The organism is Flavobacterium tibetense (assembly GCF_003293845.1).
GTDB classification, from domain to species: Bacteria; Bacteroidota; Bacteroidia; order Flavobacteriales; family Flavobacteriaceae; genus Flavobacterium; species Flavobacterium tibetense.
On the sequence record NZ_QLST01000009.1, the window covers coordinates 57,672 to 115,342 of the forward strand.

58 protein-coding genes (1 of these 58 only partly in view) are annotated in these 57,671 nt (G+C 32.7%); 19 read left to right on the forward strand and 39 right to left on the reverse strand.

The features are described from left to right. Positions 1–238: 238 nt before the first annotated feature. The gene (locus DPN68_RS08390; protein WP_113989207.1) at positions 239–1,357 is read right to left on the reverse strand and encodes a hypothetical protein; all 1,119 of its coding nucleotides are present in this window, start codon (positions 1,355–1,357) and stop codon (positions 239–241) included. Positions 1,358–1,529: 172 nt separating this feature from the next. On the opposite strand from DPN68_RS08390, the gene DPN68_RS08395 reads away from it, so the two are divergent. Together DPN68_RS08395 and guaB are read left to right on the forward strand one after the other, a co-directional pair. Beyond that, positions 1,530–2,393: a hydroxymethylglutaryl-CoA lyase gene (locus DPN68_RS08395; RefSeq protein WP_113989270.1), complete on the forward strand. Its 864-nt coding sequence runs from the start codon at positions 1,530–1,532 to the stop codon at positions 2,391–2,393. Positions 2,394–2,669: 276 nt separating this feature from the next. After that, entirely contained in the window at positions 2,670–4,142 is a 1,473-nt protein-coding gene (gene guaB / locus DPN68_RS08400; protein ID WP_113989208.1) for an IMP dehydrogenase, read from the forward strand. Positions 4,143–4,198: 56 nt separating this feature from the next. On the opposite strand, the gene DPN68_RS08405 is transcribed toward guaB, so the two are convergent. From DPN68_RS08405 to DPN68_RS08445, 9 genes are all read right to left on the reverse strand, one after another. Next, positions 4,199–4,708, reverse strand: a complete 510-nt coding sequence (locus DPN68_RS08405; RefSeq protein ID WP_113989209.1) for a CAP domain-containing protein — start codon at positions 4,706–4,708, stop codon at positions 4,199–4,201. An 8-nt stretch (positions 4,709–4,716) separates the two neighbouring features. Next, complete coding sequence (locus DPN68_RS08410) at positions 4,717–7,029, reverse strand: CAP domain-containing protein (RefSeq protein ID WP_113989210.1); 2,313 nt, start codon at positions 7,027–7,029, stop codon at positions 4,717–4,719. Between the two features lie 108 nt (positions 7,030–7,137). Beyond that, complete coding sequence (locus DPN68_RS08415) at positions 7,138–7,443, reverse strand: GIY-YIG nuclease family protein (RefSeq protein ID WP_113989211.1); 306 nt, start codon at positions 7,441–7,443, stop codon at positions 7,138–7,140. A gap of 58 nt (positions 7,444–7,501) precedes the next feature. Next, on the reverse strand, positions 7,502–9,739 hold the full coding sequence (locus DPN68_RS08420) for a cation:proton antiporter domain-containing protein (protein ID WP_113989212.1): 2,238 nt from the start codon (positions 9,737–9,739) through the stop codon (positions 7,502–7,504). A gap of 53 nt (positions 9,740–9,792) precedes the next feature. Continuing rightward, positions 9,793–10,401, reverse strand: coding sequence for a putative polyvalent protein kinase domain-containing protein (locus DPN68_RS08425; RefSeq protein ID WP_113989213.1), 609 nt, complete (start codon positions 10,399–10,401; stop codon positions 9,793–9,795). 45 nt (positions 10,402–10,446) lie between these two features. After that, positions 10,447–11,790, reverse strand: a complete 1,344-nt coding sequence (purB, locus tag DPN68_RS08430) for an adenylosuccinate lyase (RefSeq protein WP_113989214.1) — start codon at positions 11,788–11,790, stop codon at positions 10,447–10,449. A gap of 379 nt (positions 11,791–12,169) precedes the next feature. Beyond that, the gene (locus DPN68_RS08435) at positions 12,170–12,859 is read right to left on the reverse strand and encodes an SIR2 family NAD-dependent protein deacylase (protein WP_113989215.1); all 690 of its coding nucleotides are present in this window, start codon (positions 12,857–12,859) and stop codon (positions 12,170–12,172) included. A gap of 62 nt (positions 12,860–12,921) precedes the next feature. Next, complete coding sequence (locus DPN68_RS08440) at positions 12,922–13,707, reverse strand: anti-sigma factor (protein ID WP_113989216.1); 786 nt, start codon at positions 13,705–13,707, stop codon at positions 12,922–12,924. Next, positions 13,700–14,230, reverse strand: coding sequence for an RNA polymerase sigma factor (locus tag DPN68_RS08445; protein WP_113989217.1), 531 nt, complete (start codon positions 14,228–14,230; stop codon positions 13,700–13,702). Before DPN68_RS08445 ends, DPN68_RS08440 begins: the two co-directional genes overlap by 8 nt. 56 nt (positions 14,231–14,286) lie before the next feature. Here DPN68_RS08445 and DPN68_RS08450 point away from each other — a divergent pair, with 56 nt between their 5' ends. Beyond that, entirely contained in the window at positions 14,287–14,946 is a 660-nt protein-coding gene (locus DPN68_RS08450; RefSeq protein WP_113989218.1) for a TrmH family RNA methyltransferase, read from the forward strand. A gap of 403 nt (positions 14,947–15,349) precedes the next feature. On the opposite strand, the gene DPN68_RS08455 is transcribed toward DPN68_RS08450, so the two are convergent. Then, positions 15,350–16,123 (reverse strand): carboxypeptidase-like regulatory domain-containing protein, encoded by a 774-nt coding sequence (locus DPN68_RS08455; RefSeq protein ID WP_113989219.1) that lies wholly within the window; start codon positions 16,121–16,123, stop codon positions 15,350–15,352. 85 nt (positions 16,124–16,208) lie between these two features. Further along, complete coding sequence (locus DPN68_RS08460; RefSeq protein WP_113989220.1) at positions 16,209–18,095, reverse strand: DEAD/DEAH box helicase; 1,887 nt, start codon at positions 18,093–18,095, stop codon at positions 16,209–16,211. A gap of 175 nt (positions 18,096–18,270) precedes the next feature. Here DPN68_RS08460 and DPN68_RS08465 point away from each other — a divergent pair, with 175 nt between their 5' ends. Next, positions 18,271–18,882 carry a trimeric intracellular cation channel family protein gene (locus DPN68_RS08465; protein ID WP_113989221.1) on the forward strand — a complete coding sequence of 204 codons (612 nt, stop codon included), beginning with the start codon at positions 18,271–18,273 and terminating at the stop codon, positions 18,880–18,882. On the opposite strand, the gene DPN68_RS08470 is transcribed toward DPN68_RS08465, so the two are convergent. Next, a complete protein-coding gene (locus tag DPN68_RS08470; protein ID WP_113989222.1) occupies positions 18,854–19,435 on the reverse strand; it encodes a non-canonical purine NTP diphosphatase in 582 nt (193 codons plus the stop codon). The two genes, DPN68_RS08465 and DPN68_RS08470, sit on opposite strands and share 29 nt — an antisense overlap. 241 nt (positions 19,436–19,676) lie before the next feature. On the opposite strand from DPN68_RS08470, the gene DPN68_RS08475 reads away from it, so the two are divergent. Then, the gene (locus DPN68_RS08475) at positions 19,677–20,936 is read left to right on the forward strand and encodes an aminotransferase class I/II-fold pyridoxal phosphate-dependent enzyme (RefSeq protein WP_113989223.1); all 1,260 of its coding nucleotides are present in this window, start codon (positions 19,677–19,679) and stop codon (positions 20,934–20,936) included. Positions 20,937–21,124: 188 nt separating this feature from the next. Here DPN68_RS08475 and DPN68_RS08480 read toward each other — a convergent pair whose 3' ends face one another. Both DPN68_RS08480 and DPN68_RS08485 read right to left on the reverse strand, forming a co-directional pair. After that, entirely contained in the window at positions 21,125–22,246 is a 1,122-nt protein-coding gene (locus tag DPN68_RS08480) for a GTP cyclohydrolase (protein WP_113989224.1), read from the reverse strand. After that, positions 22,246–23,250: a transporter gene (locus DPN68_RS08485; protein WP_239987057.1), complete on the reverse strand. Its 1,005-nt coding sequence runs from the start codon at positions 23,248–23,250 to the stop codon at positions 22,246–22,248. Before DPN68_RS08485 ends, DPN68_RS08480 begins: the two co-directional genes overlap by 1 nt. 74 nt (positions 23,251–23,324) lie before the next feature. On the opposite strand from DPN68_RS08485, the gene DPN68_RS08490 reads away from it, so the two are divergent. The 3 genes from DPN68_RS08490 to DPN68_RS08500 all read left to right on the forward strand — a co-directional run bounded on the left by DPN68_RS08490 (position 23,325) and on the right by DPN68_RS08500 (position 27,407). Beyond that, positions 23,325–23,582: a DUF4834 family protein gene (locus DPN68_RS08490; protein WP_239987060.1), complete on the forward strand. Its 258-nt coding sequence runs from the start codon at positions 23,325–23,327 to the stop codon at positions 23,580–23,582. Positions 23,583–23,671: 89 nt separating this feature from the next. Further along, positions 23,672–26,083 (forward strand): YfhO family protein, encoded by a 2,412-nt coding sequence (locus DPN68_RS08495; RefSeq protein WP_113989227.1) that lies wholly within the window; start codon positions 23,672–23,674, stop codon positions 26,081–26,083. Positions 26,084–26,120: 37 nt separating this feature from the next. Continuing rightward, positions 26,121–27,407: a glycosyltransferase family 4 protein gene (locus DPN68_RS08500; protein WP_113989228.1), complete on the forward strand. Its 1,287-nt coding sequence runs from the start codon at positions 26,121–26,123 to the stop codon at positions 27,405–27,407. A 67-nt stretch (positions 27,408–27,474) separates the two neighbouring features. Here the strand turns inward: DPN68_RS08500 and DPN68_RS08505 are convergent, their stop codons facing one another. From DPN68_RS08505 to DPN68_RS08515, 3 genes are all read right to left on the reverse strand, one after another. After that, positions 27,475–28,167 carry a hypothetical protein gene (locus DPN68_RS08505; protein ID WP_113989229.1) on the reverse strand — a complete coding sequence of 231 codons (693 nt, stop codon included), beginning with the start codon at positions 28,165–28,167 and terminating at the stop codon, positions 27,475–27,477. 178 nt (positions 28,168–28,345) lie between these two features. Beyond that, positions 28,346–28,675, reverse strand: coding sequence for a CCC motif membrane protein (locus tag DPN68_RS08510; RefSeq protein WP_113989230.1), 330 nt, complete (start codon positions 28,673–28,675; stop codon positions 28,346–28,348). 17 nt (positions 28,676–28,692) lie between these two features. Further along, entirely contained in the window at positions 28,693–28,980 is a 288-nt protein-coding gene (locus DPN68_RS08515) for a DUF2752 domain-containing protein (RefSeq protein WP_113989231.1), read from the reverse strand. A gap of 178 nt (positions 28,981–29,158) precedes the next feature. Here DPN68_RS08515 and DPN68_RS13165 point away from each other — a divergent pair, with 178 nt between their 5' ends. Both DPN68_RS13165 and DPN68_RS08520 read left to right on the forward strand, forming a co-directional pair. Continuing rightward, positions 29,159–29,335 (forward strand): hypothetical protein, encoded by a 177-nt coding sequence (locus DPN68_RS13165; protein WP_157958501.1) that lies wholly within the window; start codon positions 29,159–29,161, stop codon positions 29,333–29,335. Next, complete coding sequence (locus DPN68_RS08520) at positions 29,328–29,891, forward strand: Smr/MutS family protein (RefSeq protein WP_113989232.1); 564 nt, start codon at positions 29,328–29,330, stop codon at positions 29,889–29,891. The genes DPN68_RS13165 and DPN68_RS08520 overlap by 8 nt, the downstream gene beginning before the upstream one ends. Before the next feature lie 58 nt (positions 29,892–29,949). Here the strand turns inward: DPN68_RS08520 and DPN68_RS08525 are convergent, their stop codons facing one another. Further along, on the reverse strand, positions 29,950–30,453 hold the full coding sequence (locus DPN68_RS08525) for a hypothetical protein (protein ID WP_113989233.1): 504 nt from the start codon (positions 30,451–30,453) through the stop codon (positions 29,950–29,952). Between the two features lie 101 nt (positions 30,454–30,554). Here DPN68_RS08525 and DPN68_RS08530 point away from each other — a divergent pair, with 101 nt between their 5' ends. Continuing rightward, positions 30,555–32,300 carry an MFS transporter gene (locus tag DPN68_RS08530; RefSeq protein WP_113989234.1) on the forward strand — a complete coding sequence of 582 codons (1,746 nt, stop codon included), beginning with the start codon at positions 30,555–30,557 and terminating at the stop codon, positions 32,298–32,300. A 223-nt stretch (positions 32,301–32,523) separates the two neighbouring features. Then, positions 32,524–33,645 (forward strand): cysteine desulfurase family protein, encoded by a 1,122-nt coding sequence (locus DPN68_RS08535; RefSeq protein ID WP_113989271.1) that lies wholly within the window; start codon positions 32,524–32,526, stop codon positions 33,643–33,645. Positions 33,646–33,672: 27 nt separating this feature from the next. Here DPN68_RS08535 and DPN68_RS08540 read toward each other — a convergent pair whose 3' ends face one another. Beyond that, positions 33,673–34,545, reverse strand: a complete 873-nt coding sequence (locus tag DPN68_RS08540) for a winged helix-turn-helix domain-containing protein (RefSeq protein ID WP_157958502.1) — start codon at positions 34,543–34,545, stop codon at positions 33,673–33,675. Between the two features lie 162 nt (positions 34,546–34,707). Between DPN68_RS08540 and DPN68_RS08545 the strand changes: the two genes are divergently transcribed. Together DPN68_RS08545 and DPN68_RS08550 are read left to right on the forward strand one after the other, a co-directional pair. Beyond that, positions 34,708–35,826 carry a ligand-binding sensor domain-containing protein gene (locus tag DPN68_RS08545; RefSeq protein ID WP_113989236.1) on the forward strand — a complete coding sequence of 373 codons (1,119 nt, stop codon included), beginning with the start codon at positions 34,708–34,710 and terminating at the stop codon, positions 35,824–35,826. 41 nt (positions 35,827–35,867) lie between these two features. Continuing rightward, positions 35,868–36,437 carry a hypothetical protein gene (locus DPN68_RS08550; protein ID WP_133256584.1) on the forward strand — a complete coding sequence of 190 codons (570 nt, stop codon included), beginning with the start codon at positions 35,868–35,870 and terminating at the stop codon, positions 36,435–36,437. A 177-nt stretch (positions 36,438–36,614) separates the two neighbouring features. Here the strand turns inward: DPN68_RS08550 and DPN68_RS08555 are convergent, their stop codons facing one another. From DPN68_RS08555 to DPN68_RS08575, 5 genes are all read right to left on the reverse strand, one after another. Beyond that, complete coding sequence (locus DPN68_RS08555) at positions 36,615–36,977, reverse strand: hypothetical protein (RefSeq protein WP_113989238.1); 363 nt, start codon at positions 36,975–36,977, stop codon at positions 36,615–36,617. Positions 36,978–37,225: 248 nt separating this feature from the next. Then, on the reverse strand, positions 37,226–38,089 hold the full coding sequence (locus tag DPN68_RS08560; RefSeq protein WP_113989239.1) for a DUF2971 domain-containing protein: 864 nt from the start codon (positions 38,087–38,089) through the stop codon (positions 37,226–37,228). Positions 38,090–38,242: 153 nt separating this feature from the next. After that, positions 38,243–39,124, reverse strand: coding sequence for a YwqG family protein (locus DPN68_RS08565; protein ID WP_113989240.1), 882 nt, complete (start codon positions 39,122–39,124; stop codon positions 38,243–38,245). Positions 39,125–39,304: 180 nt separating this feature from the next. Then, on the reverse strand, positions 39,305–40,828 hold the full coding sequence (locus DPN68_RS08570) for a flotillin family protein (RefSeq protein WP_113989241.1): 1,524 nt from the start codon (positions 40,826–40,828) through the stop codon (positions 39,305–39,307). Positions 40,829–40,847: 19 nt separating this feature from the next. Continuing rightward, complete coding sequence (locus DPN68_RS08575; protein WP_113989242.1) at positions 40,848–41,414, reverse strand: NfeD family protein; 567 nt, start codon at positions 41,412–41,414, stop codon at positions 40,848–40,850. Positions 41,415–41,723: 309 nt separating this feature from the next. Between DPN68_RS08575 and DPN68_RS08580 the strand changes: the two genes are divergently transcribed. Beyond that, positions 41,724–42,194, forward strand: a complete 471-nt coding sequence (locus DPN68_RS08580) for an NUDIX domain-containing protein (RefSeq protein WP_113989243.1) — start codon at positions 41,724–41,726, stop codon at positions 42,192–42,194. A 101-nt stretch (positions 42,195–42,295) separates the two neighbouring features. On the opposite strand, the gene DPN68_RS08585 is transcribed toward DPN68_RS08580, so the two are convergent. From DPN68_RS08585 to DPN68_RS08595, 3 genes are all read right to left on the reverse strand, one after another. Then, positions 42,296–43,873: a SulP family inorganic anion transporter gene (locus DPN68_RS08585; RefSeq protein WP_113989244.1), complete on the reverse strand. Its 1,578-nt coding sequence runs from the start codon at positions 43,871–43,873 to the stop codon at positions 42,296–42,298. A 193-nt stretch (positions 43,874–44,066) separates the two neighbouring features. Continuing rightward, complete coding sequence (gene coaD / locus DPN68_RS08590; RefSeq protein ID WP_113989245.1) at positions 44,067–44,528, reverse strand: pantetheine-phosphate adenylyltransferase; 462 nt, start codon at positions 44,526–44,528, stop codon at positions 44,067–44,069. Positions 44,529–44,532: 4 nt separating this feature from the next. Continuing rightward, positions 44,533–45,507: a D-alanine--D-alanine ligase gene (locus tag DPN68_RS08595; protein WP_113989246.1), complete on the reverse strand. Its 975-nt coding sequence runs from the start codon at positions 45,505–45,507 to the stop codon at positions 44,533–44,535. A gap of 90 nt (positions 45,508–45,597) precedes the next feature. On the opposite strand from DPN68_RS08595, the gene DPN68_RS08600 reads away from it, so the two are divergent. From DPN68_RS08600 to DPN68_RS08610, 3 genes are read left to right on the forward strand one after another with little or no spacing between them, the layout of a single operon-like run. Continuing rightward, a complete protein-coding gene (locus DPN68_RS08600) occupies positions 45,598–46,209 on the forward strand; it encodes a PASTA domain-containing protein (RefSeq protein ID WP_113989247.1) in 612 nt (203 codons plus the stop codon). Continuing rightward, positions 46,199–47,242: an RluA family pseudouridine synthase gene (locus tag DPN68_RS08605; RefSeq protein WP_113989272.1), complete on the forward strand. Its 1,044-nt coding sequence runs from the start codon at positions 46,199–46,201 to the stop codon at positions 47,240–47,242. The genes DPN68_RS08600 and DPN68_RS08605 overlap by 11 nt, the downstream gene beginning before the upstream one ends. Positions 47,243–47,299: 57 nt before the next feature. Next, entirely contained in the window at positions 47,300–47,827 is a 528-nt protein-coding gene (locus DPN68_RS08610; RefSeq protein ID WP_113989248.1) for a hypothetical protein, read from the forward strand. 157 nt (positions 47,828–47,984) lie between these two features. Here DPN68_RS08610 and DPN68_RS08615 read toward each other — a convergent pair whose 3' ends face one another. The 11 genes from DPN68_RS08615 to DPN68_RS08660 all read right to left on the reverse strand — a co-directional run bounded on the left by DPN68_RS08615 (position 47,985) and on the right by DPN68_RS08660 (position 56,388). Continuing rightward, the gene (locus DPN68_RS08615) at positions 47,985–48,719 is read right to left on the reverse strand and encodes a heavy-metal-associated domain-containing protein (protein ID WP_113989249.1); all 735 of its coding nucleotides are present in this window, start codon (positions 48,717–48,719) and stop codon (positions 47,985–47,987) included. A 10-nt stretch (positions 48,720–48,729) separates the two neighbouring features. Beyond that, positions 48,730–49,698, reverse strand: coding sequence for an MlaD family protein (locus DPN68_RS08620; RefSeq protein WP_113989250.1), 969 nt, complete (start codon positions 49,696–49,698; stop codon positions 48,730–48,732). A 6-nt stretch (positions 49,699–49,704) separates the two neighbouring features. Further along, positions 49,705–50,445 (reverse strand): ABC transporter ATP-binding protein, encoded by a 741-nt coding sequence (locus DPN68_RS08625; RefSeq protein WP_113989273.1) that lies wholly within the window; start codon positions 50,443–50,445, stop codon positions 49,705–49,707. Between the two features lies 1 nt (position 50,446). Beyond that, positions 50,447–51,232: an MlaE family ABC transporter permease gene (locus DPN68_RS08630; protein ID WP_113989251.1), complete on the reverse strand. Its 786-nt coding sequence runs from the start codon at positions 51,230–51,232 to the stop codon at positions 50,447–50,449. 169 nt (positions 51,233–51,401) lie between these two features. Further along, entirely contained in the window at positions 51,402–51,812 is a 411-nt protein-coding gene (locus DPN68_RS08635; RefSeq protein ID WP_113989252.1) for a hypothetical protein, read from the reverse strand. 223 nt (positions 51,813–52,035) lie between these two features. After that, positions 52,036–52,137 carry a cytochrome-c peroxidase gene (locus DPN68_RS13305; protein ID WP_239987063.1) on the reverse strand — a complete coding sequence of 34 codons (102 nt, stop codon included), beginning with the start codon at positions 52,135–52,137 and terminating at the stop codon, positions 52,036–52,038. Next, positions 52,134–52,319, reverse strand: a complete 186-nt coding sequence (locus DPN68_RS13380) for a cytochrome-c peroxidase (RefSeq protein WP_113989253.1) — start codon at positions 52,317–52,319, stop codon at positions 52,134–52,136. Before DPN68_RS13380 ends, DPN68_RS13305 begins: the two co-directional genes overlap by 4 nt. Positions 52,320–52,898: 579 nt before the next feature. Beyond that, on the reverse strand, positions 52,899–53,324 hold the full coding sequence (locus DPN68_RS08645) for a hypothetical protein (RefSeq protein WP_113989254.1): 426 nt from the start codon (positions 53,322–53,324) through the stop codon (positions 52,899–52,901). A gap of 232 nt (positions 53,325–53,556) precedes the next feature. Then, positions 53,557–54,357: an SDR family NAD(P)-dependent oxidoreductase gene (locus DPN68_RS08650; RefSeq protein WP_113989255.1), complete on the reverse strand. Its 801-nt coding sequence runs from the start codon at positions 54,355–54,357 to the stop codon at positions 53,557–53,559. Between the two features lie 181 nt (positions 54,358–54,538). Beyond that, positions 54,539–55,372 carry a hypothetical protein gene (locus DPN68_RS08655; protein WP_113989256.1) on the reverse strand — a complete coding sequence of 278 codons (834 nt, stop codon included), beginning with the start codon at positions 55,370–55,372 and terminating at the stop codon, positions 54,539–54,541. A gap of 308 nt (positions 55,373–55,680) precedes the next feature. Continuing rightward, the gene (locus tag DPN68_RS08660; RefSeq protein WP_113989257.1) at positions 55,681–56,388 is read right to left on the reverse strand and encodes a DUF4197 domain-containing protein; all 708 of its coding nucleotides are present in this window, start codon (positions 56,386–56,388) and stop codon (positions 55,681–55,683) included. A gap of 128 nt (positions 56,389–56,516) precedes the next feature. Here DPN68_RS08660 and DPN68_RS08665 point away from each other — a divergent pair, with 128 nt between their 5' ends. Next, positions 56,517–57,671, forward strand: partial view of a methylmalonyl-CoA mutase family protein gene (locus DPN68_RS08665; protein WP_113989258.1) — the start only. The gene runs 2,265 nt beyond the window's last position; the window shows 1,155 of its 3,420 coding nt (coding positions 1–1,155); it begins with the start codon at positions 56,517–56,519; its stop codon lies beyond the right edge, outside the window.

Below are 57,671 nucleotides of genomic sequence, written 5' to 3' on the forward strand. Positions count from 1 at the left end.
CAAAAATTGGTAATTTTCCCGAATTTTTAACGGATTATTTTGAAAAATTGTTTAATGGTTAGGATTTAAGGATTATAAAAGGAGATTTTTATAGGTTGTAAAAAATAAAACCTCTTGAGAAAGAGGTTTTATTGATTTTAAAATTTATTTTTTGGATTTTTGATAGTATTATTTTTTTAATATTATTGCAAAAATCGTAATAGTTGTACTTTTAAGTATTCAATAATAGTTATGGAAATTATTGATGTGTTTTTTTAATTTCAAATTCAAGTTCAATTGGTTCTCTTTCTTCTACAATTACAAATTCACCAACATCTAAATTAATAAATTCAGGTTCATTGTTTCTTGGGACAATTGATAACATGTATATTTTTAATTTTTTATTATTACTTAATAACTTAAACCAAGAGTTTTCTAAATCTTTAGAAAAAGTTCCTATCATAGAGGATTGAAAACCAATATTTGTTTCAAGTTGATTATTATTAATAGTGAAAAATATTTTGTCAGCCCAATCAAATTTACCGAAATCATAAAAGCAACTTAATTGACATACTAACAATACAGGCAAGTCTTCATCATAGTCGAATGCAACTCCTAAAATCCCTGAATTATTTAAATTTTTGTTACATATACTTTTACTAGAAAAGTAATTAAGTAAAAAATTATTAAGAGTTTGTAAAGAATAGATAGATTTAAAAACTTCTTGATTACTTGCAGAAATTTTCCCATCTAGTGATACTATTTTGTCGTTAATAATTTTATAATTATTATGACCAATTGTATTTCTTATCTTAGAATTGAATGCAGTTTCGAAAAGATTATAAATTAGTTGATAGTTCTCTAATTTAGATTTAATATTATTAATTAAAACACCTTTTTTTAAATTTCCATTTCTATCTTTAAAATTAGCTAATTCGATTTCTATTTTCTCATTTATATTTAATTCAAGAAAAGAAAAAAATACACATAACAAAATTTCTATTTCATAATATTGTTGATATAAAAAACAAGTATTATGATTTAAATTTGAATTTGTCATTTCTAACGCTATTTCAAAAGTATTTAGTCTTTTTTGAGAAAATATTTCTGAATGCTCATTTCCTGAGTAATGTTTTATTAGATTGTTGTGCTTTGAAGTTCCAATTCTTAAGTCTAAAATCTTTTTAAATTCCTCAAGTGATTTTTGTTCTTCTTTGTTGAGTAATAAGGTGTATAGCCAATTTCTGTAATAGAAAAATGCGTTTTTGTCTTCAGAAAAAAGTTTAAGTAATTCTCTTTGAAATATTTTAGGTTTTTCAAGCTTAAAATCAGAAGAAATCCAATGCTCAAAATTTAATATTCGGTCTCTTAATCTCATATTTATTTAATGATAATTCATTAGTTTGTTTCAAAATTCAAGAGGAATTTTCTTTACTAATACTAATATACCAAATATAAACAAAATTTCCTACAACCCTAAAATTTCCCATTTTCAAAAACCCCAAAAAAACCATTTCATAAAAAAGAATTCTTTACTATCTTTGGCAACTATGAATCGAGTAAAAATTATAGAATGTCCGCGCGATGCCATGCAAGGTATCAAAGATTTTATTCCAACGGAGAAAAAAGTACAATACATTCAAGCGCTCTTGCGTGTTGGGTTTGATACTATTGATTTTGGTAGTTTCGTTTCGCCAAAAGCCATTCCGCAAATGCAAGATACCGCTGAGGTTTTAGCCCAACTCGATTTATCCCAAACCGAAAGCAAATTACTGGCTATTATTGCCAATACAAAAGGCGCCGAATTAGCTTCGGTTCATAAGGAAATTCAGTATTTGGGTTTTCCGTTCTCCATTTCGGAGAATTTCCAAATGCGAAACACACACAAAACCATTGCCGAAAGTTTGATTACGCTGCAAGAAATTTTAGAAATCGCTAATCAATCCAATAAAGAAGTGGTAACTTATATTTCCATGGGCTTCGGAAATCCGTATGGCGATCCATGGAACGTAGAAATAGTAGGCGAGTGGACCGAAAAATTAGCCGCTATGGGCGTAAAAATCCTATCGCTTTCTGATACTATTGGAAGTTCAACTCCAGAAGTGATTAACTATTTGTTTTCTAATTTAATATCTAAATATCCAAATGTGGAGTTCGGCGCTCATTTGCATACAACGCCAGATACTTGGCATGAAAAAATTGATGCTGCCTACAAAGCGGGTTGTTTGCGTTTCGATGGTGCTATAAAAGGTTACGGCGGCTGTCCTATGGCAAAAGACGATTTGACCGGCAACATGCCAACAGAAAAATTGTTATCCTATTTCACCACTCAAAAAGCCGATACCAATTGCCACGCCATCAGTTTTGAAAGTGCTTATAATGAAGCTCTAAAAATATTCAACGTCTATCATTAAACCCATTACCAATCACCTATTACCCAATACCAGAAGCCATTCCAGCCATCCATTACAAGATTTTTTCAACAAGTCTTTTTTTGTAAGTTATAAAAAGAGCTTCTTAGGTCGCTTTTTTACAGCAACAAAAAAGAGCCTTCTTCAAAAAAATGCTTTTCATTCCTGTCTGGGCTAAAAACAATCTCGTTTTTTATTGAAACTGAATACTAAAAACTGAGCACTGAATACTTTTTTTAACTATCTTTGCATGCAATTTAACAACTACAACAAATTGCAATGAAAGCACACAATTCAAAAATCGTAGGAGAAGGCCTTACTTACGATGATGTCCTTTTAATACCGAATTATTCTGAAATCTTACCGCGTGAAGTTAGTATTCAAACTAAATTTTCTAGAAACATTACGTTAAACGTTCCTATTGTTTCCGCAGCAATGGATACCGTTACCGAAAGCTCTATGGCAATTGCTATGGCGCAAGAAGGCGGAATTGGAGTTTTACACAAAAACATGACCATTGCCCAACAAGCAGCAAAAGTAAAAAAGGTAAAACGTGCCGAAAGTGGTATGATTATCGATCCAGTTACTTTACCATTAACGGCAACTGTTGGTGATGCTAAAAGAGCCATGAAAGAATATAGCATTGGCGGCATTCCAGTAGTTGATGAAAACCAAATTTTAAAAGGAATTATCACCAATCGTGATTTGCGTTTCGAAAAAGTGAATGATAGAATTATTACAGAAGTAATGACATCAGAAAACTTGGTAACTGCAAAACAAGGCACCACTTTAGCACAAGCCGAAGAAATTCTACAAGAACATAAAATTGAAAAATTACCAGTAGTAAACGACGATTTCAAACTAATCGGATTAATTACTTTTAGAGATATTACCAAATTAACATTAAAGCCTAATGCTAATAAAGACCAATTTGGTCGTTTGCGTGTAGCAGCCGCTTTAGGTGTTACTGCTGATGCTGTTGAACGCGCAACCGCTCTTGTAAACGCAGGAGTTGACGCTGTAATCATCGATACCGCTCACGGACACACCAAAGGTGTTGTAGATGTTTTAAAAGCAGTAAAAACAGCATTTCCACAATTAGATGTTGTAGTTGGAAATATTGCTACACCAGAAGCTGCACAATATTTAGTAGATAACGGTGCTGATGGCGTAAAAGTAGGAATTGGACCAGGTTCTATTTGTACTACTCGTGTAGTGGCTGGAGTTGGTTTTCCACAATTTTCTGCGGTTTTAGAAGTCGCTGCGGCTATAAAAGGTAGCGGCGTTCCCGTTATTGCAGATGGTGGTATTCGTTACACAGGCGATATTCCAAAAGCGATTGCAGCTGGAGCCGATTGTGTCATGTTAGGTTCGTTATTAGCAGGAACTAAAGAATCACCAGGAGAAACGATTATTTTCGAAGGAAGAAAATTCAAATCGTACCGTGGAATGGGTTCGGTTGAAGCTATGAAAGAAGGTTCAAAAGACCGTTATTTCCAAGATGTAGAAGATGATGTGAAAAAATTAGTTCCAGAAGGAATTGTTGGTCGCGTACCATACAAAGGAGAATTAAACGAAAGCATGCAACAATTCATTGGCGGTTTAAGAGCTGGAATGGGTTATTGTGGTGCAAAAGATATCGCAACGTTACAAGAAACAGGAAGATTTGTAAGAATTACAGCAAGCGGCATTGGTGAAAGTCATCCACACAATGTAACGATTACCAAAGAAGCTCCGAATTATTCGAGATAGATTCTAGTGTTCGTTGAAATACAAACCTGACAGGTTTCAAAAACCTGTCAGGTTTTTTATTTTGCACCAAACAACTGCACAACATAAATTTTCTTATTCTCCCAATCGATACTAAAACCAATTTCCGTGAAAGTATATTTCGGATTTATCATGTTTTTCAGATGGTTCGGAGATTTTTTCCAGAGTTGAACTATTTTCAAAGCTAAAGCGTCCAAATCTTCATTGGAATAGATTTGATTTTTAATTCCAGTAAACAAAAGATTTTCTCCTACTAAATTAAAATCATTTCCACCATAAAAATACACCCGATCTTTTGGGTTTACTTTCTTTGAATTCGCTTGTTCGTGCGTTAGCGTTTGCACTTTCGCGATGTATTTTGCGTGGTCTTCAGCGGCTTTTAACAAAAAAGTATCCAAAGTCAAAGCTGTAACAGCAAACGCTTTTCGTTCTTCATTAACCAACTGTAGTATTTTTGTTTTAAGTTGATTGGTATTGATTTTGGTTTCTTTTTGACCGAAACTTAAAGTTGTTAGGAGAAGTAGGAATATGTTGAAATGGGTTTTCATATCTAAATTTAATAATTTTTGGTTTTTATGTTATTACATTTTTTGCAAAAATCATCTTTAATTTGTTTATTTCTCATGAGGTTAAAGTTCTCCTTTTGCCATGCACACCACTCATTTTTGTTGAGTTGGTATACTTTATTTAGAATTTGTTGATTCTGTTTTGTGTTACTTTCATTAAATAAAAGGGTTGCAGTTTGAGCAAGTAACAAAGCTTCTTCTTTTGAAAATGATGGTTTGTTAATTTCGGGTAATAACAAAGCTACACTATATTGATATGCAGTCCAATGATTCAAAAATAAAGCCAGTTTTAAACGGTCTTCTTTTGTTTTACAATTTGATTTAAAGCTAGAATAGACTCTGTTAAAGTAAGTATTTATGCTTGAATAATCATTTATATGATTGCTGTAATAAAGTAAAATATAATCAAAATTAGATTGTAGCTTTTGATTGCTTTTAAATTTTGAAAAGTGATTTTCTAATGTATTAGGCTTCGTTACATTTGTTAGTTTATTGGTGCTAATATCCCAATTTTCTAATAAATCTTTGTTTATTTTACAATATAATACTAGTAAATTATGTTGTGAATCAATAGAAAGTGTATCGAATTTTTCTAACCAAATTTTAAGAAATTGAATGGTTTTGAAATCATTATTTTGATTTTTAGAGAGAACAGCTGCAGCATTTTGAACAAGCGTCGCATTCGTTTTAATTTCGTTAAATATTAATTCTTCAAAAAGACAATCGGTATATTCGCTTTTATAAAGTTTTGATAGTGCAGCAATTGCTTTATTGTTGTTTTTTTCAAAAATTGCTGTTCTTAAATTTAATTCTGCAAATATAGTTTCATAATCAATTTCTTCGATATCATTGGTTAATTCACCATAATAATTCACTACTAATTTTGAAGTTCTTTGCGTGTTTAAATAGTTATTCCAATATTCCTGATTTGTATTGATATAATTTCTAATTTCTTTTTTGGGCTTACTAATCCATTCATCTAGATTTTCCATTGCAAGTTGGAGATAACACATTTCCCAGTTTTCTTTAGCAATTTTTAGGGATGGTTTTACTTTAATGTTTAAAGAATCGATAGCAAATTTTTCAATGGCAACAGCTCTTTCATTATGAAGTTTAGTGTTGATTGCTTCATTTCCTTCGACTGAACTGAAACTATAAATTTGAATAGAATGAACTTTGTTGTTAGTATTGTAGTAATAATTATTTATTGGTTTAATTTTGTTTTTATCAAATTCAAACGTGATTTCATTAGTGTAAATAATTCCTTTATTGCTTAAAATCACATTTTTTGGATTTTCAATAATTGGTTCAATTGGGAATAAATCAATAGTATCCGAGTTTACTTTTAAGGGAACAACATATTCGCATGCACAACTATCAAAAATTAGAACAACATTTGCTAAAATGTCTTTACCAATTAAATGTGAAGGAACTTTTCCAACGGTTGTAATAAGCTTGAATTCATTTTTAGCAATATTATTTTCCAACAGTTCATTTCTAAAAACTGGTTTTGCCAAAACGCCATCATATATAGGTGAAATATCAAATTTGTTTGAACTTGTACAACTCATTTGTTCTTTTTCAATAAAATCTATTGCAATTCCATCATTTTCATTTGAAAAAAGTTGTTCAAATTCTTGTTTGTCATGAAAATATAACACAACTTTATCATTTTCAATTGTTATATTATTTCCAATACTTAATTGAGTTGAAAGGCTTATTTTTTTACAACCGCCTTTTTTTTCTTTTAATCCAAAAGCGTTTTCAGAAAGTTGGTTTTCAATACTAATTCCTGTTGTGCCAAAAACTTGAGTAGCATAAATTCTGTTTCGTTTCAAGTCAATTGCAAATCCTAAATCTGCGGTATCAAAATTGGAATTAATAATATTTTTGTAATGAGGTGGTGAGTTTTTCCACTGATTGAAAATTTTAATTGCGAGTTTGTCTAAATCAGTATCATTATATTTTTTAGATTCTATCGAAGTAAAAAGTACATTTTCACCTATTTCACTGAACTTTTTGCCATTATAATAACGTACTCTATCAACAGGATTTTTCTTTTCTGTTTCTTTTTGAAAGTGTGATAAATTTCCAATTTTCAATAAGTATAAACTATGGTCTTCGGCGGCTTTTTGGAGAGAATTTTCTTTATGAAGTTCTTTTAATTTTAGTGTTTTTCTGTGATTGTTTATTAAAGTTGAAACTTTTACATTTAATTTTTCAATATCAATCGTAGTTTCCTTTTGCTGTGAAAACATCACAACTGAAAAAACCAGCGAACAAAAAAGAAAAAATTTATTCATAACTATATATTTATTGAACTTGAAACCCAATTTTCATGCCAAATTTTTAGAAATAAAATTTATTAATGAACGCTTTAAACTCAAAGTCATTGCGAGGAACGAAGCAATCTAAATCGTCATAATGTCAATGATATCATCATATAAATCGTTCCAATTTGGATTGATACTATTAATTAATTTTTCTTTTATAGCTCTATTGCCGGCCTTTAATTGTTTTTCCCGTCCAATTGCATCTCCAATCATTTGGAATTGCTCAAAATAAACTAATTTATCTAAGTTGTAGCGAGCAGAAAATGAATTTTCATATCGCTTTTGTTTATGCTCTTCAATTCTTTGTGGTAAATTTGAAGTGACACCAATGTAAAGAACTGTGTTGTTTTTGTTGGTTATGATATAAATAAATCCTGGTTTCATGGCTTATATTTTTCGAGATTGCTTCGTTCCTCGCAAAGACTTTGCGTTAAGGTTTTTTTTATTGTTTCAAAAACTCATTAATTTTCTTCTTATTTCCAGCAATCCATAAAATATCATCTGATTCTAAAACCCAATGTGATTCGGGATTTAGAATACGTTTTCCGTTGCGTTCAATTCCTACGATAATACCGTGCGTTTTCTCTCTAATTTGCGATTCACGAATGGTTTTTCCAATGCAAACACGATTTTTAAGTTCTAATTGTTGCAGAATGATGTCTTCTTCTTCAAAGGTCTCAGCGGCGTCAAATTCGTTTTTATCTAAGTATTTTTTGAATTCTTTTACTTGTGCATCGGTGCCAATGATATTGATTTCATCGCCGGGAAATAAGCGCTCTGTTCTTATTGGAATATTAATGGTAATATCTCCTCTTTTTATAGAAGCAATGTTAATTCCAAACTGTTCTCTAATTTTGATTTCTTCTAATGTCTTTCCAACTAAATTAGATTCGTAGGCAATCTCAAAACCAGCCATGTGACCATCCCAAGGTGATAATGTGTTTTGTCTTTTGTTTTGTTTATTTGTTTCTCTATCATTGAAGTTGCTCAAGAAATGCTTTTCAATTTTATTATATAAGGAATGTAATTTTTTTGGGAATAAAATATAAACAACAACAGAAATTACTAAAGCAATAAAAGCAATAACTGGAGAAAAGAACGTATTTAGTATAAATCCTATGTAAAATAAACTCAGAATTATTCTAAAGAAAACTAAAACAACAATCGGTCCGCGATATTTACGAACTTCTAATAACGATTGCACTTCTTTTACAGCTACTCTTCGTAAAGATAAAGCCCATAAGAAGGGCGATAAGATAATAATAGTGATAATAGCAGCAATAGCATTCCCAAAACGCGAAGTTTCTACCAATGGTAAAATATAACGCGAAGAAAGAATAATAACCGCCACAATAATAATGGAATGTATTATTATTTGTGCTAAATAAGCTTTTAAAACAATTTTCCAAGTGCTTACCGATTTAATAGCATCTGTATTAGCACTATAACGTTCTATGTTTTTTACCCATTTTCTTGGTAAACGTTTTTCTAAAAATTCGGCAAATGGCGTTGAAAGCTTCACCATAAAAGGAGTTGTAAAGGCAGTAACCGCTGAAACCGCTACAATTATTGGGTATAAAAAGTCGCTAGTTACTTTCAGTGTCATTCCCAATGTGGCTATGATAAATGAAAACTCACCAATTTGCGACAAACTCATTCCTGTTTGCACTGATTGTTTTAATGGTTGACCAGAAATTAGTGTTCCAATAGTTGAACTAACCGATTGACCAATAATCACTACGAAAGTCAATAAAGCAACAGGAAAAGCATATTCAATTAAAGTATCTGGATTAATCATCATACCAACCGATACGAAGAAAACAGCGCCAAATAAATCTTTTACGGGTTTAACCAAATGTTCAATATGTTCGGCTTGCGTGGTTTCTGCAATAATGGAACCCATAATGAATGCACCAAGAGCAGGCGAGAAGCCCACATTTGCCGCAAAGATCACCATTAATAAACATAGTGCTAACGAAACAATTAACATCATTTCATCGGTTAATAAATGTTTAGCACGTTTTAATAACGTTGGAATAAAGAAAATGCCAGCTACAAACCAAATGGTTAAGAAAAATACCAATTTCAAAACGGATTGAATCAATTCACCACCTGAAAATTGTTGAGTAACCGCAACAGTTGATAATAAAACCATCATTAAAATGGCCATAATATCTTGAACTATCAATGCTCCAATAACATTTCCAGTGAATTTTTGTGCTTTAACGCCTAAATCTTCAAAAGTCTTTAAAATGATTGTAGTTGAGGAAATCGATAAAATTACGCCTAAGAAAATACTATTCATTTTGCCCCAATCCATCCATTGACCAACAAGATAACCTAAGGAAATCATGGTAACTATTTGCGTCAATGCTGTAATGGAAGCGGTGCCGCCCACTTTCATTAGTTTTTTAAAACTAAATTCGAGACCTAAACTAAATAAAAGGAAGATGACGCCAATTTCTGCCCAAACGGCAACGCTATTGGTATCTTTAACCGTTGGTAAAAAATCAAAATGATTTCCCGCTAAAAAACCCGCAACCAAATAACCCAAAACGAGCGGTTGCTTCATTAGTCGGAATAGAAATACGGCAATGGCAGCAGTAACTAAAATTAATCCTAAATCACTAATTAAATCAGGAAGGTGAACCGATGTGGACGTGGCGGACAAGAATAGCATGTTTTTTTGTTTTGGTTAAAATTAGTGAAAAACAACTTTCACTCAAAACATTTTTAGATAATATAAAATACGGTATCAATGAAAAACAAAATTCCGTTCTGTGTTAATACATTTTCATCGTGTAAATCTTCTAAAATTACACCTATTTTTTTGTTGATATAATCATTGTTTCTGGTGTTTTCAAAACCATTACTTTCCATGAATTGTTTTACTAATTCCAAATTTGTTTTTTCTGTTGCCTTAACAAAAGGTTGTTCCACAACAGCATACAAAACATTTTCGTTTCTATAAAAACCGAGTAGTTCGTATGCTGTATCAGAAAAGAAATAATTATTTAACAATAAATTGTTTAGATAGTCTTTCCATGAAGTATAATAAATGGAGTCATTAAGCTTTATTACACTTTTTTCATCTTGTAAATAGACTTTTTGCTCAGCTCCTTGAGAAATGTAATTAGTAAGATTGATATTTTCAATCCAAAATTTTTCCTCTGAAATATAATTGACTAAATGCGCTGTCTCTTTTTCTTTGAAGTGCTTATCTTCTTTAACCAAATCACTTGTTGCTTCGCTTCTTCTAAGGAAACTGAGGATTGTTTGGATAAAATCTCCATGCTTAACTTGGCTCTTTCCTGAAAGGATATGTTGTATTTCATCGTTCACAAGTTTAGTAGAATTAAGCCTCAAAGATAAAGAAATTTTCTCAAATTAAATCCCCAAATAGTTACTCGGTGTAATCACCATTAATTCGGCTCTCACTTCTTCAGAAACTTTTAATGTTCCAATGAAAGTATGAATAGCTTCTTTATTGATTACCGTATTTGTTCTAGTTAAGTCTTTCAAAGCTTCATACGGATTTGGATAGGCTTCTCTACGTAAAATCGTTTGAATGGCTTCTGCTACAACCGCCCAGTTTTTCTCTAAATCTTCTGCAAATTTTTCTTCGTTTAATAATAATTTGTTCAACCCTTTCAAAGTAGCTTCAAATGCAATTAATGTATGACCCATTGGAACACCAATATTTCTCAAAACTGTACTATCAGTCAAGTCGCGTTGCAATCTTGAAAGCGGTAATTTAGCAGAAAGATGTTCGAAAATAGCATTGGCAATTCCTAAATTTCCTTCTGAGTTTTCAAAATCAATTGGGTTTACTTTGTGTGGCATAGCCGAAGAACCAATTTCACCTGCTTTGATTTTTTGCTTGAAATAATCCATAGAAACATACGTCCAAATGTCTCTATCTAAGTCGATTAAAATCGTATTAATTCGTTTCAAAGCATCAAAAAAAGCAGCAAAATGGTCGTAATGCTCAATTTGCGTTGTTGGGAAGGAATGATGTAAACCCAAACTATCTTCTACGAATTTTGTTCCAAATGCTTTCCAATCGGTGTTTGGATAGGCTACTTTGTGTGCGTTGTAATTTCCTGTCGCGCCACCAAATTTAGCTGCAAACGGCACATTGAACAACAATCGCATTTGCTCTTCTAAACGCTCTACAAATACTAAAATTTCTTTTCCTAATCGAGTAGGAGAAGCGGGTTGACCGTGCGTTCTGGCTAACATGGGAACATTTGCCCATTCTACGCTTAATTCTTTCAGTTTTTGAATTACCGAAATTAATCCTGGTAAATACGCATTCTCAAAAGCTTCTTTGGTAGACAGCGGAATTGCAGTATTGTTAATATCTTGAGAAGTTAATCCAAAGTGAATGAATTCTTTGTATTGTTGTAATCCTAAAGCGTCAAATTTGGTTTTGATGAAATATTCCACGGCTTTAACATCGTGATTGGTCGTTTTTTCGGTTTCTTTAATCCAAAGTGCATCTGCTGTTGTGAATTCGGTATAGATTTTTCTTAATTCAGGATACAGATTTTTTTCTATAGCTGCCAATTGTGGTAAATTTGCTTCGCAAAGTGCGATGAAATATTCCACTTCAACTAAAACTCGGTATTTGATTAAAGCTTCTTCAGAAAAATAAGCCGATAAGGAAACAGTTTTACTTCTATAACGTCCGTCAATTGGAGATATAGCATTTAATTCAGTTAATTGCATTTTGTTGTGTGTTGTTTAAAGAAGTGCAAATATAAGAAGAAGTTAGAAGTTAGAAGTTAGAATTTGGAAGTTTTTGAGGTTGAAATTTGTTTCAAGTTTCAGGTTTCAGGTTGGTAGCACAGAGTTTCACAAAGTTTTGCGCAGAGTTTCGCAAAGTTTTTTTGTTTCAAGTTTCAGGTTTCAAGTTTTCTTATTGAAATTAATTTAAATTTTAAAAGTCTAAAAATATTGATTGACACTATTGTCACCCTGAGCGAAGTCGAAGGCTAATGAAATGCTTGTTTCACTATGTTTTCAAATTTTTTGTTTCAAGTTTCAAGTTTCAGGTTTGAAGTTTGGTATTGATTTTTGTCCTTGAATTTGATTTCTGTTTCAATTTTTACTTTAAATTTAAAAGTTTCTCTTTTACAATTTTCATTCCTTCAACGGCTGATAATGGCAAAACTTTCAACTCATTAGGTAAATCGTAAATCATAGCTGGTTTTGGGTCGATGTAATAAACGGGAACATTTTGGTTTACATAATTCAGCAATCCAGCTGCTGGATAGACTTGTAAAGAAGTGCCAATAATTAGCAATAAATCAGCAGTTTCTATAACATCAATAGCATATTCAATCATGGGAACATCTTCACCAAACCAGACTATATGCGGACGCAATTGGACACCATTTTTATCCAAATCGCCCAAATGTAAGTCAGTAGTCCAATAATGAATTTCTTCTGAATCTGTAATACTTCTCACTTTTAGCAATTCGCCGTGTAAGTGCATCACGTTTTTACTTCCGGCTCGTTCGTGTAAGTCGTCTACGTTTTGCGTGATGATTTGTATATCAAAATCCGATTGCAATTCGGCTAAAATTTGGTGTGCTTCATTGGGTTTAACTTTCAATAATTGAGCTCTCCTTTTATTATAAAAGTCCAATACTAATTTTGGATTGTTTTCCCATCCAATAGGTGAAGCCACTTCCATAATGTCATGACCTTCCCACAATCCGTCAGCATCTCTGAACGTTTTGATACCACTTTCTGCGCTAATTCCAGCTCCGGTTAAAACTACAATTCGTTTCATTTTGGTAGGTATTAAAAACAAAATGCGCCATGAAGACGCATTTTATGTTGAATTTTATAGGATTAAACTTTTCCTAAAGTGTACAGTTGCTCTAACGTTGGTGACGGACTTCCGCCAGCTGGTTCCAATGTAATTCCAAAAGCTTGAGCTTCATTGGCGTTATCCACTTTAATGACTTTGGTAGTACTTTCAGTATAAGTATCCAATAAACCAATGCTTGTTGGTGTTAATACAGGTTCTAATTGTAACGCCCAGACTTGGTATACCATTCCTTCTGGTGGCGCTGGTAAACCTGATACATCAATGTAAACTTCTTTGGTTAATTGATTGTAATATGCTGTTGCCAATGCATTTGGCGCTACTTCTTGACCAGCAAGTGCAACTTCAATCGTGTTAACATCACGAATTACAGCCAAAACTTTTTCGGTTTCTTGTTTTTCCAAAGTTAAAGCAGCTAATTCTTGTTGCATTCCAATTTTCTCAGCAGTTAAATTATCTAAAGCTTGATTGGATTGATTTAACTTGAACAACTGAATGCCAAAACCTAAAATCAAAACAGCTGCGGCAACCCAACCCATGTATTGTGAAATGTTTTTCTTGGGTTGTAATGGAATAACTTTATGTTTGTCTTGTAGTTTAGCTCTGATTTTTTCAAAGTTAGCTACCGAAAGATAAGGCGCCACATTCTCAGATAGACTGACAACCGCTTTTTCAATAGCAATTATTTCTTCCTGAACTTCAGGATGTTTAGCTGCCATTTCAAGAACTTCTTTGTTTTCACCTTCACTAAGTTTTCCGTAAACAAAAAGTTCTAAAATTCCTGATTCTATGTATTCTCTACTATTCATTAATCATCATTCTTAAATCGTTCATACAATTTCTGTTTTGTGTTTTCACAGTTCCTAATGGAATTTGCAATTCTTCAGAGGCTTCTTGTTGGGTAAACCCTTGAAAAAATAATAATTCTATAATTTGAATGCACTTTGGCTTTAATTTCTTAACAAATTCTTTAATTCCAATGGCATCAATTTTATTGATTGTTCTAGAACTGTCTTCCATCATATATACGAAATTATCTGCTTGCAGGTTTTTCTGACTGTTGTTATAGCCTTTAGATCGAAGCTTGTCAATAGTTGAATTTCTTGCAATGTTTAGCATCCAAGTGTATAACCTGCCTTTAGATTCATTGTAGGTTTCGATGTTGTTCCAAATTTTTACAAAAACCTCTTGCAAAACATCTTCTGCTTCTTCACGGTTTTTGATTAAGTTAAAGATGACGCCATAGAGGCTTTTGGAATAATTGTCGTATAATAAGGTAAACGACTTATCATCTTTTTTTAAAAGTTCTTTGATTAGTTTTTCTTGTTCCATAGTTTTTTTGATAGCATTTGCTAAATTAATAAAAAAAGTAGTATTATTTTTGTCATATGAAGAATAATACAGAAAAATTATTAGCCTATTTAGAAGGTTTTATTACCGAAAACAGAAAAGAAGGATTTCTACGTGTGTTGAAAGACAGAACCAAACACTTTACTGTGGCGATGGAAGATGTATACCAATTACACAATACAAGTGCAGTAATGCGAAGTTGTGAAGTCTTTGGTGTACAGGAATTACATGTGGTAGAACAAAAATTTGGCAAAAGAATTGATTCTGAAATTGCCATGGGTGCTCAAAAATGGGTAGATATTACACGTTATGCCAACAACCAAAGTTGTATTGACGAATTAAAAGCAAGAGGATATCAAATCATAGCTACAACACCTCATAATGATTCTTGTTTATTGGAAGATTTTGATATTAGCAAACCTTCAGCGTTATTTTTTGGCACAGAAAAATTAGGTTTATCAGATGAAGTAATGCAACAAGCCGACGGATTTTTAAAGATTCCAATGGTGGGTTTCACCGAAAGTTTGAATATTTCAGTTTCAGCAGCTATAATTATCCAAAGTTTAACGAATCGATTGCGTCATTCAGAAGTAAATTGGCAATTAACCGATGAAGAAATACTAGAAAAAAGACTCGATTGGACAAGAAAATCGATTAAAGATATTGATTTTATTGAGAGAAAGTTTTTTGAAGGATGAAATAAGAAAGAAGTTAGAAGATAGATTTTCGCATATTTAGATTTTGCCACGAAGACACAAAGTCACAAAGATTTTTTAGATTTATTTTATTTCTTTAATCTGTGTTCCAAATTTTGTTTCAAGTTTAAGGTTTCAAGTTTTGGAATTTGGGATTTAAACTATTGGATTTTCATATAATTGGAATTTGATTTTCTGATATTCAGATGTTCGGATTGAAGCCGATTTCACTGCGACTGAAAACTGTGACTGAATACTTTTTTTTTGCCACGAAGAAACAAAGTCACAAAGATTTTTTAGATTTATTTATTTCTTTAATCTGTGTTTCAAGTTTTGTTTCAATTTTCAAGTTTGAAATTTATTTTTGAACTTGCTCTTGATTTTTGAACTTGATTTTTGCCCTTGTTTATTTGTTTTTCTTCAAAATCTTGTATTCTTCATAACAAGAGCTAATAGCATCTAAAATTTGAAGGTCGTTGGCGGTTTTGATGAAATATTCGGAGTAGTTACAGTTTTGTAAAATTAATGGAATATCATCTCTATCAATTTCTAGTAAAGCAGCTAAGGTTTGACGATCGAATTTAGTAGCTAATAAATCGCGAATGGTGTCGTCTTTTTTCATTTCACGCAATTTCTTCATTTGCTGTGGGCGTTTTCCAAAAGCACTATACAGAAAATCAGCGGGATTAAAAATAGCTCCTAAAACTCTTGAAATTGCCTTAGGTGATTTGTCTCCAGCTTCATAGCCAGCGGTTAATCCAGAAATACTATAACGGTATTGGTTTTCGTCTACTTTGATTAGTCGTGTGTCTACTTCAACGTAACCCGTAAGGTTGTATTGTGCTACAACAACTTCTTCCAAAGCCAAAGCTTTTTCAGTTAAAACTACTTTTGAGGTTTTGTTTTTAATCCAGTCATTCGTCACACGCACTTTTATGGTTTCAAAACCTAAGTAGGAGAAAAGTAACGTATCATTGGAAGCAGCATAGATTTCAAAATAACCATTGTTATCCGAAACAGTCCCCTTAACACGTGTAGCGTTAATTACGTGCACGTTGTTCATAGGAAATCTAGTTTCACTATTGATGACGGTTCCGCTAATTTGGGAAACAATAGTGTCATTTTGTGAAAATGCAGTTGTGGTGAACAAGGCAAAAAGAAAAACTACAAAATATCTCATGTTTAAATAATTGATTCAAAAATACGAATCAAATGAAGATATTTTGTAGTTTATTTTAATTTTATAAGAAAATTAACGAAAAAATTTAGCTTCTTCTTGGTTTTCTTGGTCTTGGAGTATCTCCAGAGCTTTCAGAACGTCTTGGTCTATCAGAGAAACTTCCTTCTCTTCTTGGAGCAGAACTGCTTCTTTCACCTCTAAAACCACCTTCTCTTTTTGGAGCCGAACTGTTTCTGTCGCTTCTGAAACCGCCTTCTCTTCTTGGAGCAGAACCACTTCTTTCGCCTCTAAAGCCGCCAGAACTTCTTCCACCACCAAAACCTCCAGAACTTCTTCCGTTATGGTCACGTCTTCCGCCACCATCGTTTTTAGAAATTTCAACGTTGATTCTTCTTCCGTTCATGTCATAACCGTTTAAAACGCTCATTACTTTTTCGGTATGCTCGCCATCGGTATTAAAGAAAGAGAAACCTTCTTTTACATCTACTTTGAATACATCATCACGACCTAATTCTAAAGTATCTTTTAAGAAGTCTTTTAATTGCATCCAATCAAAATCATCTCTTGTTCCAATGTTGATAAAGTATCTTACTGGATCTCCAGCTCTAATTTCTCTTGGTTCAGAACTTCTTTCGCTTCTTTCTCCTTTTTCACCAGATAAGTCGCGTTTCTTTTTGTAGTAGTTAATAAATCTATTAAACTCTACAGAAACCATTTTCTTGATTAATTCTTCTTTAGATAAACCATCTAAAACTTCGTTAATTGCAGGTAAGTAGTTGTCAATTTCGTGATCAACTTCTGTGTCTTTAATCTTTGTAGCTAAATGTAACAACTGAATTTCGCAGATTTCAATTCCTGATGGAATCGTTTTTTCTTGGAATTTTTGTTGGATGATTCTTTCAATAGCAGAAATTTTACGTAATTCACTTTTTGTGATAATTACGATAGAAGTTCCTAATTTTCCAGCTCTACCAGTTCTTCCTGAACGGTGATTGTACGTTTCAATTTCGTCAGGTAATTGGTAATTTACTACGTGAGTAATGTTGTCAACATCAATTCCACGAGCAGCAACGTCTGTTGCAACAAGCATTTGAATTTGACGACCTCTAAACGATTTCATTACGCCATCACGTTGTGCTTGCGATAAATCTCCGTGTAAAGCAGCAGCATTATAACCATCTTCGATAAGTTTTTCAGCAACCGCTTGTGTGTCTCTTTTAGTTCTACAAAATACAACCGAGAAAATATCTGGGTTTGCATCTGCTAGACGTTTTAAAGCTTCGTAACGGTCACGTGCATTTACACAGTAAAATTCGTGTGATACGGTAGCTGAACCTGAATTTTTGCTTCCAACAGTAATTTCTACTGGAGAAGACATAAATTGTTTTGCAATACGCGCAACTTCAGCTGGCATAGTTGCAGAGAATAACCAAGTGTTTTTCTCGTCTGGTGTGTCCGATAAAATGGAACAAATATCTTCGTAGAATCCCATGTTCAACATCTCATCTGCCTCATCTAAGATACAAAAATCGATGTTTTTAATGTTTACAAGACCTCTGTTAATCATGTCTTGCATTCTACCTGGTGTAGCCACAATAATTTGTGCACCACGTTTAACTTCTCTAGCTTGTTCTGTAATGCTTGCACCACCATAAACAGCCACTGTATGTAACCCCTTTATGTACTTTGAGTATAATTTAATCTCGTTGGTGATTTGTAAGCATAACTCACGTGTTGGTGATAAAATTAATGCTTGCGTATTTCTATTTTCAGCATCAATTTTTTGGATTAGTGGAAAACCAAAAGCGGCGGTTTTTCCTGTTCCTGTTTGCGCTAGGGCAACTAAATCTGTGTTTTGTTCCAATAGTACTGGAATCGCTTTTTCTTGCACTTCTGACGGATTCTCAAATCCTAGATCTTTAATCGCCAGCAGTAGCGACTCATTCAATCCTAATTGTTCAAATTTATTCATATATTATTTTAAATTGGGTGCAAAGGTACGCTATAAAAATTAGATAAACTAATTTGTTAGTTATTGATTTTCAATTTGTTGTAAAAACATAGACGGTTGTTCTATTTTCAAAAACGAAAATTTTACTTCATTAAGCTGTTAATTTTGCTATATTTGTGAATCAAATTAGTAAGAAATGTTTGAAATTTTAGATACAATAGGAACTTTGGTATTTGCTATTTCTGGCGCGTTAACAGCCATGTATAAAAAACTTGATTTGTTTGGAGTTTATTGTATTGCTTTTGTTACAGCTTTAGGCGGAGGAACTATTCGAGATGTAATGATTGGTAGAACTCCAGTAGGTTGGATGTTAGATATAGATTATGTCTTTATTATAACCCTTGGTTTTCTGTTGTCTTTAATTTTTAATCGGTATTTGGAACGTTTGCGTATTTCGTTGCTTTTATTTGATACAATAGGACTTGGTGTTTTTACTTTAATTGGTTTGGAAAAAGGTTTGGAATTTGGATTAAGTCCAGTTATTTGTGTGATTTTAGGAACTTTGACTGCTACTTTTGGTGGTGTAGTTCGTGATATTTTGTGTAATGAAATTCCAGTTCTGTTCCGAAAAGAGATTTATGCTACATTGTGTATAGCAGGAGGAATTCTGTTTTTTCTTTTGCAAGAATTTGCTATTCCAAAGGAAATTATTTCGGCTAGTGTAGCGGTTTTTATTATTACTTTGCGTTTAGTTGCTTACAAGTACAATTGGAGTTTGCCTATTGGGACAGTTTTTGTAAAAAAGTAAGCAGTTGTTTCACAGCAATTCCTCTGTGGCTAATGGTAGATTTTTCTTCCATAGTTAGTTCAGCAAACGTTTTGTTAAAACCGTCAGCAACAAAGATAGGATCGTAGCCAAAACCATTAGTTCCAATTTTTTCTTCGATGATTTTTCCGTTTATAATTCCTGTAAATAGGTTTTGTTTTCCATTCAAATTTAAAGCAATCACCGTTTTAAAATTGGCTTTTCGGTTGGTTTTATCTTTTAATTCTGATAAAAGCTTATCCATATTATCGTTTGCATCTTTTTGTTCGCCAGCATATCTTGCAGAATAAACTCCGGGCGCTCCATTTAAAGTCTCAACTTCTAAACCAGTATCGTCAGCAAAACAATTGTATCCATACTTTTCAGTAACGTAATTGGCTTTTAAAATAGCATTTCCCTCAATGGTATCAGCCGTTTCTGGAATATCTTCTGTGCATCCAATTTCTTCTAAACTTAGAATCTGAATGGAATTTGGAACCAACTGTTGAATTTCTTGAATTTTATTTTTGTTGTTAGAAGCGAATACGAGTTTCATGATGTCTTAAATTTGATATACAATAAAACGAAACAGTTATAAAGTACAAAAGCCGACCTGGAGCGATCGACTTTTATGATGAATGTGTAACCACATTGCTGTGTCATTCAGGTGCAAATGTAAGCACATTTTTTAAAAAATAAAGTTTTTTTTATAGATATTTCAAAAAGTTTAAAATATTCGTCCAATAAAACTTTTTTCTTGTTATTTTTGTCCTGTTTTTAACACCTATTATATTATCATGGTAAAAGATTTATTCGAGAGAATTCAGAACAATAAAGGTCCGTTAGGAAAATGGGCTTCACAAGCAGAAGGGTATTTTGTATTTCCTAAATTAGAAGGAGAGTTAGGTCCAAGAATGATGTTCCATGGAAAAGAGATTTTAAATTGGAGTATCAATGATTATTTAGGTTTAGCTAATCATCCTGAAGTTAGAAAAGCGGATGCTGATGCAGCTTTACAATATGGAGCAGCATATCCAATGGGTGCTCGTATGATGAGTGGTCATACCAATTATCACGAACAATTAGAAAATGAGTTAGCTGCTTTTGTAAATAAAGAAGCTGCTTATCTATTAAATTTTGGTTACCAAGGAATCATGTCTTGTATTGATGCTTTGGTTACAAAAAATGATATCATTGTTTATGATGTTGATGCACACGCTTGTATTATTGATGGCGTTCGTTTACACATGGGTAAGCGTTTTACTTACAAACACAATGATTTGGAAAGTATGGAGAAAAACCTGCAACGTGCTACAAAAATGGCACAAGAAACAGGTGGCGGAATTTTATTCATTACCGAAGGTGTATTTGGAATGCGTGGTCAACAAGGAAAATTGAAAGAAATTGTTGCAATGAAAGAAAAGTACAATTTCCGTTTGTTAGTTGATGATGCACATGGTTTTGGTACTTTAGGAAAAACAGGTGCCGGAGCAGGTGAGGAGCAAGGTTGTCAAGACGGAATCGATGTTTATTTTTCAACTTTCGCAAAATCTATGGCAAGTATTGGTGCTTTCTTAGCTGCAGATAAAGATGTTATCGATTATTTAAAATACAACTTACGTTCGCAAATGTTTGCAAAAGCATTACCAATGATTCAGACGGTAGGAGCATTAAAGCGTTTGCAATTGCTTCGCGATAACCCAGGTTTGAAAGATAAATTATGGGAAAACGTGAATGCGTTACAAAATGGATTGAAAGAAAAAGGATTCAATATTGGCGACACCAACACTTGTGTAACTCCTGTGTATTTAGAAGGTTCTATTCCAGAAGCGATGATTATGGTGAATGATTTACGTGAAAATTACGGAATTTTCCTTTCAATTGTAGTATATCCAGTGATTCCAAAAGGAATTATCTTATTGCGCATGATTCCTACAGCTTCTCATACTATGGAAGATATCAACGAAACGTTAGCTGCATTTGAAGCAATTCGTGAGAAATTAGAAAATGGTACGTACAAACAAATTGCTGAAGCTAATGTGGTAAACATGGAGTAGTAAGTAATTACATTATAAAAAATAGGCTATCATTTTTTGATAGCCTATTTTTTTATGTTTTAAATCCAACTTTTTCTCCTTTTCGTATATGCAATTATGAGAAAAATTATTGAAAATTATAAACTAGAGATTCTATTGGTAACACTTTATTGTGTTATTTGTTTTGTGTTTTATCACTTGTTATTGAACTAAATGGGTTTGCTAAAAGTACATCGTCTTTTATTGATTCTAGAATTGAAGTTTTTCCATAGATTATGCATAGCATGATTTTCTTCTAATTCTGGAGTTCGAATGCAAGTAGTGATGTTTTTAGCTTTGAATACATGGTAAAATTCATCAAAAATAACAGCTGTTATACCTTTGTTTTGGTATTCAGGTAAAATTCCAATAAGATAAAAAACGACTTCCTTGGATTGTTTTTTGGCTTGTAATAAATGCCACCATCCAAAAGGAAACAATTTTCCCTTGGCTTTTTGTAAAGCATCTGCGAAATTTGGCATTACAATCGTAAAAGCAATCATACGATCATTTTCATCCAAAATAAATTTGATATATTCTGGGTTAATAAAACCAATATGCTTCTTTTTGATATAATCAATTTGTTCTTGTGATACAGCTACAAAAGATTGTAATTTGGCATAAGCCTCATTGAATAAATCAAACATCTGATCTACATAAGGCATTATTTCAGACGTTTTACTGAAGTTTATGGCTTTCAGTTTGTATCGGTCACGAATCATTTTACTAGCACGAAAATAGGGTTCAGGATTTACATCAAAAAAAGAAAAAACACTTTCTTGATACTCTTTTTCAACGGTTAAACCCAATTGTTTGAAGTGTTCTTGGTAATAGGGTTTACTATACCAAGTAATCATATTACCCATTTCATCAAAACCTTCAGTTAGTGCACCCACTTTATCTAAATTAGAAAATCCAATTGGACCTTCCATTTGCGTTAAACCGTGTTGTTTTCCTAAGGTTTCCACTTTTTCCAATAAAGCTTTGGTTACTTCAATATCATCGATTACATCAAACCAGCCAAATCGTACTTTCTGTTTGCCTAATAAATTAACTTCATCCCAATTGATAATAGCAGCTAATTTTCCAACAATTTTATTGTCTTTGTAAGCCAAATACAAGTGACATTCCGCTTTTTGTAAGGCTGGATTTTTAGTTTTATCAAAAGTTTCCATTTCCTCACTAATCAAAGGTGGAATCCAATTGGGATTTCCCTTGAATAGCTCAAAAGAAAATAAAACGAAATCTCTAATTTCTTTAGGAGAAACAGCTTCTTTAATGGTAATATTCATTAGTCTTGGAATTCGTCTTTACGTTTTTTAGCTTCTTTTTCGCCTTTCTTCTTCATTTTTTTGTCCATCTTGCTGCCATTGTCTTTTTCCATTTTCACTTCTTCATATTGGTCAGCAAAACGCCAAGAAAAACCTACACCAAAGTTGAAAATTTCAGGAGTAGCTTTCATGTTTTTACCCAATGAAGCATCAATTTGCATGTTTTTATCAAACAAGAAAGCCGCACCAACACGGAAAATCCCATCGGAATAATAATCGCCACTATAACCTTGATTTTCAATAAAACCCGACCATTGTGCATTGAAACCTCTAGTAAGAGTTAAAACGTAATTCAAACTTGCAAAATCAGTTCCAATTTTATCATAAGTAATATTAGTTACCAAAACCCAACGTCCTCCAAAATGATTTTGAGCAATTGCAGTAACTTTCGGACTCACAGTTGGTTCTTCAATATTGGCTGGTGCGTAATTAAATGGATTGTTTCCAACACCAAAGTTCGCTCCAGCATAACCCGCAACCGCTGGTAAAAACTGTCTCCATTTGAATTTTTTATTGGCTTTCCAGCTGTAAACATTTACTTTTTCTTCGTAATTTTTGAATGGATCATATATTAAATATTTAGCTCCCAATGTCAATTGTCTGAAACCACTTCTGTTTTCGTCTAAAAAAGGTGAAGAAAATTTGTCATTTTGATATTGAATTTCGGCTATAACTTCCAATTCTTCTTTCCAAACGCCGTAACGCAATACTAATTCTCCCATGAAACCAGCAGCATCATAATTCAGCTTATTGTGACTTTCGGAAACTCTAGTTAATCCTGTTTCTGCTTGAATGATCTTTTTACCAACAGCAAACGCCATCATCGATTTTCCTGGACGATTGGAATTAATTTCATCAGTAAATTGGGCAAATTGGACTTGGTAAATCAATAAAAAGAAAACCAAAAGGGATTTTGAATAGCTCATTTCAAATAAATTTATTTCCAAAAATAGTATTTTTATCATAATTTTAAGAAACAAATATCGAGAAATAATTACTTATAGTAGTATATTTGACTTTTAAAAGGATTACAATGGAAATGGCTTCTTTTACGGGGTTTATAAAAACCTTATTTTACCTTATTTTATTTTATTACGCATTCAAATTTTTAATGCGCTTACTTGCTCCGTTTTTAATGCGAAAAGCAATGGATAAAATGCAAGAAAAAATGGCGCAACAAATGCATCAGCAACAGCAGCGATACCAACAAAATTCGTATCAGGAACCTGTGAAACCATCTATGCCAAAAGAAAAGAAAAAAGTAGGCGAATACATCGATTACGAAGAAGTACAATAAGATTTTTACTACCGAATAACTTTAAGGATATTATTGCAATATCCTTTTTTTATTTACCTTAGCGCTTTATATCTTGATATTTCGTACCAATGAAGAAAATACAACCATTTTTGCCTCACGTTTTAGCTGTTTTTGGCTTTGTTTTAGTAGCATTGATTTATTTTTATCCTGTTTTAGAAGGAAAAAAAATCTTCCAATCCGATATTGCACAATACACCGGAATGGCGAAAGAACAAAACGATTTCCGAAAGGAATTCAGCGAAGAACCGTATTGGACAAACAGTGCTTTTGGTGGAATGCCAACGTACCAATTGGGCGCTAATTATCCGCACAATTATGTAAAAAAAGTAGATAGCGTTTTGCGTTTTCTTCCAAGACCAGCCGATTATTTGTTCCTTTATTTCTTAGGGTTTTATGTGTTGTTAATGGTATTGAAAATTGATCCATTAAAAGCTTTTTTCGGAGCTTTAGCTTTCGGTTTTTCCACATATTTGATTATTATTTTAGGTGTTGGTCACAATGCCAAAGCACACGCAATTGCTTATATGCCAATGGTTTTGGCTGGCGTTTTATTGGTATTCCAAAGGAAATTTCTTTTAGGTGGTATTTTGACGATGATAGCCGCTGCATTGGAAATTCAAGCGAATCACTTCCAAATGACGTATTATTTATTGCTATTGTTATTGGTAGTAACTATTTTTTATGTGGTTCAATTTGCCAAAGAAAAAGCCTTTAAAGATTTAGCCAAAGCGTTAGGAGTATTCACAATCGCTGGAATTTTAGCTATTGGTGCCAATGCAACAAATTTGATGGCAACAGCAGAATATGCCAAATTTTCAACAAGAGATAAAAGCGAATTAACCTTTAATCCTGATGGTTCGCCAAAAACGGATAGCAATGCCATGTCGTACGATTACATCACCGAATACAGCTACGGAATTGCAGAAAGTTTGAATTTAATTGCACCGCGATTATTTGGTGGTTCAAATAACGAAGATTTAGGCGCAGATTCTGAAATGTTTCAATTCATTGTACAACAAGGTGTTCCGTCTTATGAAGCGACCAATTTGGTAAAACAAATGCCAACGTATTGGGGCGACCAACCAATTGTAGCGGCTCCAGCCTATATTGGAATTGTGGTTTTCTTCTTTTTTGTACTAGCTTTTTTTACTGAAAAACGAAAAATAAAATACATTTTAGCTACTGGAGCTTTGGTGGCTTTGGTGCTTTCTTGGGGAAAAAACTTTCCATTGGTGACCAATTTCTTTATCGATTATGTTCCCATGTACAACAAATTTAGAGCGGTTTCTTCTATTCAAGTGTTGTTAGAACTTTGTGTTCCTGCATTGGCGACTTTAGGTTTGTACCAATTTTTCAAAATCGAAGATAAAAAGCAACAATTTGATTATTTATGGAAATCAGGAGCCATTGCTTTTGGAATTCTAGTGTTTTTATTCTTGCTAAAAGGAACGTTCAATTTCTCAGGAGCTAGTGATAGTTATTACGCACAAGCTTACGGACCAGAATTCATGAACGCTTTGAAAGAAGATAGAATGTCGTTATATAGTTCCGATGTCTTACGCGGAATGGGATTTGTAGCAGTAGTATTTGGATTATTATTTTTATACAATAAGAATACATTAAAACCACTAACAACGCTAGTTTTAGTCGGATTTTTAATGGTGGGCGATTTATTTTTTATTGCCAAAAACTATGTAAACAAAGAAAGTTTTGTACCTGCAAGAGAAATGGATCAACCATTCCAGCCAACGCAAGCCAATGCTCAAATTCTTCAAGACACAACCGTTTTTAGAGTTTTTGAAGTCAATGGTGCCATGAATAGTGCTAGAGCATCGTATTTCCATCAGTCGATTGGTGGTTATCATGCGGCAAAACCTAGAAGAATGCAGCAATTGTTTGATTATCATATTGCTAAAAATAACGTTCGTGTATTGAACATGTTAAATGCCAAATACATCATTCAAACTAATGAAGAAGGCCAACAAATGCCATTATTAAACCAAAACGCCAATGGAAACGCCTGGTTTGTAGAAAAAGTGAAATTTGTAAGTACAGCCGATGAAGAAATAAAAGCTTTGGATAGTTTGGATACGAAGAATGAAGTAGTCATTAATTCATTAGTAAATGATATCAAACTAAATACTTTTGTAAAAGATTCTTTAGCTTCTATCCAATTAACCCAATACCAACCAAATCATTTAAAATACGTATCAAATAATAGTAATGAAGGTTTTGCTGTTTTCTCAGAAATGTATTATTCCAAAGGTTGGAAAGCAACAATTGACGGTCAAGAAGCGTCAATTTTCAATGTAAATTACGTTTTAAGAGGTTTGCAAATTCCAGCAGGAGAACACATCATCGAATTCAAATTTGAACCAGAAGTTGTAAAAGCAGGAAGTACTATTGCGTTAATTAGCACCATTTTGATGGTTTTACTAGTTGGAGCTGGATTGTATTTTGATAATAAGAGAACGATTTAAGATTAGATATTTTTGATTTTTGAACTTGTAATTAAACTTGAACCCAACCAAAAAAATACTCATTATCTCCTATTATTGGCCGCCAGCGGGTGGACCAGGAGTTCAGCGTTGGTTGAAGTTTGTCAAATATTTGCCTGATTTTGGTATAGAACCGCATGTTTATGTACCAAAAAATCCAACATATCCATTGCTTGATGAGAAACTAGTTGCTGATGTTTCCGATAAAGCCATTATTGTCAAAAAGCCCATTTTTGAACCTTATGGATTGGCAGGAATATTTTCGAAAAAGAAGACCAAAAAAATCAGTTCGGGGATTATTCCGAACAAAAAGAAGCAATCTTGGGTTGAAAAAATGCTGATTTGGGTTCGTGGGAACTTGTTTATTCCTGATGCGCGCTTGTTTTGGATTCGTCCTTCGGTGCAATTTTTGAGTAAATACATTCAAGAACATCAAATTGAAACGGTAATCACTACTGGACCACCGCATAGTCTGCATTTAATTGGAATGGAATTGAAAAATCGCCATAAAATCAATTGGATTACTGATTTCAGAGATCCATGGACCACTATTGGTTATCACGATAAATTGGAATTATCAGATTGGGCTGCGAAAAAACACAAACAGTTAGAAAAGCAAGTTTTAAACAGTTGTGACCAAATCATTGTGACTTCACCAACGACAAAAACAGAATTTGAAGCACTGACTTCTAAACCAATTTCGGTGATTACTAATGGTTATGATGTGGAACAAATCTCCAAAAAACCATTGGATGAGAAATTTACATTGGCACACATTGGTTCGTTTTTATCGGAAAGAAATCCGAGAATTTTATGGAAAGCTTTAGCGGAATTGGTTAAAGAGAACAAAGCTTTTTCAGAAAAATTGGAATTAAAATTAATTGGTGCCGTTAGCGATTCGGTTTTGGAATCGATTCATGAATTTAATTTAGAACGTTTTGTAAATCATTTGGGTTACGTTTCGCATGAAGTGGCGCTTCAAGAGCAGCGTTGTTCTCAAGTTTTACTATTAATTGAAATTGATTCGGAGCAAACGAATTGTATTATTCCTGGGAAATTGTTTGAATATTTAGTTTCGGAACGACCTATTTTAGCCATTGGACCAGAAAAAGCCGATTTTGCTTCCATAATCAAAGAAACCAATACGGGAACATTTTTTACGTACGAAGACAAAGACGCATTGAAAACTCAAATATTACAGTATTTTGAAGCTTTTCAATCGCAATCGCTTCAAGTACATGCTATTGGTTTGCAAAAGTACAGTAGGAGAGTGCTCACTCAAGAATTGGTAGCTATTTTAAATTAAAAATCCTGCTTTACCACTGGGATAAAACAGGACTTTAACAAAACTAACCAACCAACTATTTACTATGTTATCTTCTATTTCTTAGAGAAGTAGCTTCTCTTTCTATTTCTTTTACGTCTTCCTCAGCCATTTTTGCTTTGGTACCATCGGTGCGGTAGTAGTAGAAATCACCTTCAAAATCATCGTTGTCGAATCCGTTTGTGTTGTAATAGGTGTTGCCACCAAAACCACCAGGATTGTACACATAACCGTGATTAAAACCATTTACTGTTCCGTAAACTGAGATAATTTGACCTCTTCTGTTGTACACAATTCTCAAATTTCCTACTTGAGTTAATGCAAAACTGTTGTATCTCATATAAACGCTTCCAGCTCTTCTAATCCTTCCAAAAGCATCGTAGTTGATAAAAACGTTGCCAATTCTTCTCACTCTTCCAAAATGATCGTGCTCAATTCGAACGCCTGCATTACTTGTTCCATGATAATTGTGAACATTTGGTGCGCCAAAAGTTGTATTGAAACTATTTCCTCTTGGTCTATTTGGAGTTGCTGTTCTTACGGTATTGAAATCAAATTCTCCATTTGGGAAAACATAAAATTCAATGCCTCTTTCAACGAATACAATCGGCTCAGCGTGACGATAATCTACTGGACGAAATCTTCTTCCAACATCATCAAAAACCCTTTTCTCTGATGCTTCTGCCATTCCCATTCCAAAGAAGATTGTGAAGGCAACCAATACTTGAGTAATTTTTTTCATAACACATCAATTTAAGGTTAAACAATCCAACATCTATTTTTATTCTGTTGGTTGATTAGCTATATCCAAGTTGCGTGCCAAAAAATGAATTTCTCATGAAACAAAGTTGTTAACGATTTGTTATTAAACAAAAAAGCCCAGTAAATACTGGGCTTTTTATGAGTATGTTTCGTTGAAATTATTGACCTCTTTGAGCTTCTTCCATCATTTGCATAAATTGTTCTTGCATTTCACCAATTCCAACAGTAGATAACAAATATATTAATCTAATTACAAATACAGCACTAATTGCTAAACTCACAATATTGACAATTTTCCAAGTATTTAAAGAGCCTTTATTGTATAATTCAGGGTTTTGGATATACATTTTTTCTGATTTGTTAGCTAAATACAAACCTATCCCAGATAAGATTACTCCCAAGATTCCGCTTGAGCAACAACATCCAATGAATGATAATAAACCTAAAATCATTACTGCTTGTTCGTTAGGTAATTTTTGTTTTTCCATGTTTTTTTAGTTTTTAATTAGTTAGTTTGATTGAAAATTTTAAATAAATAGGAGCCAATAATCACCACACCATTGATAATGGCTAATGCGATAATGGCTTTATTATAGTTTCTTGATTTATTAGTAAAATGTAGGATTAACACAAGAAAAAAAGGAATCAATGTATAAATTGCGGGATAGATTATAAAGGCTTCGTAAAATTCTCCCTGAGATAAATGCGCTAATGAACGCTGTGTACCACAACCCGGGCATTCCACTCCAAAGAGTTGTTTGTTCATACAAGGCAACATTTTTTCTTCTTCCATGGATAAAAAAATTGATAGACAAGTTTACGAAAAAAAATAAAGGCATCAAATTTTTGTACTAGTATTTTGAAATTTTTGATTCCAAGTTTTAAGGTTGTCAAGATGTATTTCATATTTATTTACAAAACAAAATCCATCAAAATTGTTTTAGTTATCTTTGAAAAAAATCAATTGAAGCATGTTAAAGTTTGTATCCATTTTATTGTTTTTTGGAGCTGGAATTTACGCCCTTTATGAGCAGTCAAAACCAGAACCTAACAAATTTATTATGATAGGAGCAATGGCTATTTTTATGATAGGCCTGTTCCGAATTATGAAAAAAATACCCAACAAAAACGAAGAAGATAATGAATGAAAAGTTTGAAGTAGGCGATAAGGTCGCCGTTTTAGATGAAGCAATTGAAGGTGAAGTGGTAGCGGTTAAAAATAACGAAATTTCCATAAAAACTACTGACGATTTTGTGATGACATTTTTTGTCAACGAATTGGTTAAGTTACAGAAAATAAGTGATTTAAATAATTTGTTTTCATCTAAAAGTATAAGTGATGTTTTAAAGGATAAAAAAGAGCCTGTAAAGCGTAGTTTTACCAAAGAAAAGAAATCCAAGAAGGAAGAATTTGTAATGGAAGTCGATTTGCATATTGAAAAATTGGTGCAAAATTTTCGTGGTATGTCCAACTTTGATATTCTCAATATTCAGATGGATACGGTGAAACACAAATTGGAATTTGCCATCAAAAATCGCCTTCCAAAAATGGTTTTAATTCATGGCGTTGGTGAAGGCGTTTTGAAGTCGGAAATCGAGTTTTTTTTATCGCGATATGACAACGTAGTTTTTCAAGAAGCAAACTTCCAGAAGTATGGTTTTGGTGCAACAGAAGTTTACATTAAGCAAAATCCAAATCGCTAAAAAATGAAAAAGGCGATAAAAAATTTTCTTATCGCCTTTTTAAAAAAGTATTTTTTGTTTACAAATTCGTTTGGTAATTTCCGAAAATGTAGCTCACAAAACTGAACGAATCGTTACTGCTCGAAAAGTTAATATTTACAAATCGGATGTTGTGTGTGTAACCAATTAATTCGTCGTTGGCATTTCTTCTTTCCGAAGTGATTACTTCAATAGTTCCTCCGGTTGCTAGCCATTCTTTAGAAACTGACGGACTCGAAGGTGGAATAGCACTACAAATCGTTGCATTGGTCAAATTCCCTGAATATTTTCTATATAAAACTTGGTTTGTAGTGTTCACTGGAATTTCTCGAGGCTGGTCTTCTGGTGTAACTTCATTAGTCGTAGCCGAATTTGGAAGTGTAACTAATAGTAATTCTGAACCTTTAATTTTAAAAAGCAATTCATTCGTAGTACAGTTTTGAATGTTTTGTGCTTCAAAATCAAATGATTGTAGTGTAATATCACCATCATCGCAAGCGGTAAAGCTCAACGCTAAAAGAAACAAGCCTATATATCGTTTCATAGAAAATAATTTTAGCAAATTTAAGCGTTTAATTTTATTTTCAACAAAATGTTTGTTAATTCGTATTTCCTAGTATATTTAAACTTTCAAAATAACGATTTATGAACACACCAACAACCAAAACTAATTACCCTGCTTTATATACTTTAGTGACTGTTTTCTTTTTTTGGGGCTTTATCGCTGCTGGAAACAGTATTTTTATTCCGTTTTGTAAGCATTATTTCAGTTTGGATCAATTCCAATCGCAATTGGTTGATTTTGCTTTTTACACGGCGTATTATGTAGGTGCTTTGTTGCTTTTTGTATTGGCAAGTGTAAAAAACAAAGATATTATTGGTATTTGGGGCTACAAAAAAAGTATTGTTTATGGTTTGTTGTTTTCGGCTTTAGGTGCTGGAGCTATGATTTTAGCGGTGGAAGCCAACTGGTATACTGGAATGTTAGCGGGATTATTCATCGTAGCATTAGGATTTTCGCTACAACAGTCAGCTGCCAATCCGTTTGCAATTTTGTTAGGTGATCCAAAAACAGGAGCTTCTCGTGTAAACTTGGGCGGTGGAATCAATTCTTTTGGAACGATGATTGGTCCGTTGTTGGTTGGTTTTGCTTTGTTTGGCACAACGGCTTCGGTTACGGACGAACAAATTAAAGCTTTGGAATTGAACAAAGTGGTGATTTTATATATGGCGGTTGGTTTGTTATTTTTGGCAGCAGCAGCCTTATTTTATTTTTCGAAAAAAGTTCCCAAAGGCATTTCAGACGAACCTATAGAAAAAGCCAACAAAGCTTTGACTACAATGGTAATTATGACCGTTTTATTAGGTATCTTTTTTACCCCTGTTTTTAGCAGTTACAAAAGTGAAGAAGCCACAATTATTGAAGAAATAAGCCAAGAAATCACCATTTTAAAGCAAGAAAATCAAACGGATGAAATGTTGCGTATTGTTGCGGTAAAAGAAGCTGAAATTGCTACTTTAAAAGAACCATTAGAGCAAAGTCGTATGTATTGGTTGACTGGAGCTTTAGGTGTTGTGGTGTTGAGTTTGTTGTTTGCTTATAATTCCGCTAAGAAAAACACTTCGGGTTGGGGTGCTATGCAGTATCCACAATTGATTTTAGGGATGTTGGCCATATTTACATATGTTGGAGTAGAAGTTGCAGTTGGAAGTAATCTAGGCGATTTATTAGGGCAAGAAGCTTTTGGAAAATTAGCGACTTCAGAAACGGCACCCTATATTTCGATGTATTGGGGAAGTTTGATGATTGGTCGTTGGGCTGGTGCCATTTCTGTTTTTAATTTAAGTGACCAATGGAAAAAATTAGCTTTAATTGTTGTTCCATTAATTGCTTTCGGTGTTGTGATAGGCGTAAACGAAGCTTCAGGGAAAAGTATGGAAGCTTTGTATTTTTACGGAGTTTGTGTTTTGGTTCAAATTATTGCGTTCTTCATCAGTAAGGACAAACCAGCACGAACGTTGTTTGTTTTTGGCGTTTTTGGTATGTTAGCTTTGCTAATTGGCTTATTTACTACTGGAATTGTTGCTATTTATGCTTTCCTTTCGGCTGGTTTGGCTTGTAGTATTATGTGGCCTTCGATTTTCAGTTTGTCGATTATGGGATTAGGAAAATATACTTCGCAAGGTTCGGCGTTTTTGGTAATGATGATTTTAGGTGGAGGAATTATTCCGCCATTACAAGGGAAATTAGCGGATATTATTGGAATTCATCAATCGTACATCGTGGGTGTGTTGTGTTTTGCTTATTTGACGTTTTTCGCTTGGATGGTGAAGCGTTTGTTGCAAAAACAAGGTATTCAAGTAGATGAAGTAGTGGTTGCTGGGCATTAATTCTAGTAGTTTTCACCACATAGAAACATAGGTTTTTTTATAATCAGGCATTTCATTTTTTATAGTTTACATAGCTTTGTGTATTCAATTATTGGACTTTGTATTTCTTTTTGTTCTATGTTTCTATGTGGTAAAACCTTGACAAAAGTTAAAAGAAATTTCAAAAAATAACTCCTATTTTCCACATTCCACATCACTTTCTTATCTTTGCGGTATGAATGCAATTAGAAAAGTTTATTTAGACAATGCTGCCACAACTCCTGTAAGAAAAGAAGTGGTTGCCGTTATGAGTGCGGTGCTTTTGGAACATTTTGGTAATCCATCTTCTACGCATAGTTTTGGTCGAAGTGCGAAAACCCAATTGGAAACCGCGCGAAAAACGATTGCTAAATTGCTTCATGCTCAAGCTTCTGAAATCCTATTCACATCAACCGCTACCGAAGCTACCAATTGGATTTTACGCAGTGCTGTGCGAGATTTAGGAGTAAAACGAATCATTACTACCAAAACCGAACATCACGCAACTCTACATACAGTTACCGTTTTGGAAAGAGAATTTGGTATAAATGTAACTTTTCTTCCAATAAATGCTGATGGAAGTGTTGCTCTTGCTAGTTTGCCAGAATTATTAGAACAACCGATTAAAACTTTGGTTTCGCTAATTCATGTAAATAATGAAACCGGTGAAATTCAAGATATTCAGCACGTAGCGCAATGGTGTCAAACGTATGATGCTTATTTTCATTGCGATACAGTACAATCCATCGGGAAAATGCCATTTGATTTGAGCCAACTTCCTGTTGATTTTTTAGTAGCAAGTGCACATAAATTCCATGGACCAAAAGGCGTTGGTTTTGCATTTGTTCGTAAAAATATAGTGTTGCAGCCGTTATTGTTTGGTGGCGAACAAGAAAAAGGTTGGCGTGCCGGAACCGAAGCCGTGCATCAGATTGTTGGAATGGCGGAAGCTTTATCTCTTTCGTATGCCAAATTAGAAGAAGAACAAAACTACATTTCGGAATTAAAACAATATGCGATTACGCAATTACAAACTGCTTTTCCAACTGTTAAAGTCATTGGAAAAAATACGTTTTACAATCTTATGAATGTGATTTTACCTTTGGATTCTTCTAAAACCGCGCTTTTGCTTTTTAATTTAGATATGAAAGGAATTGCAGTTTCTAGAGGAAGTGCTTGTCAAAGTGGCAGCATTAAACCTTCTCACGTTTTAGCTGAATTTCTTACTAAAGAAGAACAAATTTTACCTAATCTTCGTATTTCTTTTAGCCATTTGAATACGAAAGAAGATGTGGATTATTTGGTTGAGGTTTTGAAAGAGTTGTAAGCTAACGGATTCAGAAATTGTTTATTATTAGTTTTCTTTCACCTCAAGTGTATAACCAATTCCATGAATATTGGTTAGTTTGATGGTTTCATCATCACTAAGTTTTTTGCGCAATTTAGAAATGTAAGTATCTAAACTTCTACCAACAAAAACACCTTGATCTTCCCAAACTTGTTTGGAGAGCTCTTCTCGTTTGATGATTTTATTTGGATTAGCAACAAAAATCGTTAGTAATTCTACTTCTTTTTTTGAGAGACTAATTTCATTAGTTTCAATAACCAACTTATTTTCATTAGGATAAAATTGAAATTTGCCTAAAGAAATACAGTTTTTATCAGTTAGTTTAGTTTCAGTTTGTTTCTCTATTCGTTTTTTTGGTAATAGAATTACAATTACTACCAAACTGAAAATCAAAAGAAGTATCCAAACAACTTGATAGCTTGAAGTAGCAATTTTTTCTAAAAATAACACTTCAATAGTATAACATTTTTGAGGTAATATTCTGCCGCTACAGGGAACGATGCTTTTTTCTTCGTTCGGAAATTTTAAATAGCTGTAAGCGACTTCATAATCTTCGCATTGTTTTACTTCAATTTGGTATTGAGTGGGTAAATTTGTTTTTTTAAAGCTTTCAGCAACAATTACAACTAAACTATCGGGATGAATAGAAAGTGCTCTTTCAAATGAAAGTTGGTATTTAAATTCCTCTATTTTTTGAATAGGCAAAATAAGCGAAGTACTGTCTTGGTTACTAAGCAAAAGTTGATTTCCAACATCACGTAATGAAATCTTTGCCAAATCAGTATGGTTCTCGTTTCCCTTGTTGGGAATTAATAGCATAATTGCTGCCAATACTGCAACACAAAAACTACCGATAATTAAAATTTTTCTCAGTTTCATAAGTATTGCAAATAACATACAAATTTGTCATTTTTTAAAACCATTGACACTTCTTTTACACTTTTTTTACATTTTTGAGCTTTAATTCGTCTAGTTTTACAACAAATTTATTTACAAGTACAACTTTTTAAAGAATTATTTTTTAATACCAAAAGGCTAACTATGAAAAACACTGAAAGATATGTATTGAATTTAAAAACATGGAGTATAACGTTACTTTCCTCATTCATTTTTATTTCTTGTTCTGGACAAGTTGATAAAAATAAAATCGCTTTAAAATATAAGATAGAACAAAATAAAGTTCATGAAGATAGCATTAGTGCAAAAGCAGAAACCTTCCCTGAATTTAAAATTAGTCCACATGATAAAGATTACCAAGGGAATCAAATAAGTGGTGTTGTAAGAACGGTATTTCAAGATAAAAAAGGAAATTTTTGGTTTGGTACTCAAAATGGTCTTTGCAGAAAAAACCAAAGTGGGTTGGTTTATTTTGATCTAAAAGGTTTCAACGGTCAAAGTGGAACCATCTATGCCATTCTTGAAGATAAAAATGGAAATATCTGGATTGGTTATGGAGGCGGAATTGCAAAATATGATGGAACTTTTTTTACCAATTACCACCAAAAGGATATTCTAACCGTTTCTGGACTTTGGAGTATGATGATGGATAGCAAAGGAATCCTTTGGTTAGGAACAACACAAGGTGTTTTTACTTTAGAAGGCGATGAATTGGTACCTTTTGCTATTCCTGAAGGTAAAATTGATACATCAAGAGGAGTGAGTACAACTAAAATGGTTCATTCCATCATGGAAGATAGCAAAGGCAACATTTGGTTTGCAACCAATGGAGGTGCCTACGTATTTGATGGAAATACGCTAACAAATCTTTCAGAAAAATACAATAACCCGTCTAATTTTGTGAATCAAATTATTGAGAGATCAAATGGAAACTATTTAATTTCAACTTCAGACGGACTTTATGAATACGATGGAAATTCATTTTACAACCGTACTGAAAAATTATTAGGAAAAAATAGTGGAGTAGGTTGCCTTTTAGAAGACAAATCAGGTACAATTTGGTTTACAGCAAATAAGCGTAGCATCTTTAGCTATAAGGGTGAAACATTCCAAAAAAAACAAATCAAAGAAGGGGAGTTTAGTCCATTACCTTTTCAAATTTACGAAGATCAACAAAACCGACTGTGGTTTGTTGGATTTAAAGGAGCTTATCGTTTAGAAAAAAATACTTTTTTAAATATTACAAGATTTGGTCCTTGGTAGTAATTAAGAACGATTTTATTTTAATTTTAAAAATTTTAGTCATGTACAATTATTTAATTTTAGGTTTATTGCAAATTCTATTTAGTTTTAATTCAGAAAACGTGCCACCTCAGGAAGTTGGTATTGCAACAACAACAGAAAACACAAAGAACACTGAAGTTACTTTTTTTAATGACGACCTTGTGTTTAAAGATGAACTCTACACAGCTATTCTTAGAGTTGATAAACAGCAAAACGAAACGTACCAAATGGATATCCAAATGCATTTAAAAAAGGGAGCGTATTTTGTTTCGCCCAATGCAAAAGGAAATTTTTCCGGTCGTTTTACGCTTGTGCTGACAGAAAATGATAAATTACAACGAAGTGGAGCAATTATTGAAACACCACTTTCTGTAGAAGAATTTGATAATCATCCTTTTGTGAATAGTCCGATAAACACGATTCGAGTAACTACCAACTATAAACAATCTTTTGCTGTATTGTCTAAAAAAGATTTTGAAGTTACTGGTTATCTTCAGTTTACAATTGAACCTCGTTGTACGCTAGAGAAAGTGCCTTTTGTTCTTTCTTATACCAATGGAAAATTGAGTGTTAGAATGAATGGATGTTAGTTTTTGGGATTGGATTATAGCGTTTTTCGGCTTTAAGAAGTGGCGGTCAACCAAGACCAAGTCTTTAAAATATAACAAAACATTCCATTCAGCAGCGGAGCATTTTGAAATTTGATTGAAATATGCGAATAGATTTATGGGTGAGCGGGGAACCATCTACTCGATTAGCAGCTGACTTTAATTCTCCATTCTTAAACCAACAATAATTCCACCATCATCAAATCCATTTTCGTATTTATGGAATAGTATAATTGTTTTTTTAGGTAATTTTATTTGTTTGTTTTCAACAAGGTTACATAAAGTTTTGTCTATTTTATCTTCACTTTCTAAACCAAAGACATCAAGAACCAACAAATCTTTTTCACGTTTGTTAAAGAAACATTCATAAGAATCTTTTTCGGGATTAGAATCAATTATAAAAATTGTGATATCAGCTAGTAAATCTAAATCACTATCTGAATAATCTTCAAAAGTATTGATTTGATAGTTTTTTATTTCGTTTTCAGTTAATTGCTTAGAGCATTTATACTTATTATACACTTTTGGAATTTTGACCGCAACTTGTTAAAATTGAAAATAGAAAAATAGAAAAAATAATATGTTTCATATTTAATTTGATAATATATTTATTTTTCGAATCAAGCTTGCTGCAAACATTATGTGTCAAGCTTTCATTGACGTTGAGTCAGTATTAAAACATTACAAATATAACAAAACATTCCATTGAGCAGCGGAGCGTTTTAAAATTTGGTTGAAACACGCGAAAGGATTCGCGAGTGAGCGGTGCTTTATTTCAATTCAAGATTTGAATCGAAAATATCAAATTTAATATCAAATTTTCTTATAATTTCATTTATATTTTCTTTTGTCCAGTTTGTTGATTTTGGATGATGAACTATTTCAAAGTTATATTTTTCAAAGTTTTCTAATTCAACTTTAGTCCCTAGTTTATTGTAAATAGAATTATGTAAATTTTCAATATGACTTCTAGATATATTTGGTTTATAATTAACTGGTGGTATTTCTCTTTCTTTTTCTCTTGCAATTATTCTAAATTCATTTTCATGTTTGAAACTTATATCTTTTAAAAATACACTATCCAACAAGTTATTTACATGTTCCACAATATTACTCTTATCTTGAAAGTTTAGATAATTAACTGGTGAACAAATTAATTCCTTAGTTGTTCCATCAGTTTTATATCCATTTTCTAAAATATTCTTTTTGAAATCAGAGTATTTAATTCTAATTGCTAAACTTTTTGGATCACTATACAAATTCCACATTGCAACAGATTCAGTTTGTTTTTTTCCGATTACCCAACAACTAGCAAAGTTAAGTCGTTGTATTTTTTTTAACTCATCTTCTATTTTATTCATTTCACCACCTAAAGTATCAATAGTCATATATGTTCTCATTTTTTCAAACATTGGATGATTATCAAGTTCTTTTTTGTGATTTTGATATAGAAGATGAATTGGTGATATTCCTTCTCTTTTATCTTCGAATTTGTCAAGTCGAGTTAAATGAAAAGATTTTGATATTATAAAAGACAAGAACTTATGTAAATCTAAATATTTCCATAAATAATCATCATCTGAAATGACCTTGTCATTAATAAATTGTATGTTTTTTTCGATTTCGTCTTTCATTTTAAGCTTATTGCTAACGTTTACGGGCTTTAAGAAGTTGGGGATTTTTAAGCAAGAAACTTTCGATTAAACACCGAACTCAAAGGTATAAAATTAATTTTAAATTTAGCCAAAACAACAATCTTGCAAAACCTGAGTAAGTGGTTGTATTTATTAGGAATTCTGAATTACAAACTTTGTGTTTTCAAATTTTTTGTTTTCTAAATCTTGCTTTTTTATTCCGAAATATATTCCGCCATTTGCCCCAAACTTATGGAATTCGGGGATTTCATCTAACATATCAACTTGAAGTAATAGAATAATTTCTTTTTCGTTTTTTTGAATTTCAGTTTTCTTTTCTTCGCTTACTTGATTTTCAATATTGCAGTTTTGATATGCCCACCAATAACTTACGTCACCTTGAACCGCATTTGCATTACCCAATATTTGATGCCCTATATCCTGATTAGCACCAGTTATTTCACAAATTAATTCGTTTGCTTCAAAAAGTAGATTTTCATCTTCATCGCTAAAACCATTTTCAATAATTTGATAATTTTGATATGAAGGCAATGAATAATGTTCATTAAATTCAATTCCACATTCTTTAAATTTGGCAAACTCATTATAATTTATTGGGTAGTCTTGAGTTTTTAAATCCATAAAACTTTCATCAAAATATAAAACTTTATGGATTTTATCAAAAGGTTCAAATTGATAATCAGTTTGATTTGTTGAGAAGAAAAAATATAAAATTCCTTTTTTAGGTAATTTATTTTCGATATCAAATTTTATCTCTTCTAAATTTATTTGTCCAATAAATGCAAAAGGAAAACCATTTAAACTTGGCCATTGAGCACCTTTTGGCATATCTGGTAATCCACCAAATTTAGACTTTCCAATTTTTATTTTTTCTTTAGGTATTTTTGTTTTTATTGAAATAGAAGGTTTAAGCAGCCTTATTATTATATTAAATTCAACTTCCCAATTTAATCTTTTTAATTGCTTTTTGACTTTTTTATTTAAGTTTTTATCTCGAAAGATATTCAAATTCATAGATTTATAATTTTTGCAGAATTATCGTGTAATATAGTCACTAACATTTCGCGGCTTTATTTCAGTGGCTTTTAACCACCACCAACCCATTACAAATATAATCAAAACAATCTCACATAAAAAATCCCAAATCCAGTTTTTATTTGGAATTTGGGATTTAAATTTTGTAATTTAAAAAGCTTATTTCACTTCTTCTGTTGGCGTGATTTCATCATTAGAAGCGCTATCTTGTTTCGCAACATCTTGACCTTTCAAATACGTTGGTAAGTTTAAACCTGCCATATTGAATAAGTCGTTCAATGGTGGAACGGTTTTCATCATTCCTGAAACGAAATTAGCTGTAGAACCGTTTCCATCGGCATTGTTTCCAGAATCCCAAACGGTGATTTTGTCAATTTTGATGTTTTTAACCGCTTCAACCTGAGTTTTAACCAATTCTGGTAATTTTTCAATTAATAACAATTGGAAAGCTTTTGTTGGATCACCACCAGCAGCGCTAACTACTTCTTTATAACCTTCCGCTTGTTTGGTTAAAATTTCATATAAACCTTTTGCTTCGGCTTCCATTTTGGCAAAAATTGCATCGGCTTCTCCTTTTGCTAATTCTCTTGTTTTTTCTGCTTCGGCTTGTGCATCAATAATGGCTTTTTGCTTCGCAATTTCCGCTGGAATTACAATATTAGCATTCTGAGTCGCACGTTCTCTATCGGCACGAGCGGCTTCTGCTTTTTGTTCGGCAACGTATGATTCTTCTAATGCTTTTGCTTGTTGTACTTTTTCTGATGCTAATGCAATACGCAAGGCTTCCGCTTCTTTTTCTCTTCTTGTAGCTTCCGATTGGGCAATGGCAATTTTCGCCTCATTTTCCCCTTGAATAGCAATTGCATTGGCTTCTGAAGTTTTTACACGCGTATCTCTTTGCGCTTCTGCTTTACCAATACTTTCGTCTTTAAATGCTTCTGCAATACTAACTTCTTTGTCTTTGTTGGTAATCGCAATTTTAACATCTCTATCTCTATGCGTTTCTGCAATTTGAACGTCTTTTTCACGATCCGCCATTGCTTTACCAGTTTCTCCAATTTTTTCTTGCTCAGCTACCGAAATTTTCGCTTCGTTAATCGCTTTTGCTGCTGCTTCTTTTCCTAAAGCTTCAATATAACCCGATTCGTCTTTGATATCGGTAACGTTCACGTTGATTAATTTTAAACCAATTTTCTTTAATTCGGAATCAACGTTTTTGGAAATATTATCCAAAAATTTATCACGATCCGAGTTGATTTCTTCAATAGTCATCGTTGCAATAACCAAACGCAATTGTCCAAATAAAATATCTTTGGCTAATTCTTGAATTTGGTCTGGATGTAAGCCTAATAAACGTTCTGCAGCCGTGTTCATACTATCGCTTTCTGTAGAAATAGCAATCGTAAAACGACAAGGAACATCCACACGAATGTTTTGACGCGAAAGTGCATTGGTTAAATTAGCTTCAATAGAAAGCGGTTTTAAATCCAAATATTGGTAATCTTGAATAACAGGCCAAATAAAAGCACCACCACCGTGAACACATTTGGCAGAAGTACCACCAGTGCGACCATAGATTACTAAAATTTTGTCAGACGGACATCTTTTGTAACGCGAAATTAAAGTCACAAAAGTTACGAATAGCACAATAGCGGCTACAACAATAATAATTAATTCAGACATAGTTTGATATAAATAAAGATTAGAATTTTTCTACAATAAGCACGCCGCTATCAACAGCAATTACTTTTACTACTGAGCCAAAAGGAATTTTTTCCAATTGATGCGTCATAGCGTCAAGTTCATGAACAGAACCCTTAACACTAATTTGGATTTTTCCTTTTCCAGATTTGTTTTCAGGAATGGTTAAATACACATCAGCAGTTTTATGAAGCGTGTTTTCTAGCTTAAAAGAATTGTCTTCCGAAAGTTTTAAAATTTGCTTGATTAACACAAAAAATAACCCTACGAAAGTAATTCCAACAGCAATTGCAATACCAATTAAAACCGCTTTGTTTTCGAATTTATTAAAAAGGGAAATTCCTGTCCAACTGAAACCCAATAAGAAATTGATTAAGTTTCTTAATGTAAACAAATCAAAAGGTAAATCACCAGCATCGCTTCCGTCGGCATCAATATCTACATCAGCGCTAGTGCCACTCAAACCAATAAAGGTCATGATAGTCTGCAACAAGAAAAAGATACTCACTGGTAAAGCAATGTACCAAAAAGCCTTGAGTAGTGGCTCATAATGTTCAAGAAAGTTCATAGTTTTTGTGTTAGTTCTGTGATTATACGATTACATTTACAAAAAGTTACAATTTACCAAAAAAAAATATTTTTTATATAAAAAATGTGCCACTTGGGCACATTTTATTAAATATTGTTTATTACTACTTTGTAGCTTGGGTTTTCCATGATGTTTACATCGATGTTTTAATATATGGGATGTAATAAGAGTTTTGAGAAATCAGTTTTTTAGTTTGATTTGCTGCATATAAACAACATCTAAATTTTTTAACCTAACATTTTCTCCTTAGTTTTGCAACTTTAAAAATAAGTTGATTTAAATCTGAATATGTTAGAATTACTCCAAACAAAATTAAAAGAAAAACCAAGTAAAAAAGAGCGTGAGGTTGTTATTGTGTATCCTTTTAATACTACAACCAAAGAAATCTATATCATTCAGGAATACATTAACGGCTACGATAGAAAGTTTTGGAAATTTGTTAGTGGAGGTGTTGATAAAGTAGGTAAAGATTTACTAACACACGCTGTAGAGGAATTGGCGGAAGAAGTTGCTATGGCGTCTACTATATTTCATCATTTATATTCATCAGAAAGGATTTTTGGTAATAGACCCATGCATTACTTTATTGCAGAAAACCCTATTGTTATGGAAAATCCGCCAGAAAATCCAGACGAAGACTATATTACTGATGCCAAGTGGGTTAACCAAACTGAATTTCAAAAAATGTTGGATAATAAAGAATTATTGTGGGATCAGGGAACCATGTGTGCATTACAAGCATTTAGAAAATATAGTTAAGAGTTTTCCTTTTTTCAATGAGCAAAAAAAAACCTAAAAATTAGTCTTTAATTTTTAGGTTTTTTTTGAATAACTCATCAATTGGGGTTATGATAAAAGTATTAAATTCTATCTATTACCACTTTGTAATTTGGATCTTCCATAATATTCACATCAATAATTGCTTCTGCATTATTTAGTAAATTAATACAGTCTTTACTAAGATGTCTTAAATGTACTTTCTTGCCTTGTTTTGCATATCTGTGTGTTAAAACATTAACTGCTTCAATAGCACTCATATCTGCAATTCTACTTTCTTTGAAGTCTATAATAATTTCTGCTGGGTCGTTCAATACATCAAATTTTTCTGCAAAACCTGCTGTTGAACCGAAAAATAAGGGTCCGTAAATTTCGTAGTGTTTTACTCCGTTTTCATCTACGTGTTTTCTAGCTCTAATTCTTTTGGCATTTTCCCAAGAATATGCCAAAGCAGATAAGATAACACCAATGATTACAGCAATAGCAAGATTATGAGTAAAGACAGTAATTAATGTTACTAAAACCATTACAATGACATCAATTTTTGGCATTTTTTTGAATGTTTTTAAACTTGCCCATTCAAAAGTTCCTATCGCCACCATAAACATCAATCCAACTAAAGCCGCCATAGGAAGCATCTCAATTAAACTTGAACCAAACATAATAAAGATCAGTAAAACAACGGCAGCAACAATTCCTGATAAACGTGCTCTAGCTCCAGCAGAAATATTAATTAAACTTTGGCCTAGCATAGCACAACCACCCATTCCAGATAAAAATCCAGAGGCAATATTTCCTGCTCCTTGCGCAATACATTCTCTATTACTTCTTCCGCGTGTTTCTGTAATTTCGTCAATTAAATTCAATGATAATAAACTCTCAATTAATCCCACTCCAGCCATAATAAAGGCATAAGGCATAATTAATTTAATATTTTCCCAAGTAAAACCAATATTTGGAATAGTTATCGGCGGAAAACCACCTTTTATGGATTCTCCTGCATTTAGTGTGTCAGCAACCGTAGTTGTATCAATATTAAAACCAATTACAATTCCTGCTACCACTAAAATAGCAACTAATGAAGACGGAACGGCTTTGGTAATTTTTGGTAATCCCCAAATAATAACCATTGTTAAAAGTACAAATCCAAGCATAGTTAAGAATTGTGTGCTTCCTAAAAATTCAGAAGTGCCTTTTTCATAAAAGTTTGGAAATTGTGCCATAAAAATAATAATAGCTAAACCGTTAACGAATCCAAACATTACTGGATGTGGAACCAAACGAATAAATTTACCTAAACGAAGCACACCAACTATAATTTGTATGACACCAGCAAAAATAACCATTGCGAAAACATATTGCAAAATGCTTTCTGATGTAATATCTGGGTTAGCTAAACGTAGTTCATTAATTAAACCTAAGAAAATTACGGCAACAGCTCCAGTAGCTCCAGAAATCATTCCTGGTCTTCCTCCTAAAATAGCGGTTACTAATCCTAATACAAAAGCGGCGTATAATCCTGTTAAAGGAGAAAATCCGGCAATCATGGCAAAGGCAATAGCTTCTGGTACCAGAGCGATAGCAACAATTAAACCTGATAAAACCTCGGTTTTGTAATCTACTTTTTGTTTTAAATCGAATAAATTGAAAATTTGTTTCATACCTAAATAAAATGATAATATATAATAAAAATGGAATTCAAATGAATATAAAAAGGTTTCGACAAGAATGATTTCTTGCGAATACTAAAAAAAGCCTACTAAAAATTAAGGCGGAGTAGTGGTCTTGAAAAAGAAAGAAGTGTGTTTTCCCATAACAGAGTGCAAAAGTACACTTTTAAATTTAATATCCCAATTATTTCACTTTCTTGTAAACTGCTTCGGGAACTAATGTGGATATGTCTCCACCGTTTCTCAAAACATCACGCACAATACTTGATGAAATAAATGAAGTGCCAGCTGCTGTTAAAAGGAAAACGGTTTCAATTTTAGACAAACTTCTGTTGGTATGGGCAATCGCTTTTTCAAATTCAAAGTCGGCTGGATTTCTTAATCCACGTAAGATGAATTCGGCATTTTCTTTTTTACACAAATCGATTGTCAAACCTGAATACGTGATGACTTTTACTTTAGGTTCCTCTTTGAAAGCTTCTTCAATAAAACGTTTTCTTTCCTCTAATGAAAACATGTATTTTTTTTCAGCATTCACACCAATGGCAACAATAATTTTATCAAATAAAGAAACACTTCTTTTGATGATGTCATAATGTCCGTTTGTAATAGGATCAAATGAACCTGGGAATATTGCTTTTTTCATGTTTCTAGTTTTTTAATGCCAATTCAATAGCGTTTTCAAACAATTCAGGTAATGAAATTCCAGCTTCGTGGGCTTGTTGTGGTAAAATACTTTCGGTGGTTAACCCTGGAATCGTATTCATTTCTAACATGTGCGGTTCGTTATTCACAATAATGAATTCACTTCTCGAAAAACCTTTCATTTTCAACACTTCGTAAGCTCTTTTGGCTACATTTTCGATTTTCACTTTCAATTCTTCAGAAATTCGAGCGGGTGTAATCTCTTTGGATTTCCCTAAATATTTGGCTTCGTAATCAAAAAAGTCGTTTTCTGAAACAATTTCAGTAATTGGTAATACTTTGATTTCGCCTTTGTAATTAATTACACCAACAGAAACTTCGGTGCCATCTAAAAAGCTTTCGATGATGATTTCATTGTCTTCCTTATATGCATTTTCAATAGCTGGAAGTAATTCTTCCAATGATTTTACTTTGGAAATACCAAAACTAGAACCAGATTTGTTGGGTTTAACAAAACACGGAAGTCCCACTTTTGAAATAATTTCCTCCGAATTTATGGTATCACCCAAATTCAAATAGAAGGAAGTTGCCGTTTTGATGCCATATGGTTTTAAAACGGAAAGTAAATCACGTTTGTTGAATGTCAATGCCGCTTGGTAATAATCGCACGAAGTTTGAGGAATTCCTAATAATTGGAAGTAGGCTTGAAGCAATCCATCTTCGCCAGGTGTTCCGTGAATAGCGTTGAAAACCACATCAAAAAATATAGTTTTTCCGTCAATAATTACTGAAAAATCATGTTTGTTGATAGGAAATTCCTTTTCATTTTCGTCTACATAAACCCATTTTTCTGGTAAAATATGGATACGAAATAAACGGTATTTGGTTTTATCCAGTTGGTTAAATACCACATTTCCACTAGTTAAAGAGATTTTATATTCACTGGAATAGCCTCCCATGACGATGGCAACATTTTTCATACTTAATCGTTATTGTAATAATAACAAAATTACACTATTTATTCAAACTAGAAATCTTTTCTATTTCATATCTTTGCTAAAATTCCTTTTATGAGTACAATTAAATTTTTTACTAGTAAAACATTTGTTATCCAATTAGCCATTGCAGCAGGAATCATTGTTGTTTTCGGTTTTTTCTTAATGCAATTTTTGAGTTTTAGAACCAATCATGGAGAAGAAATTCCAGTTCCTGATTTGTCTAAAATGCAATTAACTGTTGCGGAAGAAAAACTAAGTGAATCTGGTTTGGAATTGATTTTATTGGATACAGTTGATTTTCAACCCGATATGCCGCCTTATTCAATAGTTGAACAAGATCCAAAAGCAGGTAATACAGTAAAAGATGGTCGAAAAATTTATGTAAAAGTAAATGCAGGAGAATACAACGATGTGAATTTTCCTGTTTTTAGAAATAAAACGTACCGCCAAATTGTAGCCAATATTAAAGCTTTAGGTTTAATAGAAGGCAAAATTACTTATAAACCACATTTAGCAAAAGATATTGTATTACAAGTAATGCACGAAGGAAAAAACATCAAAGCAGGGGATAAGGTAAAGAAAAATTCTACCATAGATTTTATTTTGGGTGATGGAAAAGAAGGTTACGATGAAACAAAATTTGGTAAAGACGATGATAATATAGATGGAATTGATGGAGAATAACAACACATTTGGACCCGAAATAGAAGACGAATTATATGAGCACCACCGTTTTGAAGTAGCCAAAGGACAACAAGCGCTTCGTGTGGATAAATTTTTGATGAATTTAATTGAAAATGTAACGCGAAGCAAAATTCAAAAAGCGGCTGATGCTGGAAACATTTTAGTGAATGGCGAATCGGTAAAATCTAATTACAAAGTGAAACCTGACGATGTCGTGCAACTGATGTTAGAACACCCGCCGTACGAACATTTATTGAAAGGGGAAAATATTCCTTTGGATATTGTGTATGAAGATGACCAACTCCTTGTAGTAAACAAACCTGCTGGAATGGTTGTGCATCCTGGTCATGGCAATTATTCAGGAACTTTAGTGAATGCTTTGGCGTATCATTTTGATAATTTACCAATGAACAGTTCGGAACGTCCAGGTTTGGTGCATCGAATTGATAAAGATACTTCTGGATTGTTGGTCGTTGCCAAAACGGAATTAGCTATGGATTATTTGACCCAACAATTCGCAGCCAAAACATCGGAAAGAGAGTATATTGCTTTGGTTTGGGGCAGCATTGAAGCAGAAGAAGGAACAATAGAAGGTAATATCGACCGACATGTGACCAATAGAATGCAAATGGCCGTTTATCCTGATGGCGAACAAGGAAAGCATGCGGTAACGCATTTTAAAGTTTTAGAATGTTTTGGTTACGTTACTTTAGTTTCTTGTCGATTAGAAACTGGAAGAACGCACCAAATTCGTGTACACATGAAATACATCGGACATACGTTGTTTAATGACGAACGTTACGGTGGAAATCTTATTTTAAAAGGAACGACGTTTACCAAATACAAACAATTTGTAGATAATTGCTTCAAAGTATTACCAAGACAAGCGCTTCATGCCAGAACTTTAGGTTTTGAACATCCAATTACCAAAGAATTTCTTCGTTTTGAATCAGAAATTCCACAAGATATGGTGGAATGTATTGAAAAATGGCGCGTGTATTCCAAAGCGCAAACTTTTGAGGATTTGGAGTAAACACGAATTCTACGTATTTTAATTGGTATGAAATTTTACTATTAATACATTTTGGGAATGAATAAAATTGTAAAAATTGCTATTTTGTTTCTTGGAGGAATATTCTTTTCATGGTTATTCATTTTAATATTTTATGATTACCCACAAGATTCATTCAGTAATATTAAAATTCCTAAAAATTTAGATTTCGAAAAGCCTATTGAGTCACTTACAAATAAACAAATTGATTCTTTAGAAAAGAAGATTGTTAATGAAGTTGAAATTCTGATTATTGGAAATGGCTTTAATGGATATGAATTTTATGTTTGGCATAAACCAACGGAATTTGGAACACTATATATTAAAGCTTTTGAATTAACACAAAACATTCAATTATCCGAAGAGAAACTAACCAGTAGAACTAGTCATCAAATCAATCAATTAGATACAAAATTTAATCTTTATAGATCTAAGACGGTTATTGATGAAGGAACTTTTGAAAAGTATTATCCTGTAAGGTTTGAATTATGGTTTAAGTCTCAAGATTCTGGTAATGAAATAAAATTAAAAGAAGCTTATTATGTTATTGATGGTTGGGATAGATAAGATTTTTTTTAAAATATGATCTGTGTAAATCTGTGTTTTTATAAAAATCAAACTTCCTTTTCTGTCAAATCGAGCGAATGCTTGTTCCGTATTTTCGGAATCGAGATTAAGTACAAAAGTCTCGAATACGCTCAACTCTGTCATAGCAGATTTTACTTTATACCAAAAGAACTATCATAATTCCACTCATAAGTATCATTAGCGCATCTTCAATGATGGTTATGGTGCTCATTGGTAAATTAAAAATGGTTCCTAAGCAAGCACATTGAATTTTCCTTTTATTACGGACAGCTTGTAAAACCCCAATAATACTAATTGACATTACTACAAATGTGACACTATTAGTAATAAGTGGATGAATATTAGCAAGAAATGAAAGTCCTAATGCTAATTCTAAATAAGCATAAAAATAGGCCCAAATCGGAAACCGCTTCGCAATAATGTCATACGTTTGATAACTTTCTGCAAAACCTTTTAAATTAAGTAATTTGAAGAATGAGAAAGCCAAAAAGAAACCGCCCATAAAATGGTTCATCCATTTCATACCAATTTCGTTGATATTCATTTGATTGGTAGTCATGTTCTGAAAAGCCATTATTGTTGTAACTATTGAAATGTAGAAAAAAATTAATAAAATGGGTTTGTATGTTTCAAACCAACTTTTAGTTTCTTCTTTACTTTGGCTATCAGGATTTGCCTTTATTTTATATTTGGGTGCCAAAGGAATTTGTAAATCTTCCAGTGAAATAGGGTTGATCATATCAATAGTAGCTGAATGGGTGTCTTTTGAAACCTCAACAGCTGTTATATTTTCGATTTGTAGTAATGCCGTTCTTACTTTTTCTTCACAGCCAGAACAAGTCATTCCTTCAATTTTATAAGTGTGTTTCATTTTAGTAAATTTATTGTTTCTTCTTTTCCTTTTCTAATTTTTTGAAATATCCTCGCAAAAACACATTGTGTTTTAATGCTTCTAGATTTTCATTGAGTTTGATACTCGCATCTTGCAAATTATTCATGGTAGAATCAATTTTTTGCACCAATTTTGGATCATTGGAAAGATAATTAATGGCTCCTTTTCCTTCTTTGGCATTGGTTACCGTGGTGTTTAAATTGGTTACGGTTTCGTCAATTTTTGAGGTGGTTTGTTCCAATTGTGTTACAATCAGTTTAAGTTTTTTTGCTACCATAGTATCATTTAAAACTCCAATTACATTGTCTTTTCGGTTTAAATCAGTCATGATTTGGTTTAAATTATTGGCAGATTCGGCTGTCCCTTTTGCAGCAATTTTCAAGTAATGCATGGTTTCTTTTAATTCTTTGGCAAGAATAGAATCACGAATTAACATGCCAACTGTTCCTTTGCCTAGTACAATCTCATTGGTAATTTTTAATAAATCAGCGGTTAGTAAAGCCGCATTTTCATTGGTTACATTTAAAGTTTCCAAAATCGCTTCGGTATTGATTCTGCTGTAGGATTGAATCGTATCGCCAGCGGTTACGGGTTCGGAAGCTCCTTTTCCTGGAATAATATTGATGACCATATTACCTACCAAACCATCAGAATTTATAGTTGCAATTGCATTTTTTTTGATGTGTTCCATCATCTTTTTTTCAATTAGCATTTCTACAACGATGGTAGAATCGTTCACCATTTCAATTTGTTTTACAGTGCCAATGTCGATTCCAGCATAACGCACATTATTGCCTTTTTGCAAACCATTTACGTTGCCAAAAACGGCTTTTAATGTCATCGTGTTACCAAAAATATTTTGTTTGTTGCCTACAAAGTAAATAGCTGTTAGAAACAAAACTGTTCCTAAAACCATAAAAATGCCGAGTCTTATTTTCTGATTTCTTGATTTTTCCATTTTCTTCTATTTAAAAAAAGCTTTAATCTTTGGATCTGTTGCTGCTTGTAAGGATTCAAAAGTTCCTTCTGCGTAATTTTTCCCGTCAATTAACAAAATCATCCGATTGGCAATGGCTTTGGCACAATCCACATCATGTGTGATGATAATGGAAGAGGTGTTGTATTTCTGCTGTATCGATTGCATCAAAAGAATGATTTCCTTTGAGGTAATTGGGTCTAAACCTGTTGTTGGTTCGTCGTATAAAATAATGGTTGGTTTCAATATTAATGTTCGTGCCAATGCAATTCTACGTTTCATTCCGCCTGAAAGTTCGTTGGGCATTAAATCAATAGCGTGTGCTAAACCAACACTTTCCAAAGCTTCTAAAACCAACGGCGTTGTGTCATCTAATTTTCCAATTTTTTTAGGATGGCGGCGCAACGGAAATTCCAAATTTTCTCGTACCGACATGGAATCGTAAAGTGCGCTACCTTGGAAGAGAAAACCTATATCGGTGCGTAATTCGTCTAATTCTTTTCTGTCCAATTCACTAATTTCTTTATCCGCAACTTTTATGGAACCGCCTTGATAATCTTCCAAACCAATAATACACTTAATCATCACCGATTTTCCCGAGCCCGATTTTCCCATTACGACTAAGTTTTCGCCTTTATGTAATTCCAAATCGAAGCCGTTTAGTACGACATTGGTACCAAATTGCTTGTGTAGCTTTTCAATTTTTATGATTACTTCTGTTTTTTCCATATTATACATCATAAAAAATATTGGTAACAAAAACCGCAATGAAATCAATTACAAATAGGAGCATAGAAGTGTAAACTACTGCTGCATTTGCAGCTTTTCCCACACCAACCGTTCCTTTTTTGCAATAATAGCCTTTGTAGCAACCAATGAGTCCAATGGCAAAACCAAAGAAAAAGGTTTTAATGGTAGCCGGAACAATATCACTAAATTTTAAAATAGAAAATACTTGATTGAAATACAGTTGGAACGAGACATTTTCTTTCATACTTTCTACCAAATACGAACCGTAAATTGCTAGAAAATCGCCAAAAATCACTAGTAACGGCAACATTAATGTAGTGGCTAAAATTCGTGTGATAACTAAGTATTTGAATGGATTGGTTCCTGAAACTTCCATGGCATCAATTTGTTCGGTAACGCGCATGGAACCTAATTCAGCGCCAATTCCTGAACCAATTTTCCCAGCACAAATTAACGCGGTAATAATTGGACCAATTTCACGCACGATGGAAACACTAACCATAGACGGAATCCAAGAAGCAGCACCAAACTCTTCCAATGTTGGCCTAGATTGTAAAGTAAAAACTAAACCAATAATAAAACCTGTAGTCCCTACTAAAAACAAGGAGCGATAGCCAATATAAAAACATTGTCGCAAGAGTTCTTGAAGTTCGTAAGGTGGCACTAAAAATTCTTTGAAAAAACGCCCTGCGAAATAGGTAATTTCACCTAATTCGATGAGAAAGTTTTGAACCGCTTCAATAAGATTTTCAAAATATTTTTTCATGAAGCTACGTTAATTACTTTCAAATATAGTGATTTTTAGTGAGATAGTATTATTGTTTGTAAGATATGTAGTAAAAAAATCCGACTTGTATTTGAGTCAGATTTAGTTTGTTTTTGTATATGGATTATGAATTTGAGCTATTATAGATTGTTATTTATTAAATTATTTATTAACGAAAAGGGTTATTCCATTTAACTTCTGAGCTTATACTATTATCTGTTAGTTTTTTTAAAAACGCAACTAATGCACTTTTTTGAGTTTCAGTTAAATTTAACTGAATTGGATTACCATTAGCATCTGTTAATGCAGGTGATAAAGTTGGATGTGCTTGAACTCCACTATTGTAATGTTCTACAACTTCTTCCTGAGTTGCAAATCTTCTATCATGCATGTAAGGAACTGTTAATTCAATGTTTCTTAGAGTTGAGGTTTTAGATCTTCCAACAAAAATTGGATTTACAAATACATTTCCTGAGCCTAAATCTGTTGATGAAAATGCATCTAATCCGTTGTTTTGAGACCTGGGATTAACACTTATGAAAGCTTCTGTTGTTATGACATCCAAAACAAGCTCCGTCACCGTTTGGGATGGTTTGAAAAAAAATATTTTTACCCGTATTTTCTTCAGTTGTAAAATTAGGAAAATTTGTTCCAGGTGATGTAACCATTGCTCTACCTAAATCGTATTTGCTGGAATAACTATCGATACTTCGAACAAATTGCGCTAATACTTTTGAAATTCTATCCGAATTGATTTCTTCTGTTCCAAATGCATTCTGAAAGAATTCAGAATAATAAGATTGTTACCGAACAGTAGTTACCACTTCGCTTAGAGTCATTCCCATTTCTACAGGGTCTTGAAAAGGCATTAAAACTTGCTCTTCTAATGTTGCTAGCTCTTTCATCCCAAAAAAAAACGACCACGTTGATAAAAACGCACATTTATTAATGTCATAGAATGATGGCCAGTTAGACCAACATCAAAACCGATACTTAAAATTGCATCATCTGAGAAACCTTTTTCTTGTTTGTGACAGAAAGCACAAGAGATGGTTCCATTTGCGCTTAGTTTTTTATCATAAAACAATACTCTTCGAGAGTTCTACCTGCATTAGTGATTGGATTGTCTAACGGTGTGTTGTCTGGTCCATTTATCGATGTCGGTAATAGTTGTCCAGGCACATTAGTTGTAAAATGATTAGGTAAGTTAAGGCTAGTATAATCATAAGGAGTTTCAGGAAGATTTAATTCACTAGTAGGAATTGAATCGTATGTGTCTTCTTTACTACAAAAGTTAAACTAAATACCAATGCAAGGAGTATTGTATAAACTATAAATTTTTTATTACCCTTATCTTAATATTTTAAGTTAATCTTAAGATTTGATACTTAAAACATCAAAAGGTTTAATAATCGTTTTTATAAAGTAGAAAAACAGATTTGTGTTTGAGTCTGATTTGGTGTTTGTTTTTGGATTTAGAATTTGTGGTACTAGTTTTGTTAAATTTTTTTTATTAAAATATAAAGCGAGTCGTTGCCAACCACGTTAAAACTGCCGAACTTTTCATCATCCAAAACTGCGGACACGTAGTAAATGTAGAGCAACCAATTATTTTTAATGAAGCGGTGATTGGGTATTTGAAGGGGAAAGTCTTTGAGTAAATAAACTAATTTATTGGTTCCATTTTGTCAGAAATAAATTTGCTGCATTTTGAATTTTTTACCCATGAAAATTCTCTATTACGAGCTAATTCAATAATTATTTTACAATTATCATTTTCATATTCAAATTCATCAATAATCAATATTGTTTCTGTTTTATTAGATTTAAATGTTTTGAGTGATGTTTTAATGAATTTTGCCTCTGAGAAAATTTTATCATTTTTTCCGTTTAATATATTCTCTTTAATAAGGTGAAAGTATAATTTATTTTCAGTTGAAAGTTCACAAAATAATTTTTGCTTTATGCTGTCATTTTCGATTATAAAAGTAGAACCGCCTAGAACTTTATCATTAGAAGTATCAATATCACTAGATTTTTTGTTACAAGCAAAGCAAAATATCAAAATAATTAGTAAAGAAACTTTTTTCATTTATTTTCTAAATATAAATTTGTTTTTAGCTTTATGACAGTATGTTTTAAATCTCCATATTGTCAAATTGAAAAGTTAAAAGTAATTTATCCCATTCCAAATATACTAAAACTTTTACAAATCAAACCCTATAAAACAAAAAAACTCCGACCAAAGCGATAAGGAATGTAGAGCAACCAATTATTTTTAATAAAGCGGTAATTGGGTATTTGAAGGGAAAAAGTTGATGTTTTTAGGAATCTGGTTTTGGACTTTTTGAAATTATAAATCGCATTAATCCAGGAAACCATCGTTGTATCCATACAAATATTTTACCGTGTCCGGTGAAAATATAATTTCTCTTTCGTTTTAAAATAGCCTTTACCATTACTTTTGCAGCTTTATCAGTAGGCCAAATTAAATTTGACGGACGTGGATCTGGTCGTTCAGGATGCCAAACACCGTCATTATCCATTCTTGCAATTTCCGAAACTACAAATCCAGGATGCAGTGTAGTACAACTTACGCCTGTGTCCATTAATTCAACTTGTAAAGTTTGACCAATTGAATGTACGGCAGCTTTTGAAGCACCGTAAGCACCTAAATTAGGATTAGGAAGATAGGCGCCTACACTGCCTACCAAACCAATTCTTCCTTTGTTTTTCTTTAAATGGGGTAGGGCATATTTAACCGTTAAGGCTAAGCCTGTGACATTGCCTTGTAATTGTCTATTCCAATCTTTAGCTGTTAGCTTTTCTATACTTCCAAAAACACCAAAACCAGCGTTAGCTATAACAACATCCAAACGCCCCCAAGTTTTAATAATTTGTTGGACTGCATTTTCAATAGCGGTTTCTTCCATTATATCACACGGTAGTGCCAATGCTTCCCCGCCTGAGTATTTAATTTCGTTTGTCACTTTATCCAAAAGTTCTTTACGTCTGGAGGAAAGAACTACTCTATATCCTAATTTTGCCCATTCAAAAGCCATTGATTTACCAATGCCAGATGAAGCACCAGTTATCCAAACTACATTTTCTTTTGTATCTGTCATTTTTAGTGTTATTGGTTAATAGAATTGTTTTTCAGGTTAGTAACGTTCTCTGCATTTGCGTAGGAACGGAAATTAGAACAGAGTTCGCTCTGCTAAGATAGAATTTTTTTGGAAAGAACAAAGTGTTTAACTTGTTGGAAACCAACTATTGCGTAAATGCAATGTTGTAAGTAGATTTGGTTTATTCTTCAAGTAAATTTGTATTATTTTGCTCAAGCTGGAAAATTGTATTATTTAATTGTTCCAACCTTTCGACATTTTGAATATTAAACGTTTCGTTAATTGTTTTGTAATTAATGTTTATTGAAGTCTTTTCGATAACTGTGGATGTTTCTTCAAGTTTTTCTTTTGCCAGAACTAAAGGAGTTATTCCTCCTACAAATCCGCCTAATGCCCCTAACACGATTATAGTTTCTTTTATACATCCAATAACAGAAGACCAATTGATATATTGATTATCAAGTTTTTTTATTACTCTTTGTAAATATTCAATTATTTGTTTCTTAACTTTATCACTAATAGTTGTATCCTTTTCTATTAGTTCAATTGCGTCAAGGATAAGTTGCTTAACTTGTTGCTTGTTCGAATTTTCCGGCTGAAAAAAACCATTAAGTTTCAAATTGTCGTAGCGATAGTGTCTCATATTTGAAGCATCACCAATGAATTCTAAAGTTTGGGAATAAAGTTCCTCGAAATCATCCTTTATTTTTGGTATAATGTTTCCATTTTTACCTAAGAGAAATAGTAAAATTTTAGATTTATCTTTTCGTCTTCTGTTCATTTTTACATCTTCAACTATCGCATTAATTAAATCAAAATACTTCTCTTTTTTTTCTTTTACAACGTAAGACAAATTATCTATACAATTAATAAATTTTGTTGAAGTCGCTTTTAGCTGAATTTGTTCCTCGTATGGAAACTCTTTAGAGGATAAGTTTGATAAGTATTGTAAATAATATTCAAAAATTAAATCTGAATTGTCTAAATCGGTATTTAAATATTCTGTAAATGTCATATCTTGATTTGTTTAGTTCCTTGAAACTTACCTACAACTTATTTATGTATGACAAAATCACACAAAACCATCTGTTTTAGCAGATATGTATGATAACCATCATACTTTTCTATTCAAATATAAAAAAATCTTTACAAATCAAACCCTATAAAACAAAAAAACTCCGACCAAAGCCGGAGTGATTTTTTTAAACTAACCTAACCAATAATGAGAATTCATTTACTAACAGGGCAAAAGTACAACTATTTAAATGGCTTAATGTTAAGGATTTGTTATTTATATGTTATTGATTATTAAAAATTTAGAAACTATTTTTTGTCTTGCATCGCAAACACTTTTTTCAATAAATCAGAGCTTCTAGCATTCAAATTGGTTCTGATGTTGCCTTCTTCCACCGCAATCATTTTAAAAACACCTTCCATGGCTTTGTTGGTCGTGTAATCTGTTAAATCAGGATTTACTTTGGTTACTAATGGTATGGAGTTGTATTTTGTAATAATGTTATTCCACACTTGATCGGCACCTACTTTTGCAAACGAATTTTTAATCACAGGATTAAATTTGGTATACAAAGCATTTGAAGTGGTGTTTTGTAAATAGGTGGTTGCCGCCGTATTGTTTCCCATTAAAATATTTTTAGCATCATTGAAAGTCATTTGTTTTACTGCATCAACAAAAATAGGAGTTGCTTCTTTTACCGCATCTTCAGCCGCTCGGTTTAATACTTTCAAACCTTCATCCGCTAAACTCGATAATCCAATTTGTCTTAATTTGGTATCTACTATTTTTAATTCTTCAGGCAAAAGAATTTTTACTGCTTCATTTTTAAAAAAACCATCAGTTGTAGTTAATTTGGTTACTTGCTTCGAAATACCATTGTTTAACGCTTCTTTTAATCCGTTACCAATTTCTGCTTGTGTCAATCCTGTTCCTTGTGGTAATTGATTCATTACTTGTTGCATTTCGGCACAACTAAAAAAACTAAATACCATTAGGCTTAAAACTACTTTTTTCATCTATCTATTTTTTTTCTGATTGATTACAAATATAATGCCTTTTTTTAGGACGAATTATTTTAAAATTTATAAAAGGAAAAAAATATTAAATTCGTAAATTGCGTGACTTTTAAAAAGAACCTAGTAAAATGGAACAAGTACAACCTTACCAACCAAAAAATAAAGTTAGAATTGTAACGGCTGCGTCATTATTCGACGGACACGATGCTGCTATCAACATCATGCGTAGAATTATTCAAGCTACAGGAGTAGAAGTAATTCACCTGGGTCACGATAGAAGTGTGGAAGAAGTAGTTAATACTGCTATTCAAGAAGATGCAAATGCAATAGCAATGACGTCGTACCAAGGCGGTCATAACGAATATTTCAAATACATGTACGATTTGCTTAAAGAAAAAGGAGCAGGTCACATCAAAATATTTGGTGGAGGTGGAGGTGTAATCTTACCTTCAGAAATTTCAGAATTACACGAATACGGAATCGAAAGAATTTATGCTCCAGATGATGGTCGTGCTATGGGATTACAAGGTATGATTAACGATTTAGTACAGCGTTCTGATTATCCAATTGGTGATAAACTAACAGGAGAATTGTCACAAATTGAAGAGAAAAACCCTACAGCCATTGCAAGATTGATTTCAGCAGCAGAAAATTTCCCAGAAATTGCAAAATCAGTTTTTGAAGAAATTCACCAAAAGAATGAAACGTCTAAAATCCCAGTTTTAGGAATCACAGGAACTGGTGGTGCTGGAAAATCGTCTTTGGTAGATGAATTGGTTAGAAGATTTTTAATTGATTTTCCTGAAAAAACCATCGGATTAATTTCGGTTGACCCATCCAAACGTAAAACTGGCGGCGCGTTATTGGGAGATAGAATTCGTATGAATGCGATTAACAATTCTCGTGTTTACATGCGTTCGTTAGCAACTCGTCAATCGAATTTAGCATTATCGAAATATGTAGCAGAAGCGATTCAAGTCTTGAAAGCAGCAAAATACGATTTAATTGTGTTAGAAACTTCAGGAATTGGACAATCCGATACAGAAATTATGGATCATTCTGATGTTTCGTTATACGTAATGACGCCAGAATTCGGAGCTGCAACCCAGTTGGAAAAAATCGATATGTTAGATTTCGCCGATTTAGTGGCGTTAAATAAATTCGACAAACGTGGTGCTTTAGATGCGATACGCGATGTGAAAAAACAATACCAACGCAATCATAATTTATGGGATGTTGATCCAGATAAAATGCCTGTTTTTGGAACTATCGCTTCACAATTC

Excerpts from the sequence above, each read along its gene's own strand:
- DPN68_RS08645 (WP_113989254.1), bottom strand. The coding sequence starts at position 53,324 with ATGAAAAAAGTTTCTTTACTAATTATTTTGATATTTTGCTTTGCTTGT.
- guaB (WP_113989208.1), top strand. The coding sequence starts at position 2,670 with ATGAAAGCACACAATTCAAAAATCGTAGGAGAAGGCCTTACTTACGAT.
- DPN68_RS08530 (WP_113989234.1), top strand. The coding sequence starts at position 30,555 with ATGAACACACCAACAACCAAAACTAATTACCCTGCTTTATATACTTTA.
- DPN68_RS08600 (WP_113989247.1), top strand. The coding sequence starts at position 45,598 with ATGAGTACAATTAAATTTTTTACTAGTAAAACATTTGTTATCCAATTA.
- purB (WP_113989214.1), bottom strand. The coding sequence starts at position 11,790 with ATGCAATTAACTGAATTAAATGCTATATCTCCAATTGACGGACGTTAT.
- DPN68_RS08515 (WP_113989231.1), bottom strand. The coding sequence starts at position 28,980 with ATGGAAGAAGAAAAAATGTTGCCTTGTATGAACAAACAACTCTTTGGA.
- DPN68_RS08570 (WP_113989241.1), bottom strand. The coding sequence starts at position 40,828 with ATGTCTGAATTAATTATTATTGTTGTAGCCGCTATTGTGCTATTCGTA.
- DPN68_RS08505 (WP_113989229.1), bottom strand. The coding sequence starts at position 28,167 with ATGAAAAAAATTACTCAAGTATTGGTTGCCTTCACAATCTTCTTTGGA.
- DPN68_RS08575 (WP_113989242.1), bottom strand. The coding sequence starts at position 41,414 with ATGAACTTTCTTGAACATTATGAGCCACTACTCAAGGCTTTTTGGTAC.
- DPN68_RS08410 (WP_113989210.1), bottom strand. The coding sequence starts at position 7,029 with ATGAATAAATTTTTTCTTTTTTGTTCGCTGGTTTTTTCAGTTGTGATG.
- DPN68_RS08625 (WP_113989273.1), bottom strand. The coding sequence starts at position 50,445 with ATGGAAAAAACAGAAGTAATCATAAAAATTGAAAAGCTACACAAGCAA.
- DPN68_RS08610 (WP_113989248.1), top strand. The coding sequence starts at position 47,300 with ATGAATAAAATTGTAAAAATTGCTATTTTGTTTCTTGGAGGAATATTC.
- DPN68_RS08475 (WP_113989223.1), top strand. The coding sequence starts at position 19,677 with ATGGTAAAAGATTTATTCGAGAGAATTCAGAACAATAAAGGTCCGTTA.
- DPN68_RS08585 (WP_113989244.1), bottom strand. The coding sequence starts at position 43,873 with ATGAAACAAATTTTCAATTTATTCGATTTAAAACAAAAAGTAGATTAC.
- DPN68_RS08465 (WP_113989221.1), top strand. The coding sequence starts at position 18,271 with ATGTTTGAAATTTTAGATACAATAGGAACTTTGGTATTTGCTATTTCT.
- DPN68_RS08480 (WP_113989224.1), bottom strand. The coding sequence starts at position 22,246 with ATGAATATTACCATTAAAGAAGCTGTTTCTCCTAAAGAAATTAGAGAT.
- DPN68_RS08660 (WP_113989257.1), bottom strand. The coding sequence starts at position 56,388 with ATGAAAAAAGTAGTTTTAAGCCTAATGGTATTTAGTTTTTTTAGTTGT.
- DPN68_RS08550 (WP_133256584.1), top strand. The coding sequence starts at position 35,868 with ATGTACAATTATTTAATTTTAGGTTTATTGCAAATTCTATTTAGTTTT.
- DPN68_RS08395 (WP_113989270.1), top strand. The coding sequence starts at position 1,530 with ATGAATCGAGTAAAAATTATAGAATGTCCGCGCGATGCCATGCAAGGT.
- DPN68_RS08605 (WP_113989272.1), top strand. The coding sequence starts at position 46,199 with ATGGAGAATAACAACACATTTGGACCCGAAATAGAAGACGAATTATAT.
- DPN68_RS08450 (WP_113989218.1), top strand. The coding sequence starts at position 14,287 with ATGAAGAATAATACAGAAAAATTATTAGCCTATTTAGAAGGTTTTATT.
- DPN68_RS13165 (WP_157958501.1), top strand. The coding sequence starts at position 29,159 with ATGTTAAAGTTTGTATCCATTTTATTGTTTTTTGGAGCTGGAATTTAC.
- DPN68_RS08470 (WP_113989222.1), bottom strand. The coding sequence starts at position 19,435 with ATGAAACTCGTATTCGCTTCTAACAACAAAAATAAAATTCAAGAAATT.
- DPN68_RS08490 (WP_239987060.1), top strand. The coding sequence starts at position 23,325 with ATGGCTTCTTTTACGGGGTTTATAAAAACCTTATTTTACCTTATTTTA.
- DPN68_RS08565 (WP_113989240.1), bottom strand. The coding sequence starts at position 39,124 with ATGAATTTGAATATCTTTCGAGATAAAAACTTAAATAAAAAAGTCAAA.
- DPN68_RS08540 (WP_157958502.1), bottom strand. The coding sequence starts at position 34,545 with ATGAAACTGAGAAAAATTTTAATTATCGGTAGTTTTTGTGTTGCAGTA.
- DPN68_RS08520 (WP_113989232.1), top strand. The coding sequence starts at position 29,328 with ATGAATGAAAAGTTTGAAGTAGGCGATAAGGTCGCCGTTTTAGATGAA.
- coaD (WP_113989245.1), bottom strand. The coding sequence starts at position 44,528 with ATGAAAAAAGCAATATTCCCAGGTTCATTTGATCCTATTACAAACGGA.
- DPN68_RS08435 (WP_113989215.1), bottom strand. The coding sequence starts at position 12,859 with ATGAAACGAATTGTAGTTTTAACCGGAGCTGGAATTAGCGCAGAAAGT.
- DPN68_RS08580 (WP_113989243.1), top strand. The coding sequence starts at position 41,724 with ATGTTAGAATTACTCCAAACAAAATTAAAAGAAAAACCAAGTAAAAAA.
- DPN68_RS08460 (WP_113989220.1), bottom strand. The coding sequence starts at position 18,095 with ATGAATAAATTTGAACAATTAGGATTGAATGAGTCGCTACTGCTGGCG.
- DPN68_RS13305 (WP_239987063.1), bottom strand. The coding sequence starts at position 52,137 with ATGAAAGAGCTAGCAACATTAGAAGAGCAAGTTTTAATGCCTTTTCAA.
- DPN68_RS08595 (WP_113989246.1), bottom strand. The coding sequence starts at position 45,507 with ATGAAAAATGTTGCCATCGTCATGGGAGGCTATTCCAGTGAATATAAA.
- DPN68_RS08655 (WP_113989256.1), bottom strand. The coding sequence starts at position 55,372 with ATGACATTTACAGAATATTTAAATACCGATTTAGACAATTCAGATTTA.
- DPN68_RS08390 (WP_113989207.1), bottom strand. The coding sequence starts at position 1,357 with ATGAGATTAAGAGACCGAATATTAAATTTTGAGCATTGGATTTCTTCT.
- DPN68_RS08630 (WP_113989251.1), bottom strand. The coding sequence starts at position 51,232 with ATGAAAAAATATTTTGAAAATCTTATTGAAGCGGTTCAAAACTTTCTC.
- DPN68_RS08615 (WP_113989249.1), bottom strand. The coding sequence starts at position 48,719 with ATGAAACACACTTATAAAATTGAAGGAATGACTTGTTCTGGCTGTGAA.
- DPN68_RS08525 (WP_113989233.1), bottom strand. The coding sequence starts at position 30,453 with ATGAAACGATATATAGGCTTGTTTCTTTTAGCGTTGAGCTTTACCGCT.
- DPN68_RS08405 (WP_113989209.1), bottom strand. The coding sequence starts at position 4,708 with ATGAAAACCCATTTCAACATATTCCTACTTCTCCTAACAACTTTAAGT.
- DPN68_RS08495 (WP_113989227.1), top strand. The coding sequence starts at position 23,672 with ATGAAGAAAATACAACCATTTTTGCCTCACGTTTTAGCTGTTTTTGGC.
- DPN68_RS08445 (WP_113989217.1), bottom strand. The coding sequence starts at position 14,230 with ATGGAACAAGAAAAACTAATCAAAGAACTTTTAAAAAAAGATGATAAG.
- DPN68_RS08415 (WP_113989211.1), bottom strand. The coding sequence starts at position 7,443 with ATGAAACCAGGATTTATTTATATCATAACCAACAAAAACAACACAGTT.
- DPN68_RS08545 (WP_113989236.1), top strand. The coding sequence starts at position 34,708 with ATGAAAAACACTGAAAGATATGTATTGAATTTAAAAACATGGAGTATA.
- DPN68_RS08440 (WP_113989216.1), bottom strand. The coding sequence starts at position 13,707 with ATGAATAGTAGAGAATACATAGAATCAGGAATTTTAGAACTTTTTGTT.
- DPN68_RS08650 (WP_113989255.1), bottom strand. The coding sequence starts at position 54,357 with ATGACAGATACAAAAGAAAATGTAGTTTGGATAACTGGTGCTTCATCT.
- DPN68_RS08620 (WP_113989250.1), bottom strand. The coding sequence starts at position 49,698 with ATGGAAAAATCAAGAAATCAGAAAATAAGACTCGGCATTTTTATGGTT.
- DPN68_RS08455 (WP_113989219.1), bottom strand. The coding sequence starts at position 16,123 with ATGAGATATTTTGTAGTTTTTCTTTTTGCCTTGTTCACCACAACTGCA.
- DPN68_RS08510 (WP_113989230.1), bottom strand. The coding sequence starts at position 28,675 with ATGGAAAAACAAAAATTACCTAACGAACAAGCAGTAATGATTTTAGGT.
- DPN68_RS08420 (WP_113989212.1), bottom strand. The coding sequence starts at position 9,739 with ATGCTATTCTTGTCCGCCACGTCCACATCGGTTCACCTTCCTGATTTA.
- DPN68_RS08560 (WP_113989239.1), bottom strand. The coding sequence starts at position 38,089 with ATGAAAGACGAAATCGAAAAAAACATACAATTTATTAATGACAAGGTC.
- DPN68_RS08485 (WP_239987057.1), bottom strand. The coding sequence starts at position 23,250 with ATGATAAAAATACTATTTTTGGAAATAAATTTATTTGAAATGAGCTAT.